The 53957-nt window shown below is 66.9% G+C and carries 58 protein-coding genes and 1 tRNA gene (1 of these 59 running past the window's edge); 25 read left to right on the top strand and 34 right to left on the bottom strand.

All coding sequences use genetic code 11. From position 1 onward, the window contains the following. Window positions 1-67 precede the first annotated feature (67 nt). From A7X12_RS11090 to cpdR, 3 genes are all read right to left on the bottom strand, one after another. The gene (locus A7X12_RS11090; protein WP_064311677.1) at window positions 68-1195 is read right to left on the bottom strand and encodes a glycoside hydrolase family 43 protein; all 1128 of its coding nucleotides are present in this window, start codon (window positions 1193-1195) and stop codon (window positions 68-70) included. 173 nt (window positions 1196-1368) lie between these two features. Beyond that, window positions 1369-1443: transfer RNA gene (locus tag A7X12_RS11085), tRNA-Val, on the bottom strand. A gap of 55 nt (window positions 1444-1498) precedes the next feature. Beyond that, window positions 1499-1873 carry a cell cycle two-component system response regulator CpdR gene (gene cpdR / locus A7X12_RS11080; protein WP_064311731.1) on the bottom strand — a complete coding sequence of 125 codons (375 nt, stop codon included), beginning with the start codon at window positions 1871-1873 and terminating at the stop codon, window positions 1499-1501. Window positions 1874-1987: 114 nt separating this feature from the next. Here cpdR and A7X12_RS11075 point away from each other — a divergent pair, with 114 nt between their 5' ends. Then, window positions 1988-2833, top strand: a complete 846-nt coding sequence (locus A7X12_RS11075; protein WP_064311676.1) for an N-formylglutamate amidohydrolase — start codon at window positions 1988-1990, stop codon at window positions 2831-2833. Window positions 2834-3227: 394 nt separating this feature from the next. Here A7X12_RS11075 and A7X12_RS11070 read toward each other — a convergent pair whose 3' ends face one another. Both A7X12_RS11070 and A7X12_RS11065 read right to left on the bottom strand, forming a co-directional pair. Next, on the bottom strand, window positions 3228-3998 hold the full coding sequence (locus A7X12_RS11070) for a SapC family protein (RefSeq protein WP_064311675.1): 771 nt from the start codon (window positions 3996-3998) through the stop codon (window positions 3228-3230). A gap of 53 nt (window positions 3999-4051) precedes the next feature. Continuing rightward, window positions 4052-5500, bottom strand: coding sequence for an FAD-binding oxidoreductase (locus tag A7X12_RS11065; protein WP_064311674.1), 1449 nt, complete (start codon window positions 5498-5500; stop codon window positions 4052-4054). A gap of 75 nt (window positions 5501-5575) precedes the next feature. Here A7X12_RS11065 and A7X12_RS11060 point away from each other — a divergent pair, with 75 nt between their 5' ends. Beyond that, complete coding sequence (locus A7X12_RS11060) at window positions 5576-6025, top strand: hypothetical protein (protein ID WP_064311673.1); 450 nt, start codon at window positions 5576-5578, stop codon at window positions 6023-6025. Between the two features lie 82 nt (window positions 6026-6107). Then, entirely contained in the window at window positions 6108-7595 is a 1488-nt protein-coding gene (locus A7X12_RS11055; protein WP_064311730.1) for a DEAD/DEAH box helicase, read from the top strand. A gap of 108 nt (window positions 7596-7703) precedes the next feature. Here A7X12_RS11055 and A7X12_RS11050 read toward each other — a convergent pair whose 3' ends face one another. The 7 genes from A7X12_RS11050 to A7X12_RS11020 all read right to left on the bottom strand — a co-directional run bounded on the left by A7X12_RS11050 (window position 7704) and on the right by A7X12_RS11020 (window position 12703). After that, window positions 7704-7910 (bottom strand): hypothetical protein, encoded by a 207-nt coding sequence (locus A7X12_RS11050; RefSeq protein WP_157105572.1) that lies wholly within the window; start codon window positions 7908-7910, stop codon window positions 7704-7706. Continuing rightward, entirely contained in the window at window positions 7910-8218 is a 309-nt protein-coding gene (locus A7X12_RS11045; protein WP_157105571.1) for a hypothetical protein, read from the bottom strand. Before A7X12_RS11045 ends, A7X12_RS11050 begins: the two co-directional genes overlap by 1 nt. Before the next feature lie 72 nt (window positions 8219-8290). Further along, window positions 8291-8926, bottom strand: a complete 636-nt coding sequence (locus A7X12_RS11040; RefSeq protein WP_064311670.1) for a glutathione S-transferase family protein — start codon at window positions 8924-8926, stop codon at window positions 8291-8293. A gap of 78 nt (window positions 8927-9004) precedes the next feature. Then, window positions 9005-9868: a dienelactone hydrolase family protein gene (locus A7X12_RS11035; RefSeq protein ID WP_064311669.1), complete on the bottom strand. Its 864-nt coding sequence runs from the start codon at window positions 9866-9868 to the stop codon at window positions 9005-9007. 140 nt (window positions 9869-10008) lie between these two features. Beyond that, window positions 10009-10659, bottom strand: coding sequence for a DUF1013 domain-containing protein (locus tag A7X12_RS11030; protein WP_064311729.1), 651 nt, complete (start codon window positions 10657-10659; stop codon window positions 10009-10011). A gap of 119 nt (window positions 10660-10778) precedes the next feature. Then, entirely contained in the window at window positions 10779-11801 is a 1023-nt protein-coding gene (locus A7X12_RS11025) for a glycosyltransferase family 4 protein (RefSeq protein ID WP_064311728.1), read from the bottom strand. A gap of 23 nt (window positions 11802-11824) precedes the next feature. Then, entirely contained in the window at window positions 11825-12703 is an 879-nt protein-coding gene (locus tag A7X12_RS11020) for a UDP-2,3-diacylglucosamine diphosphatase (protein WP_064311668.1), read from the bottom strand. Window positions 12704-12893: 190 nt separating this feature from the next. Between A7X12_RS11020 and A7X12_RS25520 the strand changes: the two genes are divergently transcribed. Continuing rightward, window positions 12894-13055: a hypothetical protein gene (locus A7X12_RS25520; protein WP_157105570.1), complete on the top strand. Its 162-nt coding sequence runs from the start codon at window positions 12894-12896 to the stop codon at window positions 13053-13055. Window positions 13056-13088: 33 nt separating this feature from the next. Beyond that, window positions 13089-13511 carry a hypothetical protein gene (locus tag A7X12_RS11015; RefSeq protein WP_064311667.1) on the top strand — a complete coding sequence of 141 codons (423 nt, stop codon included), beginning with the start codon at window positions 13089-13091 and terminating at the stop codon, window positions 13509-13511. A gap of 12 nt (window positions 13512-13523) precedes the next feature. On the opposite strand, the gene A7X12_RS11010 is transcribed toward A7X12_RS11015, so the two are convergent. Further along, the gene (locus tag A7X12_RS11010) at window positions 13524-14534 is read right to left on the bottom strand and encodes an NAD(P)H-quinone oxidoreductase (protein ID WP_198161995.1); all 1011 of its coding nucleotides are present in this window, start codon (window positions 14532-14534) and stop codon (window positions 13524-13526) included. A gap of 79 nt (window positions 14535-14613) precedes the next feature. On the opposite strand from A7X12_RS11010, the gene A7X12_RS25095 reads away from it, so the two are divergent. From A7X12_RS25095 to A7X12_RS11000, 3 genes are all read left to right on the top strand, one after another. Next, entirely contained in the window at window positions 14614-14811 is a 198-nt protein-coding gene (locus A7X12_RS25095) for a DUF1192 domain-containing protein (RefSeq protein ID WP_084445346.1), read from the top strand. 138 nt (window positions 14812-14949) lie between these two features. Then, on the top strand, window positions 14950-17271 hold the full coding sequence (gene clpA, locus A7X12_RS11005) for an ATP-dependent Clp protease ATP-binding subunit ClpA (RefSeq protein ID WP_064311666.1): 2322 nt from the start codon (window positions 14950-14952) through the stop codon (window positions 17269-17271). Between the two features lie 406 nt (window positions 17272-17677). Further along, window positions 17678-18310 carry a GAF domain-containing protein gene (locus tag A7X12_RS11000; RefSeq protein WP_198161994.1) on the top strand — a complete coding sequence of 211 codons (633 nt, stop codon included), beginning with the start codon at window positions 17678-17680 and terminating at the stop codon, window positions 18308-18310. Window positions 18311-18358: 48 nt separating this feature from the next. Here A7X12_RS11000 and A7X12_RS10995 read toward each other — a convergent pair whose 3' ends face one another. Together A7X12_RS10995 and galE are read right to left on the bottom strand one after the other, a co-directional pair. Continuing rightward, a complete protein-coding gene (locus A7X12_RS10995; RefSeq protein WP_064311664.1) occupies window positions 18359-18607 on the bottom strand; it encodes a hypothetical protein in 249 nt (82 codons plus the stop codon). A gap of 70 nt (window positions 18608-18677) precedes the next feature. Further along, a complete protein-coding gene (gene galE / locus A7X12_RS10990; RefSeq protein WP_064311663.1) occupies window positions 18678-19676 on the bottom strand; it encodes a UDP-glucose 4-epimerase GalE in 999 nt (332 codons plus the stop codon). Between the two features lie 68 nt (window positions 19677-19744). Here galE and msrA point away from each other — a divergent pair, with 68 nt between their 5' ends. Further along, a complete protein-coding gene (gene msrA, locus A7X12_RS10985; RefSeq protein WP_064311662.1) occupies window positions 19745-20290 on the top strand; it encodes a peptide-methionine (S)-S-oxide reductase MsrA in 546 nt (181 codons plus the stop codon). A gap of 498 nt (window positions 20291-20788) precedes the next feature. Here msrA and A7X12_RS10980 read toward each other — a convergent pair whose 3' ends face one another. Next, window positions 20789-21724: an L-threonylcarbamoyladenylate synthase gene (locus A7X12_RS10980; RefSeq protein WP_157105569.1), complete on the bottom strand. Its 936-nt coding sequence runs from the start codon at window positions 21722-21724 to the stop codon at window positions 20789-20791. 42 nt (window positions 21725-21766) lie between these two features. Here A7X12_RS10980 and A7X12_RS10975 point away from each other — a divergent pair, with 42 nt between their 5' ends. From A7X12_RS10975 to A7X12_RS26775, 3 genes are all read left to right on the top strand, one after another. Then, window positions 21767-23461 carry an acyl-CoA dehydrogenase gene (locus A7X12_RS10975; RefSeq protein ID WP_064311661.1) on the top strand — a complete coding sequence of 565 codons (1695 nt, stop codon included), beginning with the start codon at window positions 21767-21769 and terminating at the stop codon, window positions 23459-23461. Next, window positions 23361-23960 carry an endonuclease domain-containing protein gene (locus A7X12_RS26710; protein WP_332308537.1) on the top strand — a complete coding sequence of 200 codons (600 nt, stop codon included), beginning with the start codon at window positions 23361-23363 and terminating at the stop codon, window positions 23958-23960. The genes A7X12_RS10975 and A7X12_RS26710 overlap by 101 nt, the downstream gene beginning before the upstream one ends. Before the next feature lie 71 nt (window positions 23961-24031). Next, window positions 24032-24265, top strand: coding sequence for a DUF559 domain-containing protein (locus A7X12_RS26775; RefSeq protein ID WP_084445342.1), 234 nt, complete (start codon window positions 24032-24034; stop codon window positions 24263-24265). 80 nt (window positions 24266-24345) lie between these two features. Here the strand turns inward: A7X12_RS26775 and A7X12_RS10970 are convergent, their stop codons facing one another. From A7X12_RS10970 to A7X12_RS10940, 7 genes are all read right to left on the bottom strand, one after another. Then, complete coding sequence (locus tag A7X12_RS10970) at window positions 24346-25569, bottom strand: threonine synthase (RefSeq protein ID WP_064311660.1); 1224 nt, start codon at window positions 25567-25569, stop codon at window positions 24346-24348. A gap of 173 nt (window positions 25570-25742) precedes the next feature. Beyond that, window positions 25743-26768 (bottom strand): alcohol dehydrogenase AdhP, encoded by a 1026-nt coding sequence (adhP, locus tag A7X12_RS10965; protein ID WP_064311659.1) that lies wholly within the window; start codon window positions 26766-26768, stop codon window positions 25743-25745. 74 nt (window positions 26769-26842) lie between these two features. Then, entirely contained in the window at window positions 26843-27064 is a 222-nt protein-coding gene (locus tag A7X12_RS10960) for a hypothetical protein (protein ID WP_064311658.1), read from the bottom strand. A 4-nt stretch (window positions 27065-27068) separates the two neighbouring features. After that, entirely contained in the window at window positions 27069-27716 is a 648-nt protein-coding gene (locus A7X12_RS10955) for a hypothetical protein (protein WP_064311657.1), read from the bottom strand. Further along, entirely contained in the window at window positions 27716-28435 is a 720-nt protein-coding gene (lepB, locus tag A7X12_RS10950; protein ID WP_232318461.1) for a signal peptidase I, read from the bottom strand. Before lepB ends, A7X12_RS10955 begins: the two co-directional genes overlap by 1 nt. A 126-nt stretch (window positions 28436-28561) precedes the next feature. Further along, the gene (locus A7X12_RS10945) at window positions 28562-28924 is read right to left on the bottom strand and encodes a GntR family transcriptional regulator (RefSeq protein ID WP_064311725.1); all 363 of its coding nucleotides are present in this window, start codon (window positions 28922-28924) and stop codon (window positions 28562-28564) included. Window positions 28925-28961: 37 nt separating this feature from the next. Then, window positions 28962-29543: a nitroreductase family protein gene (locus tag A7X12_RS10940; RefSeq protein ID WP_064311724.1), complete on the bottom strand. Its 582-nt coding sequence runs from the start codon at window positions 29541-29543 to the stop codon at window positions 28962-28964. A 130-nt stretch (window positions 29544-29673) separates the two neighbouring features. Between A7X12_RS10940 and A7X12_RS10935 the strand changes: the two genes are divergently transcribed. Beyond that, window positions 29674-31467 carry a peptide MFS transporter gene (locus A7X12_RS10935; RefSeq protein ID WP_064311656.1) on the top strand — a complete coding sequence of 598 codons (1794 nt, stop codon included), beginning with the start codon at window positions 29674-29676 and terminating at the stop codon, window positions 31465-31467. Window positions 31468-31565: 98 nt separating this feature from the next. On the opposite strand, the gene A7X12_RS26225 is transcribed toward A7X12_RS10935, so the two are convergent. From A7X12_RS26225 to acs, 3 genes are all read right to left on the bottom strand, one after another. Next, window positions 31566-31703 (bottom strand): hypothetical protein, encoded by a 138-nt coding sequence (locus tag A7X12_RS26225; RefSeq protein ID WP_232318460.1) that lies wholly within the window; start codon window positions 31701-31703, stop codon window positions 31566-31568. A 187-nt stretch (window positions 31704-31890) separates the two neighbouring features. Then, the gene (locus tag A7X12_RS10930; protein WP_157105567.1) at window positions 31891-33921 is read right to left on the bottom strand and encodes a M13 family metallopeptidase; all 2031 of its coding nucleotides are present in this window, start codon (window positions 33919-33921) and stop codon (window positions 31891-31893) included. Between the two features lie 139 nt (window positions 33922-34060). After that, a complete protein-coding gene (gene acs / locus A7X12_RS10925) occupies window positions 34061-35998 on the bottom strand; it encodes an acetate--CoA ligase (protein WP_064311655.1) in 1938 nt (645 codons plus the stop codon). A 135-nt stretch (window positions 35999-36133) separates the two neighbouring features. On the opposite strand from acs, the gene A7X12_RS10920 reads away from it, so the two are divergent. The 4 genes from A7X12_RS10920 to A7X12_RS10905 are packed head-to-tail and all read left to right on the top strand — an operon-like array spanning window position 36134 to window position 40838. Next, window positions 36134-37615, top strand: coding sequence for an efflux transporter outer membrane subunit (locus A7X12_RS10920; protein WP_064311654.1), 1482 nt, complete (start codon window positions 36134-36136; stop codon window positions 37613-37615). After that, window positions 37605-38930 carry an efflux RND transporter periplasmic adaptor subunit gene (locus A7X12_RS10915; protein ID WP_064311653.1) on the top strand — a complete coding sequence of 442 codons (1326 nt, stop codon included), beginning with the start codon at window positions 37605-37607 and terminating at the stop codon, window positions 38928-38930. The genes A7X12_RS10920 and A7X12_RS10915 overlap by 11 nt, the downstream gene beginning before the upstream one ends. Next, on the top strand, window positions 38930-39634 hold the full coding sequence (locus tag A7X12_RS10910) for an ABC transporter ATP-binding protein (protein WP_064311652.1): 705 nt from the start codon (window positions 38930-38932) through the stop codon (window positions 39632-39634). Before A7X12_RS10915 ends, A7X12_RS10910 begins: the two co-directional genes overlap by 1 nt. Window positions 39635-39638: 4 nt before the next feature. After that, window positions 39639-40838, top strand: coding sequence for an ABC transporter permease (locus A7X12_RS10905; protein ID WP_064311651.1), 1200 nt, complete (start codon window positions 39639-39641; stop codon window positions 40836-40838). Here A7X12_RS10905 and A7X12_RS10900 read toward each other — a convergent pair. Both A7X12_RS10900 and A7X12_RS10895 read right to left on the bottom strand, forming a co-directional pair. Next, the gene (locus tag A7X12_RS10900; protein ID WP_064311650.1) at window positions 40807-41421 is read right to left on the bottom strand and encodes a nucleotidyltransferase family protein; all 615 of its coding nucleotides are present in this window, start codon (window positions 41419-41421) and stop codon (window positions 40807-40809) included. The two genes, A7X12_RS10905 and A7X12_RS10900, sit on opposite strands and share 32 nt — an antisense overlap. Beyond that, window positions 41408-42319, bottom strand: a complete 912-nt coding sequence (locus A7X12_RS10895) for an XdhC family protein (RefSeq protein WP_064311649.1) — start codon at window positions 42317-42319, stop codon at window positions 41408-41410. The genes A7X12_RS10900 and A7X12_RS10895 overlap by 14 nt, the downstream gene beginning before the upstream one ends. 78 nt (window positions 42320-42397) lie before the next feature. On the opposite strand from A7X12_RS10895, the gene A7X12_RS10890 reads away from it, so the two are divergent. Then, window positions 42398-43444, top strand: coding sequence for a glycerophosphodiester phosphodiesterase (locus A7X12_RS10890; protein ID WP_443029303.1), 1047 nt, complete (start codon window positions 42398-42400; stop codon window positions 43442-43444). A 10-nt stretch (window positions 43445-43454) separates the two neighbouring features. Further along, window positions 43455-43679 (top strand): hypothetical protein, encoded by a 225-nt coding sequence (locus A7X12_RS10885; protein ID WP_064311648.1) that lies wholly within the window; start codon window positions 43455-43457, stop codon window positions 43677-43679. 27 nt (window positions 43680-43706) lie between these two features. On the opposite strand, the gene A7X12_RS10880 is transcribed toward A7X12_RS10885, so the two are convergent. From A7X12_RS10880 to A7X12_RS10865, 4 genes are all read right to left on the bottom strand, one after another. Further along, window positions 43707-44654 carry an alpha/beta fold hydrolase gene (locus A7X12_RS10880; protein ID WP_232318459.1) on the bottom strand — a complete coding sequence of 316 codons (948 nt, stop codon included), beginning with the start codon at window positions 44652-44654 and terminating at the stop codon, window positions 43707-43709. Continuing rightward, window positions 44651-44860, bottom strand: a complete 210-nt coding sequence (locus A7X12_RS10875; protein WP_064311647.1) for a helix-turn-helix transcriptional regulator — start codon at window positions 44858-44860, stop codon at window positions 44651-44653. The genes A7X12_RS10880 and A7X12_RS10875 overlap by 4 nt, the downstream gene beginning before the upstream one ends. Continuing rightward, window positions 44857-45279 carry a hypothetical protein gene (locus A7X12_RS10870; protein ID WP_064311646.1) on the bottom strand — a complete coding sequence of 141 codons (423 nt, stop codon included), beginning with the start codon at window positions 45277-45279 and terminating at the stop codon, window positions 44857-44859. Before A7X12_RS10870 ends, A7X12_RS10875 begins: the two co-directional genes overlap by 4 nt. A 245-nt stretch (window positions 45280-45524) precedes the next feature. Further along, the gene (locus A7X12_RS10865) at window positions 45525-46919 is read right to left on the bottom strand and encodes a UDP-N-acetylmuramate--L-alanine ligase (protein WP_064311645.1); all 1395 of its coding nucleotides are present in this window, start codon (window positions 46917-46919) and stop codon (window positions 45525-45527) included. Window positions 46920-46958: 39 nt separating this feature from the next. On the opposite strand from A7X12_RS10865, the gene A7X12_RS10860 reads away from it, so the two are divergent. The 3 genes from A7X12_RS10860 to A7X12_RS25510 are packed head-to-tail and all read left to right on the top strand — an operon-like array spanning window position 46959 to window position 49489. Beyond that, complete coding sequence (locus A7X12_RS10860) at window positions 46959-47777, top strand: LD-carboxypeptidase (protein ID WP_064311644.1); 819 nt, start codon at window positions 46959-46961, stop codon at window positions 47775-47777. Beyond that, entirely contained in the window at window positions 47774-48844 is a 1071-nt protein-coding gene (locus tag A7X12_RS10855; protein ID WP_064311643.1) for a D-cysteine desulfhydrase family protein, read from the top strand. Before A7X12_RS10860 ends, A7X12_RS10855 begins: the two co-directional genes overlap by 4 nt. Before the next feature lie 60 nt (window positions 48845-48904). Beyond that, complete coding sequence (locus tag A7X12_RS25510) at window positions 48905-49489, top strand: hypothetical protein (protein WP_157105566.1); 585 nt, start codon at window positions 48905-48907, stop codon at window positions 49487-49489. A gap of 108 nt (window positions 49490-49597) precedes the next feature. On the opposite strand, the gene A7X12_RS10850 is transcribed toward A7X12_RS25510, so the two are convergent. Next, the gene (locus tag A7X12_RS10850; RefSeq protein ID WP_064311642.1) at window positions 49598-49954 is read right to left on the bottom strand and encodes a VOC family protein; all 357 of its coding nucleotides are present in this window, start codon (window positions 49952-49954) and stop codon (window positions 49598-49600) included. 149 nt (window positions 49955-50103) lie between these two features. On the opposite strand from A7X12_RS10850, the gene thrS reads away from it, so the two are divergent. After that, entirely contained in the window at window positions 50104-52104 is a 2001-nt protein-coding gene (gene thrS / locus A7X12_RS10845) for a threonine--tRNA ligase (protein WP_198162003.1), read from the top strand. Between the two features lie 41 nt (window positions 52105-52145). On the opposite strand, the gene A7X12_RS10840 is transcribed toward thrS, so the two are convergent. Then, on the bottom strand, window positions 52146-52841 hold the full coding sequence (locus tag A7X12_RS10840; protein WP_064311640.1) for a hypothetical protein: 696 nt from the start codon (window positions 52839-52841) through the stop codon (window positions 52146-52148). 225 nt (window positions 52842-53066) lie between these two features. Here A7X12_RS10840 and infC point away from each other — a divergent pair, with 225 nt between their 5' ends. Next, the gene (gene infC / locus A7X12_RS10835; RefSeq protein WP_029623153.1) at window positions 53067-53603 is read left to right on the top strand and encodes a translation initiation factor IF-3; all 537 of its coding nucleotides are present in this window, start codon (window positions 53067-53069) and stop codon (window positions 53601-53603) included. Continuing rightward, window positions 53603-53957, top strand: the 5' end (the start) of a protein-coding gene (locus tag A7X12_RS10830; protein WP_064311639.1) for a glycoside hydrolase family 16 protein. Its footprint extends 536 nt past the window's final position; the window shows 355 of its 891 coding nt (coding positions 1-355); it begins with the start codon at window positions 53603-53605; its stop codon lies off the right edge, out of view. The genes infC and A7X12_RS10830 overlap by 1 nt, the downstream gene beginning before the upstream one ends.

Raw genomic sequence — 53957 nt, 5'->3', positions numbered from 1 at the left:
GTTGCGCCGCCGCTGGAGCGACCGGCGCGGGCCGACCAGCGACGCCCCCTGGGGGCGCCGCGCCGGCTCAGTCCTTGAACGGCTTGAGCGTCTCGATCGTGCCGTCGGGGCGGAAGGTCAGTTCGGTGATCTTGGCCGAGCGGAGATGGTTCTTATTCGTGAGCTGCGTGTCATGGTACGCCAGATACCATTTGCCCTGGAATTCGAAGACCGAACCATGGCTCGTCCAGCCCTGGACCGGCTCCAGGACGCGGCCGGTATATTTGAACGGGCCGTAGGGGCTGCTGCCAATGGCGTAGTTGAGGAAGTGCGTGTCGCCCGTCGAGTACATGTAATAGTATTTACCACCGCGCTTGAACGTCCACGCGGCCTCGAAGAAGCGGCGATCATGGTCGCCCCCGAGGACCTGCTTGCCCTTCTCGTCCAAGATGACCGCGTCGCGGAGCGGTTCGGCCAGATGCTTCATGTCGGGCGTGAGGCGCGCCACCTTGCCGGACAGGGCGGGCTGATCGTCCTTCTTCAAATCGGTATCGCCGGCATTGGGATCGTATTTGCCGGTGGCCCAGCGCTGCAGCTGCCCGCCCCAGATACCGCCGACATACAGATAGCTCTGGCCGTCGTCGTCAGTGAACACGGCAGGGTCGATCGAATAGGCCCCTGCGATGGGTTCGGGTTCCGCCTTGAAGGGGCCGACCGGCGAAGCCGAGGTGGCGACGCCGATCCGGAACACGCCCTGCTTATCCTTGGCCGGGAAATACAGGTAATAGGTGCCGTTCTTGAACGCCGCGTCCGGCGCCCAGGCCTTTTCCTTGGCCCAGGGAATCTGCTTCAGGTCGAGCGCGACGGGGTTTACCGTCACCGGCCCGCCCGGCCGGTCCATGCTCAGCACCTGATAGTCGTGCATCGCATATTGGCTGCCGAGATCGTCGTCGGGGATACCCGCGTCGACATCATGGCTGGGATAGACGTAGATCTTGCCGTTGAAGACGTGCGCGGAGGGATCGGCGAAGTACAGGTCCTTCACCAGCGGCTGGGCCAGATACTGCTTGCCGTCCGGGCTGCGTGCTTCGGCAGACGCATTTGCCGGGGCCGCGGCATTCGCGGCGGCATCATTCTGCGCGGAATTGCCAGACGAACAGCCGGCAAGCAGCGCGATAGCAGCCGCAGCCGTCGGAAGTTTCAGCGAAAGACGCAACAGCCTATCCTCTCGTCATTTTGCGGAGCGGCTATTGCCGCTTCCCGATAGCGCTACCATCGACCCGACGCTCCCGGCAAGAGGCTGCGATTCCAACCGCGACCGCGCCTCCGGGCGATCGCTTAAGAACAACAAAAAACCCCGCCAAGCCATGGGCTTAGCGGGGTCTTTGATGGTGGGCGCGGCAAGGATTGAACTTGCGACCCCTGCGATGTCAACACAGTGCTCTACCACTGAGCTACGCGCCCGAAACTCGGGAAGCGCGCCTTTAGCGGGGGTCCGCCCCCCGTGCAAGCGCGAATTTCAATTTTGTCCCACATTCTCCGATTCGAACATCCGATCGACCTCGAGCACCAGATCACGCAGGTGGAACGGCTTGGAGAGAACGCGGGCCTGCGGCACCTGCTTGCCGGCGCGCAACGTCACCGCCGCGAACCCGGTGATGAACATCACCCGCATCTCGGGCGCAATCTCCGCGGCGCGCTGCGCAAGCTCGATCCCATCCATCTCCGGCATCACGATGTCGGTGAGCAGCAGGTCGAATCGCTCGGACTCGAGCAGGGGCACCGCCGCCGTGCCGCGATCGACCGCGCTGACCGCATAGCCCGAGCGTTCGAGCGCGCGGGTGAGATATTCGCGCATCACGCGATCGTCTTCGGCCAGCAGAATCCGGATCATCTTCACCCCATCGGTACCAACCGCCCGCCCTTTATGGGCCAACCCCTTAAGATTTTCCAGCCAGGGCAGTTCCCATCCGTTGCCCGCCCGATCCTGCGGGCCTAGTCTCTCCGGGTGACTAGCGCCGCCAGCTTCGATCGCTACGGGCCGGTACCCCCGGAAAGCCCCGTGGTGCTCTCCGTGCCCCATGGCGGGCGCGACTATCCGGAGTCGCTGCTCGCCGCGCTGCGGGTGCCGCCTGCCGCGCTGCGCGCCCTTGAGGATCGCCATATCGACCTTCTGGCGATCGACGCGCGTCGGGAAGAGACGCTGTTCGTCGCCACGCGCGCCCGTGCCTGGATTGATCTCAACCGCGCCGAGCATGATCGCGATCCCCAGATCGACGAGGGCGCGCATCTTCTCGGCCGCCCATTGTCCACCAAGGTACGCAGCGGGCTGGGGCTGGTGCCGCGCCGGGTCGGCACGCTGGGCCAGCTCTGGCAGGGCCGCTTCGCCGCAGAGGACATCGCCGCGCGAATCCAGGCGGATCACCGCCCCTACCACCTGGCGCTTGGCGAGGCGCTGGCTGCGGCACGGGCACGATTCGGCATCGCGCTGCTGGTCGACATCCATTCGATGCCGCCCCTGGGCTCGCCGGAAACCACGCCGCGGCTGGTGATCGGCGATCGCTTCGGCCGCGCCGCCGCCGGCCGGTTCGGCACGCGCGCGGCGGCCGTGGCGCGGCAGCACGGTATCGCGACCGCTGCGAACACGCCCTATGCCGGCGGCCATATCCTGGAGCGTCACGGCGATCCGCGTCGCGGCATTCACGCACTGCAGCTGGAATTCGATCGGTCGCTCTATCTGGACGCCGCATTCGACGGCCTCGCGCCGGCAGCACCGGCCGTCACGGCGCTGCTGCGCGCCATCGTCGATGCACTGGCCGAGGAAGCGCTGCCCGGCGCCTTGGCCGCCGAGTGAACCGCACATAAAAAACCACCTCGCGGTTACCCACGAGGTGGCCAAGGTTCAGGGAGGAGACACGCCCGAAGGCGCGTCGCACGGCATCGCGAAAGGGGGGACACGAGCCGTACCTTAGAGATATAGAGACGGGGCAACCGAGTTCAAGGCAACTCGTCGCAGAAGTTTTTCGGTTGAACGGCGGTGCGGTTTTTTGGGAGCCGGCGGGCGCGATCGGGATGCGCCAGATCCTTACCGTCCATCAAGCCCCGCCCCCATCGGGGACGGGGTTGGGGCGGGACGGCGCATCATCGAAACCATGCTTCTGGCTCGGAATCCCGCCATCCCCAAGCCCCTCCCAGGAGGAGGGGCGCAAGGCAGTATGGGGCAAGGGCGAGCCTTGCCCCGGCGAGGATCAGCCGACCAGCTGCACCTCGGGCTGCCAACCCGCGCGCATCTGGCGGGCGAACAGCTCGCGCATCTGCGCCAGCGAGAACAGGTGGGCGTAGATCAGCGGCAGCATGCCGTTCTGCACGATCTTGCGGAGCTGGTCGCCGCGCATCTCGTTCAGCTTGTTCTCGTCGACCATCATGAAGCCGCGATAGATGAACGGCTGCTCGGCGCCGTCCGGCTGGATCGAGACTTCGCCGTCGATCAGCAGGTTCAAGTCCTTGAGCTCGCGCATGAACTGGCTGGTGCGGGCACCGGCCGTCTCGAACTGCTCGTTGAACTGCAGGATATTCTTGGTGATCTCGCTCGGCTCGGTGCCGTTGAACAGCGGCTCGCCTTCGTCGAACTTGCCGACCACGTCCGAAGTCGGATCGAAGCAAAGCGACAGCTCGTCGGTGTCCGGGCGCAGGCGCGCCAGCAGGAACGGATAGCGACGGATATAGGCGGGCACGTAGAAATTCTGGTCGACCAGCTTGCCTTCGGTGTCGAAGAAGGTGTTCACGCCTTCGTTCAGGCCCATCAGCGCCAGCGGCACGGGGTCCTCGCCCACCGAGAAGACGATCGGCATGAAGCGCTGCACCAGCGGAAATTCCTCGACGGTGACGGGCACCGCGTGCTGGCCGGCAAGAAACGGCGCGCGGTCGGTCGAACGCGTGCGGAAATCGGCATGGACCTGGCTCGAAAGCGGCTCGAGCTGATTGTAGAACAAGGGAAGCGACTGCGGCGCGCTGGCCATGAGGATCTCCTGAGAACTTTTTTCGTCGAAAGGCGTTTCAACCGGCCCGCGGTCTATTTGCTGACGATGGTCGGCGCAAGCGCGACCAGCTTTCCCGGATTGAGAATCAGCTTGGGATCGAGCGCGGTCTTGATCGCGCGCAGGGCAGCCATTCGCGCCGGCGGCGACAGACGCGCGAGCTCGTCGCGCTTCATCTGACCGATACCGTGTTCGGCCGAGATCGATCCGCCCGCGGCCACCACCATGTCGTGCACCAGCCGCGTGATCCGCGGCGCCTCCTCGGCATACCAGCGGTCGCGATCAACGCCCCTGGGTGCGCGCACATGGAAATGGACATTGCCGTCGCCGAGATGGCCATAGGCGATCGTGTGCGTGCCGGGGAAGCGCGCCTCGGCCTCCGCCCCGCCTTCCACCATGAAGCGTGGCATATCCTCCACCGGCACGGAGATGTCGTGCTGCACGGCGGGGCCGCTCGCGCGCTCCGCCTCGGAAATGGAATGCCGGATCCGCCAGAACTGTTCCGCCTGCGCCTCACTGGCGGCGATGACGGCATCCTGCGCCAGGCCGCTCTCAAAGGCTTCCGCCAGCATGCGTTCGAGCACCACTGCCGGTGCCTCGGCGGCCGGATCGCCGGTTACGGCCTCGATCAGCACGTGCCAGCGATGCGCACCGGCAAGCGGCAGGCGTGTGCCCGGCACATGCTCCAGCACCAGCGCGACGGTATCGTCGGGCATGATCTCGAAACTCTCGATCATGTCGGTCGCGGCCTGCAACCGTCGCAGCAACGCGAGCGCCTGCGCCGGACTCTCCACCCCCACCCACGCCACCGCCCGCGCGGCCGCCGCCGGCACCAGCCGCAGCGTGGCGGCCGTGACGATGCCGAGAGTCCCCTCGGCGCCGATCAGCAGCTGGTTGAGATCGTAGCCGCGATTGTCCTTTTTCAGCGCCGACAGCCCGTCATGCACCGATCCATCGGGCAACACCGCCTCGACGCCCGCCACCAGCGCGCGCATCGTTCCGAACCGCAGCACCTGCACGCCGCCGGCATTGGTGGAAACCAGCCCGCCGATCGTGGCGCTGCCCCGCGCGCCCAGATCGAGCGGAAAGCGCCGCCCCGCAGCCTCGGCCGCGTCACGGAACGTCCCGAGAATCACGCCCGCCTCGGCAACGGCCAGATTCGCCTCCGGGTCCATGCGGCGGATACGGTGCAGGCGACGGGTGGAGAAAAGCAGCGCCGATCCGTCCGCCGGCGGAATCGCGCCCCCCACCATGCCGGTATTGCCGCCCTGCGGGACGAGCGCCACGCCAAGGTCGTTGGCCAGCGCCACCAGCGCGCTGACCTCTTCGGTGGACCCGGGCGACAGGATCGCAGGCGCCGCGCCGTGATAGCGGCGGCGCCAGTCCGTGAGCCAGGGCTCGATGTCCTGCGGATCGGTCGTGACCGCCTTGGGGCCGAAGCGTTCGGCGGCGAAGGCAGTGATGCGTTGCTGCGCGGGTGTCATGATGGTTGCGCACTAGCATGGCGTGCGGCAGTTCATCCAGCGTTCAAGCCGATGCACCTATTGTCCGATCCCACCATGTTGAAACTGCCGATCGCCGCTGCCGGCCTTGCGCTGTTGCTCGCCGCTCCCGCGGCGCGCCCGGCCATGGCCGTCGACGCTGCCATCGCGCCGTCTTTCCAGCAGCATGTTTCGATTCACGTGCCGCGCATGACGGTGACGACCACGACGATCGTCGTCCGCGAATCCCCCTCCGTCGTCGAACGTCGCGCCAAAAGCTGCGTGGACGTGGGCCGGATCCAGGGCTTCACCGTCAACGCGGCCGACAGCGTGGACCTGATCCTCGAGGACGGATCGCTGCTCCGCGCCAAGCTGGGCGCCGAATGCCCGGCGCTGGGTTTCTATTCGGGTGCCTATCTGAAGCCGACAAAGGACAGCAAGTTCTGCGCGGGTCGCGATGCCTTGCGCTCCCGATCGGGCAGAACATGCCCTATTCAGGCCTTCAAGAACCTCGTTCGCGCACGCTGAGCTTGACTTTTGCGGTTGAATCCGCAAGCGCGATGCCTTCTGCTGAGGCGCAGTGAACGCGCCCTATTTTCCGGACAATTGCATGAGCTTTGCCGATCTCGGCCTTTCTGACGAACTTCTCCGCGCGGTGACCGACGCCGGCTATACCGAGCCGACTCCAATCCAGCGCCAGGCGATCCCGTCGGTGCTGATGGGCAAGGACCTCATCGGTATCGCCCAGACGGGCACCGGCAAGACCGCGGCCTTTGTGCTGCCGATGATCGACGTGCTCGGCGAAGGGCGCACCCGCGCGCTGATGCCGCGTTCGCTGATCCTCGAGCCGACGCGCGAGCTTGCGGCGCAGGTCGCGGAGAATTTCGAGAAATACGGCCTCAACCACAAGCTCTCCATGGCCCTGCTCATCGGCGGCGTGCAGATGGGCGATCAGGTCAAGGCGCTGGAAAAGGGCGTCGACGTCCTTATCGCCACGCCGGGCCGGCTGATGGACCTGTATGGCCGCGGCAAGATCCTGCTCACCGGCTGCAGCCTGTTGGTGATCGACGAGGCGGACCGGATGCTCGACATGGGGTTCATCCCCGATATCGAGGAAATCTGCACCAAGCTACCCAAGGTGCGCCAGACATTGCTGTTCTCGGCGACGATGCCGCCCCCCATCAAGAAGCTGGCGGACCGCTTTCTCACCGACCCCAAGACGATCGAAGTGGCGCGCCCCGCCACCGCCAACGTCAACATCGCCCAGCGAATCGTTCAGGTGCCGAACACCGCGCACGTGAAGCGCCAGGTGCTGCGCGACCTGCTGCGTCAGGACGAGGTCGCCACCGCGATCATCTTCTGCAACCGCAAGACGACCGTCCGCGATCTGAACAAGAGCCTGAAGAAGCACGGCTTCCGCTCGGCGGAGATTCACGGCGACATGGACCAGTCGGCCCGCATCGCCGAGCTGGACCGGTTCAAGAACGGCGACGTCAACATCCTCGTCGCATCGGACGTCGCGGCGCGCGGCATCGACGTGAAGGGCATCAGCCACGTCTTCAACTTCGACGCCCCCTGGCATCCGGACGATTATGTCCACCGTATCGGCCGCACCGGCCGCGGCGGCGCCACCGGCATCGCCTACACGCTGGTGACGCCCGAGGATGCCGAGAACATCACCGAGATCGAGAAGCTGACCGGCCACAAGATCGAACGCGTGCCGAGCCCGGTGGCATCGGACGATGCGCAGACCGCCGCCCCGACGCGGGAGCGCGGCAGGAAGCGTGATGCCAAGAAGGCGGAGCCGCGCCGCGACGAGGTCGCTGCGGATGCACCGGCCAAGCCGAAGTCGCGCCGCGCCGCGCCGGCCCGCGAGGAACAGGCCGCCGCCCCTGCGCCGCGCGAGGAGAGCCACGCACGTCCCGCACGCGCGGAGCGCCCGGCGCGCGAGGAGCGCCCGATCCGCGACGAACGGCCCGCCCGCGACGAACGGCCCGCCCGCGACGATCGCCGCCGCCGCCGCGACCAGGATGACGGCCCGGACGAGGGTTGGAACGGCCCGATCCCGGACTTCCTCAACTATACGATCGACGCCTGATCGCGCGGCGCGGAAACGCGCCGCAACTTGTTCTATCCATACGGTACCGCGCGGCCGGCCGTTCGTTCGGCTGGCCACCGGTTGATCGCGCGCCGAGCCCATGCCCTGTCAGCGCCTGCGCGGCGCACCCAGTTCGATCCGCCACCAGTCCGGCGGCGCCCCGAGGCGGGGCGGCATGGTGCCCGATCCCACTCCGGCCGTCACCACGATCCGGCATCCGCCATCGGCGATCCCGCCACAGCGGAGGCGCAGGTCGTACAGCCGCCGCCACTGCTCGTGCGGCAAGCGGCGGAACATTGGGCCCCAACCCGGCACTACGACCTGACCGCGATGCGGTTCGCCCGCGAGCAGCAGCGGTAGTTCGCCGGGCCACTCCGGACCAGATCCGGCGCGTGCGTCAGGACGACGGGAATGCCGCCCAGATGTCGCCACCAAGCCACCGTTTGCGCCGCATCGTCATGGCCGGAATAGGCATCATCGACGCCAGGCAAGGCGATCGCCCCCCGACGAAGCGCGGCGTGGGAGCGCACGACGATACCGGCGCGGCGTAGCGCTGTCCGGATCGCGTCGGGCGCCGTCCCGTGATCGTGATTCCCCGGCACCGCGACGCCCCCCAGCGGCACGCGCACTCCTGCCAGCGGCGAGGATCCGCCAACGACGAGTCCGTGCGCGCACGGCACCGTCGCGACGGGCCATCAAGCCGGCTCGGCCGCCTTTTGCTGCGCAGCGACCAGCGCGTCGTCCATGGCCCAAGCGCGCTGATATGCCTCGCGGCCCTGCACGCGTTCGATATAGGCCAGGAAGGAATCGCGCTTCGGCAGCATGCCGAACATCATCGTCCAGCCGATCTGCGAGCCCAGATACACGTCTGCGGCAGTGAAGCGCTCGCCGGTGGCATAGGCGCGAGACGAGAGCAGCTGGTCGAGCACCTCGACGACGAGGTCGTAATTGCCATAGCCGAACATGCGCGACTGCTCGCCCGAGTCGAACTTGGCGTAATTGTTGGTCGCCGCCTGTTCCACCGGCCCGGCCGCATAGAACAGCCAGCGATAATAATCCGCCCGCTCCGCCGGCAGCGGCGCAAGGCCCGCATTCGGGAAGGCTTCCGCCAGATAGGCGCAGATCGCCGCGCATTCGGTAACGACCTTGCCGTCATGGACGATCGCCGGCACCTTCCCCATGGGATTGATCGCGCGATACGCCTCGCCCTTCATCGTCGAGGCATAGTCCATCACCTCGACGCTGTAGGTGGCACCCACTTCCTCAAGCATCCAGCGTGCGATCCGCCCGCGCGATTGCGGATTGGTGTAGAGAATCAGCTGGTCCGTCATGGCCCCGTACCCCTGTTGCTCCCGACTCGGATGGCCGGGAACAAGAGGGGAACACGAAACCGCGGGCCGGTCAATCGGTCAGAGGCTGGCGAAGGTCTTGAGCAATCGATCCCATGCGCGATCCGCTTGGACGGCGTTGTAGACGCGGCTGTCGGGCGGGCACCAGCCATGCATGGTGCCGGCATAGACCTCGATCTCGGCGGGCAGCGCCGCAGCCGTGAAGGCGGTGCGCAATGCCTCCTTGTCGCCGGGCGCACGCGCGTCGTCATTTTCGGCGATGGCGAGCAGATAGCGCCCCTGCATCTCCGGCACGAGCTTGTGCGGACTGTCCGGTGCCTCGCTCACCAGCGGCGCGCCGTGGAAGCTGCCCCCGGCCTTTACCCGGCCGGGCAGCGCGGCGGCGGTACGGAACACGAAGGGCCCGCCCATGCAATAGCCGGTGCTGCCCAGGCCGCGCTTGGTATCCACCTCCGGCTGGGCATCCAGAAACGCGGCGAAGCTCCTGGCGTCGGCGGTGATCGCGGCGGGCGTGAGCGGATCGCGCCACGGCATGATCATCGCGCGTACCTCGGGCTGGTCGAACGACTGGCCGGCTTTCAGGAACGGCGCCTTGGTCGAGCGGTAGAACTGGTTGACCGTCAGCACCGCATAGCCCGATTGCGCCAGCCGATCGGCCATCTGCCGAAAGGCGGGGCGCAGGCCCATGATGTCCGGCCACACCAGCACGGCCGGGTGCCGGCCGCTCGCGGGTGCGACGAAATAGGCATCGGCGGTGCCGTCGGCCGTCTTGATCGTGACGTCCCGGCCCTTCACCGCCGCGGCATTGGCCGGGCTCGGCAGGATCGCCATCACGCCGGTCGCAGCGGCGGCGGCGGTGAAGCCGCGGCGGGTCATTCCGCCCAGCACACGCGCATTGTCGGCTGCGGTCTGTTCGTCACACATGGCGATCCTCCTCCTTGGGGTCCCCGCCCCGCACGAAGCCTATCGCACCGGATCACGCGAGCAAAGCTGTCCCAACAAGCAGAACGGGCTCCGGCGCAGGGTGCGCCGGAGCCCGTTCGTCTACGCCCGGGAAGGCGATCTCAATGCTTGAACAGGCTCTCCGCCGTATGCTCGATCGGCGCATCCTGCGCTTCGGGCACATGGCTGGCGGCATAGCGCTCGGCGCGCAGCTGCTCGATCAGTGCCTCGCGGTCGCCTTCCAGGCGCGTGTCGGTCGGCGCTTCGATACCGGCCGCCTTGGCGGCCTTGGCGACCAGCGCATCCAGTTCGCGCTGCGAGCACAGGCCCAGCGTCACCGGGTCCTTCGGCACGATGTTGCCGATGTTCCAGTGGGTGCGGTCGCGGATCGCGGCGATGGTGGTGCGGGTGGTGCCGATCAGCTTGCCGATCGCGCCGTCCGAAACCTCGGGGTGGTGGCGCAGGATCCAGGCGATGCCGTCCGGCTTGTCCTGGCGCTTGGAGACCGGCGTGTAGCGAGGCCCCTTGGTGCGGCGGACCTGCTCCGGACCCTTCTGCATCTTGAGGACGTAATTGGGGTTCGCCTGCCCCTTCTCGATCTCGTCCATCGTCAGTTCGTGCGCGCGCACCGGGTCGCGGCCGGTGAGCTTGGTCGCGGCGGTATCGTCAGCGATCGCCTGCACTTCGAGGATGTGGAGACCGCAGAACTCGGCGATCTGCTCGAACGACAGCGACGTGTTGTCGACCAGCCAGGAAGCGGTCGCGTGCGGCATCAGCGGCTGGGCCACGGTGGATCTCCGGAACTTGAAACAATAAGGGCCGCCCATCACGGGCGGCCACACATGGTCTTGATGTAGGGTAGCTTGCCCGCTGGGGCAAGCGTTTCCGCGTTTCAGGCGGCGACCTTCTCGCAGCCGATCGGCACCAGCGCGCTAAGAAACTGTCGGGCGCTCGCTTCCCAGGTGAAGCTGCGGCCATAGGTGGCGCAGGCGCCGCGGTCCAGGGTGAGCGCCTTGTCGATGGCGACGCCCAGATCCTCGTCCATCACGCCGGTTTCCGGCGTCAGCACATCTACCGGCCCGGTTACCGGATAGGCCGCGACCGGCGTGCCGCAGGCCAGTGCCTCGATCATCACCAGGCCGAACGTGTCCGTCCTGCTGGGGAAAACGAACACGTCCGCCCCGGCATAGGCGGCGGCAAGATCGGTCCCGAACTGCGCGCCGAGGAACACGGCATCGGGATATTTCGCCTCCAGCATCGCCCGCGCCGGCCCGTCGCCCACGACGACCTTGGTGCCGGGCCGGTCGACGCTGAGAAACGCCTCGAGATTCTTCTCGACCGCCACCCTGCCGACATACAGCATCACCGGGCCGGGCAAGTCCGCCACGCCCGGATGCGGCGCGATGCCGGGATGGAAATTGGCGAGGTCGACACCCCGCCCCCAGTGGCGCACCTGGGGCAGGCCGTGATCGACCAGCGACTGGCGGATCGATGCCGTCGAAGCGAGGATCGTCGCGCTGGGCGTGTGGAACCAGCGGATATAGCGCCAGATCCATTCGGCCGGCACGCCCGACCGCGCCGAGACATAATCGGGGAACTGGGTGTGGTAGGCGGTGGTGAACGGACGCTTTTGCCGCAAGCACCAGCGCCGCGCGGCAACGCATAGCGGCCCTTCGGTCGCCAAGTGGATCGCGTTGGGGGCGAACGCCTCCAGCATCGCACCCACGGCGGCGACGCTGGTGATCGCCAGCCGGATCTCCGGATAGGTCGGGCACGGCAGCGAATAGAATTTGTCCGGCGAGACCACCAGTACCTGATGGCCCTGGCTCTCCAACACCCGCCGCACCGATTGGAGCGTGCGGACGACGCCGTTGACCTGGGGCTCCCAGGCATCGGTCACGATTGCGATACGCACGGCCTGGTCCCCCGCCGCTGCCGTCACGCCGCCGCCAGTCTGACCTCGGACTCCGGCAGCGACTCGCGCGCTGCCATCTCGTCGGCCCAGTGGAGAATTTCCATGGATCCGTCGTAATGCTCCACCAGCGCCGTGCAACCCTCTACCCAATCACCGTCGTTATAATAATCGATGCCGTCGATCGGGCGGATCTCCGCTTTGTGGATGTGCCCGGCGATTACGCCGTCCACGCCGCGGGCACCTGCTTCCCGCGCAACGATTTCCTCGAACTTGGAGATGAAGGACACGGCGTTCTTCACCTTCTGCTTGGCGTATTTGCTCAGCGACCAATAAGGCAGGCCCATCCAGCGCCGCACCGCGTTCAGCCAGCGATTGAGCGTCATCATCATCTCGTAGGCGGCATCCCCCAGATGGGCGAGCCAGCGGTGGGACATGGTGATCGCGTCGAACTCGTCGCCGTGCAGCACGAGCAGGCGGCGTCCGTCGGCGGTGGTGTGGATCGCCTGGCGCTTGATCTTCACGCCGCCGAAATCGAGCCCGGTGAACTGGCGGAACATCTCGTCATGGTTGCCCGGGATATAGACGATCTCGGTGCCGCGCTTCGCCCGCTTCAGCACCCGCCACACGATGTCGTTGTGCGTGGCCGGCCAGTAAAAGCGCTTCTTCATCGCCCAGCCGTCGATGATATCGCCCACCAGATACATGGTATCGCTGTCGACATGGTCGAGAAAGTCGATCAGCATCTCGGCATTGCAGCCGCGGGTGCCGAGATGGACATCCGAGATCCAGATCGCGCGATATTTACGACGTTCGCCGATCGGACGTTCCGGAATCGTGGGGGTGATCGCGTGAAAGTCCGCGAGACCCGCGACATCAAACGAAAGCCTGGTGATCGTAGCCATGCCCAAGTTCCCGTGCAGCTAGCGCAGTGTAGAGAATCGCCTATGGCGCGGCATTGTTACAAATCGAATCGTTGGGATTTCACGCGACTGTCATAGTCCAGGATCGAGCAGCACCGACTGGCACCATCGGGCTGCGAAACCAGGCCCGCCTGCATCGTGCCTCTACAACAAGCGGGGGAGGATAGACGGCGTGTCGTTGCAGCAACTTCGGGCGATCGTCCGCGACATTCTGGCGATGTCCGATCAGATCCGGCGCGCCGCCGCGCCGCCGATCGACCAGCCGCACCTGGCCGATCTTCGCAAGAACCTCGCGCGACTCATTTCATTGCGGCAACGAACCCCACGCGCATGAAAAAGCGCTAGAATGCAATCAGGAAGGACCCTGATGCCATTCACTTCGCTTTTCGCCACCACCCAAGACCTCACCGACGCCGCCAAGGCCCTGCTGCTGCTCAATAGCCGACCCACTTCCGCCGCGCTGGACGCGGCGCGTACCCGGATCCTGGACGCCATGCGCGTCCATGCCCTGACGAAGGACCGCCTGCTGCTTTCCGTGCTGCGCGAAAGCGACGACTGCGCCCACCAGGCGATGGCGCGCCGCACGACCGAGCAGGACCTCGAATGGCGAGAGCGCACCCAGGATCACTTCACCGCCTGGCCGCTGCGCAACGTCCTCGCGGACCCGCAGGGCCACCGCGCCGCCGCCCAGCGTCTGCTGCGCCTGTGCGAACGCCGCGCCGCGCATCAGGAGCAGTTGCTGCTGCCGATGGCGCAGGAGGCCCTGCGCCAGCACCGCATCGCCGCCTGAGCAGGCGACCGATCAGTCCAGATTGTCGCCGATCGTCAGCACGATCTTGCCGACATGCTCGCCCCCTTCCATCCGCCGGTGCGCCGCGGGCGCCTCGGCGAAGGGATAGGTGCGGTCGATGATCGGCTTCAGCTTGCCCTCGGCGACCAGCGGCCAGACATGGCGGCGCAGCTCGTCGGCGAGCAGCGACTTGAATTCCACCGAGCGCGGCCGCAGCGTCGAGCCGGTCAGCGTCAGCCGGCGGCGCATCACGTCCCAAACCGGGATCGTCGCGGTCGCCCCGCCCTGCACCGCGATCGAGACATGGCGGCCGTCCTCGGCGAGGCACTGCAGGTTGCGCGCGACATAGTCGCCGCCGACCATGTCGATGACGATCTGCACGCCCTCGCCGCCGGTAAAGGCCTTCACTTCCGCGACGAAATCCTGCGTCTTGTAGTTGATCGCGAGATCGGCGCCGAGCGCGCGCGCCGCCGCGCATTTTTCATCCGAACCCGCCGTAACCAGGATGGTCAGCCCGAACAGCTTGGCAAGCGCGATCGCCATCGTGCCGATGCCGCTGGTGCCGCCATGGACCAGCACGGTTTCGCCCGGCTGTGCCCAGCCGCGATCGAACAGGTTCGACCACACCGTGAACAGCGTTTCCGGGAAGGCCGCCGCCTCGACCATGGTCAGCCCCTCGGGCACGTCCAGGCATTGCCCGGCCGGTGCCACCGCGAACTCGGCATAGGCGCCGCCCGCGATCAGCGCGCAGACCTTCCTGCCGAGCAGCGAGTCGTCCATTCCGTCCCCCAGCGCTACCACCGTGCCGGCAATTTCCATGCCCAGAATGGAAGGGGCGCCCGGCGGCGGCGGGTATTTGCCCTGCCGCTGCAACACTTCCGGGCGGTTCACGCCCGCCGCCGCGACTCGCACCAGCACCTCGCCCATCCCGGGCTTCGGGACAGGTCGCGCCACAGGGACAAGGACTTCAGGGCCGCCCGGCGCATCGGGGTCGATGGCCAGCATCATTTCGGCTGCGATCATTCGGTTCGTCGCTTTTTGGCCTAAGGGGAACTTCGGGGCCTTATTGACATCGACCTCCCCAGGGTCAACGTTTCCTCGCATGGACGCCGACGAAAATCTTCCGCGTCGATCCGACGATCTCGCGGTGCAGCTGGCAAAGCAGGACCTCGACCCCTTTTCGGTGGCCGAACTAGAAGCCCGAATTGCGCTGCTCGAAACCGAGATCGCCCGATGTCGAGAAAAGATTCAACGCGCCGTTCACCATCGTGCAAGCGCTGACGCTCTATTTAAGAGATGAGCGTCAAGGCACCGGAACTCGGGCGATACGCCACGATCCTCCGGTGCGGGGCCGCAGCGCTTGATGCGGGGCCTGCCACTCCCGACATAGGGGAAGACGGGCTCAGCACCCTTTCGGCCCGACTGGAGTTGTATCCGAATGCCTAGTTTCGCCTCCGCTCTCGAAGCCACCCTCCACAAGGCGCTCGAGGCTGCGTCCTCGCGCCGGCACGAATATGCGACGCTCGAGCATCTCCTGCTCGCGCTGATCGACGATGAACATGCGTCGAAGGTGATGGGCGCGTGCGGGGTGGACCTGGGCGAACTGAAAACCACCGTGGCGCACTATCTCGATACCGAGCTGGAAGCGCTGAAGGTGGACAACGCCACCGATCCCTCCCCCACCAGCGGGTTCCAGCGCGTCGTGCAGCGCGCGATCCTGCACGTCCAGTCCTCGGGCCGCGACGAAGTGACCGGCGCCAATGTGCTGGTCGCGCTGTTCAGCGAGCGCGAGAGCTATGCGGTCTATTTCCTGCAGCAGCAGGACATGAGCCGGCTCGATGCCGTCAGCTTCATCAGCCACGGCGTCGGCAAGGGCGGCACCACGCCCACCGAGGCGAGCACCCCCAAGGGCGCTGCCGAGGAAGACAAGTCGAACAAGCAGGAGGCGAAGACGGGCAAGGGTGAGAGCGCGCTCAAGCAATTCACCGTCGACCTCAACGAGAAGGCGAAGATCGGCAAGGTCGATCCGCTGATCGGCCGCGCGGCGGAAGTCGACCGCACCGTGCAGATCCTGTGCCGGCGCAGCAAGAACAACCCGCTTTATGTGGGCGATCCGGGCGTCGGCAAGACCGCCATCGCCGAGGGTCTCGCCCGCAAGATCGTCGAGGGCGAAGTGCCCGACGTGCTCAAGGAAGCGGTGATCTACTCGCTCGACATGGGCGCGCTGCTCGCCGGCACCCGCTATCGCGGCGACTTCGAGGAGCGCCTCAAGCAGGTCGTCTCGGAGCTCGAAAAGCTGCCGCACGCGGTGCTGTTCATCGACGAGATCCACACCGTGATCGGCGCGGGTGCCACCAGCGGCGGCGCGATGGATGCATCGAACCTGCTCAAGCCGGCGCTGTCGGGCGGCTCGATCCGTTGCATCGGCTCGACCACCTACAAGGAATTCCGCAACCACTTCGAGAAGGACCGCGCGCTGCTCCGCCGCTTCCAGAAGATCGACGTCAACGAGCCGTCGGTCGAGGATACGGTGAAGATCCTGGCTGGCCTGCGCTCGGCGTTCGAGCAGCATCATTCGGTGAAGTACACGCCCGACGCGATCAAGTCGGCGGTCGAGCTGTCGGCGCGCTATATCAACGACCGCAAGCTGCCGGACAAGGCGATCGACGTGATCGACGAAGTCGGCGCGATGCAGATGCTGGTGGCGCCGTCCAAGCGCAAGAAGGTCATCACGCCCAAGGAAATCGAGCAGGTCATCGCGACCATGGCGCGGATCCCGGCCAAGACCGTCTCGTCGGACGACACCCGCGTGCTCGCCAATATCGAGCAGGATCTGAAGCGCGTCGTGTTCGGCCAGGACAAGGCGATCGAAGTCCTGTCCTCGGCGATCAAGCTCAGCCGTGCGGGCCTGCGCGATCCGGACAAGCCGATCGGCAACTATCTGTTCTCGGGCCCCACGGGCGTCGGCAAGACCGAGGTGGCGAAGCAGCTGGCGACGCTGCTCGGCATCCCGCTCCAGCGCTTCGACATGTCCGAGTACATGGAACGCCACTCGGTCAGCCGGCTGATCGGCGCCCCTCCGGGCTATGTCGGCTATGACCAGGGCGGCCTGCTGACCGATGCGGTCGACCAGAACCCGCATTCGGTGCTGCTGCTCGACGAGATCGAGAAGGCGCATCCGGACCTGTTCAACATCCTCTTGCAGGTGATGGACAACGGCAAGCTGACCGACCACCACGGCAAGACCGTCGACTTCCGCAACACCATCCTCATCCTGACCACCAATGCCGGTGCGTCGGACATGGCGAAGGAAAGCGTGGGCTTCGGCGAGCTGAGCCGCGAGGACGTGCAGGAAGAGGCGGTGAAGAATCTCTTCACCCCCGAATTCCGCAACCGCCTCGATGCGATCGTGCCGTTCGGCTATCTGCCGCCGGAAGTCGTCGCCCGCGTGGTCGACAAGTTCGTGCTCCAGCTCGAACTGCAGCTCACCGATCGCGGCGTCCACATCCATCTGGACGACGAAGCCAAGGCATGGCTCACCAAGCGCGGTTATGACAAGCTGTACGGCGCCCGCCCGATGGGCCGCCTGATGCAGGAAAAGATCAAGCAGCCGCTCGCGGAGGAGCTGCTGTTCGGCAAGCTCGTCCATGGCGGCGAAGTGAGCGTGAAGCTGAAGGACAATGCGCTGGCATTCGAGATCGTGCCGGCCGCGCCGAAGAAGCCGAAAAAGGGCAAGAAGGAAGCGCCCGCGGACGTCTGAGCCGTACGCGAAACAACGTCACAAGAGGGGACCGGAGGAGCAATCTTCCGGTCCTTTTTTGTCCCGCAGGCCGTTTCTTGGTTTAATGCACCGATAATCCAGACATTTACCAATCCCACGGCGCGGCCGTGCCACTGCCTTATGTCGGCCCCATCGTAAGTACGGCGCAGAACGGATCCAGGATACGACCATTGCGGCGCATATCTTGGCCAGTAACCGCCCGTATCATATTTTCCGCGAGAGCATATTCGCACGATTACTATGTTGCAGCCGTTTTTCTCGCGGCTACTCTGCCGTCATCGACGATGGGACACCCGGCATGAACCAGGAAGTCTGTGCGTGCAGCACCCAAAGCCCGAATGAGATACGGCGCCAGACGAGAGTATTGACGTCCGGCGTGCTCGGCATGCGCGGGGACAGTGAGCTTTCCCACATCGCAACCCGGGCGGCCAGGTCGACCGGCTTCCCCTACAGCGCCGTTTCCATCGTCGATCGATCGCAGCTCTGGCTCGCCGTCGCCTATGGCTTCGACCCGCGGGAGTTCGACCGGCCCGAGAGCTTTTGCGACGCTGCCATCCAGATGCCCAGCTTCGCGCCCTTGTGCGTCGCCGATGCCTGGTGCGAGCCACGCTTCAAATTTGCCCCCGCCGTCATCGAGATGAACATCCGGGCCTATTATGCCGCCCCGCTGGTGACCAGCGACGGCTTCGCGCTGGGTACGCTATGCCTGATGGACCAGAAGCCGCGGACCATCGACGCGGAGTCCCTGGCGCTGCTGACAACGTTGGCGAACGAAGCGATCGCAGTGATCGAGCGCGAACCGAACGCCGTCGCCTATGCCCAGTTTGCCGTTGCGGAGCTTTGCGCGCGCATACGATTCGCCATCGGCGAGCAGGATGATGCCACCGTCGCCTTGCTCGATCAGGAATTGCGGCGCCTGGAGAAGAAGCTGCGTCCCGAATGGCAATTGACCACGCCGCTCGCGCTGTCGCTTGGCAACGATGTCTTCGCCTATCCGGGCACGGGGATCAGCTACTAGTCGCCGGAGCGTCGGCGCCGGGCGGGCGCCGCCCGGACACCCGCGCCGTCAGCGCTGCTTGGCGCCGACGCGCTCGGCAACCCGTTCCGGGCGATCGCACCGCACATCGCGAACGATCGCGCGCGACAAGTCGGCGAGCGGCTCCTCCGCCAGCGGCTGGGCCGACGAGGCTACCGCGCGCTTCTCTGCGACCGATCGCACCTGCGCGTTCTGGCAGCGCGCTTCAGGTGCCGGCGCCGGCAGCGACGCGGCGGGCGTGACGTCTTCGGCAAGCGCGAACAGCAGCAGAAACAACATGGCGGCCTCCCAGCTACGCCGCCATCGGAGGCGACGTTGCCGCAAGGCTACCAGATCGGGGAAGCGTTGCCTATCGACCGCGCTCGGCCAGCTTGCGCTCCCAGGCAAGCGCGTCCTGCACGATACCGTTCAGGTCGGCATGTTTCGGCCGCCAGGGCAGCGCCGCAAGGATGGCGCTGTTGTCCGCCACCAGCGCATCGGGATCCCCGGCCCGGCGCCCCTCGAGCTTGCGCTCGATCGTCATGTTGGTCACGCGGTCGACGGCGTCGAGCACCTCCAGCACGGAGAAACCGCGGCCATAGCCGCAGTTCATCGTGTGGCTTTCCTCCGGCCGCGCGATCAGCAGGTCGAGCGCGTCGACATGCGCGGCGGCAAGGTCGCTGACATGGATATAGTCGCGCACCCCGGTGCCGTCGGGGGTCGCGAAGTCGGTGCCGAACACCGAGACATGGGACCGCTTGCCGGTGGCGGCTTCCACGGCGACCTTGATGAGGTGCGTGGCGCCCGCCGTCGACTGGCCGCTGCGGCCCTGCGGATCGGCACCGGCGACGTTGAAATAACGCAGCGCGCAATAGTTGAGCGGATGCGCGGCCGCGACGTCCTTCAGCATGATCTCGGTCATCAGCTTGGACATGCCGTAGGGATTGATCGGCGACTTCGGCGAATCCTCCCGGATCGGCACCTGTTCGGGGATGCCGTAGGTCGCGGCGGTGGAGGAGAAGATGAAGTGGCGCACGCCCTCCGCCACCACGGCCTCGATCAACGCGCGGCTGGCCGCGGTGTTGTTGCGATAATATTTGAGCGGATCGGTCACCGATTCCGGTACCACCACCGATCCGGCAAAGTGCATCACCGCGGTGACGCCATGCTCGCGGATCGCGGCGCGTACTGCCGGTATGTCGTCAATGCTGGCGACGACCAGCTTGGCCCGCGAATCCACTGCCCAATCGAAGCCGGTGACCAGATTGTCGATCACCACCACGCGCCACCCGGCGTCGAGCAGCGCCAGCACCGCATGGCTGCCGATATAGCCCGCACCGCCCGTCACCAGCACCGTACCATCGCGCATCGCCAGATCCCCTTTGTTACGCCGTACCTCCACCCTATCTTGGAGCGACAAGCAAGGAGTTCCTCGACATGACGATCGAAACGGCGACACTCGCCGGCGGTTGCTTCTGGTGCACGGAAGCGGTTTTCAACGACGTGATCGGCGTCCAGGGCGTCGAAAGCGGCTATATCGGCGGCACCAAGGAAAACCCGACCTACAAGGAAGTGTGCAGCGGCGACACCGGCCATGCCGAGGCGATCCGCGTCAGCTTCGACAGCGACGTGGTAAGCTATGGCGAGATCCTCGACATCTTCCTCGCGACGCATGACCCGACCCAGCTGAACCGCCAGGGCAACGACATCGGCACCCAGTACCGCTCCGCCATCTTCCCCCATTCGGCCGAGCAGGAGCGCGAGGCGCTGGACGCCATCGAGCGCGCCCGCCCGGACTGGCCGCAACCGATCGTCACCGCGATCGAGCCGCTCGGCCAGTGGTGGCCGGCCGAGGAATATCACCAGGAATATTGGCAGGGCGACGGCCAGCGGAACCCCTATTGCCTCGCGGTGATCCCGCCCAAGCTGCGAAAGCTGCGCAAGAGCTTCGCCAACAAGACCAAAGAGGGCGCGACCGCTTAAGGCCGCGCCCTCCCACGGGGGTGTTCGAGACCGCGGCCGGGTTGCGAAGCCGGCCGCGGATACGAAGGCGCCAGGTGTGCGGGGGCAGCACCGGCACCATTCGGGTTCCGCACTCGTCTGATGGCTCAATCGATTGGTACAGTGCCCGCAAGTCGGGCATTTGCCTCCGCCACGATCCTCCAACAGTCGCCGCACCGCTCGTCTTTATTCCGCAAGCTTTACGGCCAAGCGGAACCTAGGACCTGTGGCTTGGCTGTAAAGGCATGATCGTATACAGCATACCCAAATTGAGATAGGATAGACGTTTCATTCATTTCCACGCCATAGTTCAAGAATACAATCGTTCCCTTGATTATCCTGGCTGGTCAGGTCAGTTGTACCGAAAACGCAAAAATGCCGAGCCACAGCAGATCTGCGCGCAGATATCAGATCGTATAAGTATCCGAACGTTCGGGACCGAAGCACCGCAGTAATCGCCGGTTCCTCGATGCCGGAACTTCAGCGCGGATACGCGGCGCGCGCCAGTCGATCGCGGATCGCCAGACCCAGACCCTGCCCAGGTACCGGCGCAATCGCGATCCGTGCCCGGTCCGAGGCATCGGCGCGGTGCAACGCATCGAACAGGCGCGCGGCCGCCTCACGCAGATCCCCCGATGCCGACAGCGTATCGTCGCCCGCAATCCCGCCGAACCCGATCAGCCATTCCCCCGCCGCCGCCTTCTCCGCGTCCAGCCGCAGCGGCTTGGACGGCGCATAATGGCTGGCCAGCTGCCCCGGCGCGGTGATCGCGCCCGGCGTCGCGCCGCTGCCATAGCCCGGCAATTGCTCGGCCGTGACCGGGCCGGGCCGCAGGATGCGGCGCGTGGCCGGCTCGACGATGGTGGATTCGATCCCCGCGCTGGTCGCGCCGTCGTCGATCACGAGGGGGATGCGCCCCGCGAGGCTCACCGCGACGTGCCCCGCCCGCGTCGGGCTGATGCCGCCGCTGGCATTGGCCGAAGGCGCGGCGAGCGGGCGCCCGCTCGCCCGGATCAGCCCCTGCATCGCACGGTGATCGGGCATCCGCAGCGCGACGGTCGGCAGCCCGGCGGTGACCAGGCTGGCGACCGGCGAGCCCTCCGCCAGCGGCAGCACCATGGTCAGCGGCCCCGGCCAGAAGCGCGCCGCCAGCGCCCGCGCCTCCCCATCGAACCGCGCGATCGTCTCGGCCATCGCCATGTCCGCGACATGCACGATCAGCGGGTTGAACGAAGGCCGCCCCTTGGCCGCGTAAATCCCCGCCACCGCGTCCGAATCGGTGGCGTCGGCGGCGAGCCCGTAGACGGTTTCGGTGGGCACCGCGACGCAGGCGCCGCCGCGAATCAGTGCCGCCGCTTCGCCGAGCGCGGCCTCGCCGTAGGGTAAGATGCGCGGATTTGCTGGGGTCACGCGCAAGGCGCTATAGTGCCGGCAACAAGATCACAAGAGAGAGGCCTGATGTTCACCCCCGCCACCGCCGAGCAGCGTTTCGTGCTCGACCATATCGTCCGTCTGTCCGAGATCAGCGCGGAAGCCACGCCCGACCTGCTCGATGCCGTGCTCGACGGTGCCGGCCAGTTCGCCGCGGGCGAATGGGCGCCGCTCGAACGGCTGGGCGATACCGAAGGCGCGCGCTGGACCGAGCAGGGGGTGACGATGCCCGAAGGCTTCGCCGCCGCCTATCGCGCCTATGTGGAAGGCGGCTGGGGCACGATCGGCTCGCCCGCCGAGCATGGCGGCCAGGGCCTGCCGGTGAGCCTGTCGATCGCCGTGCTGGAGACGCTGGGCACCGCGAACATGGGCTTCTGCCTTTGCCCGGTGCTCACCGTCGGCGCGGTCGAGGCGCTGCACCACCACGGCTCGCCCGAGCAGCAGGCAACCTATCTGCCGAAGCTCGCGACCGGCGAATGGACCGGCACGATGAACCTGACCGAGCCGCAGGCCGGCTCGGATGTCGGCGCGGTGAAGACCAAGGCCGAGCCGGCGGGCGACGGCAAATGGAAGATCAAGGGCACCAAGATCTACATCTCGTTCGGCGACCACGACATGGCGGACAATATCGTCCATCTGGTGCTGGCCCGCACCCCCGGCGCGCCGGCGGGCACCAAGGGCCTGTCGCTGTTCCTGGTGCCGAAGTTCCGGCTCAGGGACGACGGCACGCCGGGCGATTTCAACGATATCAAGGTCGTCTCGATCGAGCACAAGATGGGCCTGCATGCCTCGCCCACCTGCGTGCTGAGCTTCGGCGACAACGACGATTGCATCGGCGAGTTGATCGGCCCCGAGCTGGGTGGCATCCGCGCGATGTTCACGATGATGAACAATGCCCGCCTCAACGTCGGCCTGCAGGGCGTGCAGGTCGCCGAGCGCGCCACCCAGCGCGCGGTCGCCTATGCCCGCGAGCGGGTGCAGGGCACTCGCGGCGGCGCCCCGACCGCGATCATCGAGCATCCCGACGTGCGCCGCATGCTGCTGCGGATGAAGGCGCAGACCCAGGCGGCGCGTGCGCTGGTCTATTACGCCTTCGGCCAGCTCGATCGCGGCCGGGCGAGCGATGCGGAGGCGGACAAGCGCGTCGAGCTGCTGACCCCGCTCGCCAAGGCGCATGCGACCGATCTCGGCAACGAAGTGGCGAGCCTCGGCGTGCAGGTCCATGGCGGCATGGGCTATATCGAGGAGACCGGCGCCGCCCAGCATTTCCGCGACGCCCGCATCACCCCGATCTACGAAGGCACCAACGGCATCCAGGCCGCCGACCTGGTCGGCCGCAAGCTGAGCATGGACAATGGCGCGACGCTGCTCGGCCTGCTGGCGGACATGCGCGCCGACGCCGAGGATGCGGGCCTGCGCGCGCTGATCGACGCCTGCGAGGAGGTCGGCCGCAGCCTGCTGGGCAGCGACGCCGACGACCGGCTGGCGGCGAGCTATCCGTTCCTGACGATGCTGTCGGTCGCCGTGTGCGGCTGGCTGATGGAGAAGAGCGGCCGGCTGGCGGCGCAGGGCGACGGCGAGCCGGGCTTCCTCACGATGAAGCAGGCGGCGGCGCGCTTCTATGTCGAGCAGGTCGTGCCCGAAGCGCTCGGCCTGCGCGCGGCGGCGATGGCGAAGGCGGCGGTGCTGTACGCGGTGGAGGCGGAGGCTTTCGCGGCGTGAGGGTGGTGTAAAATCCTCCCCCGCCAGGGGGAGGTGCCGCCGCAGGCGGCGGAGGGGGAGGCAGACGATGCGCCTGGAAGGTTCCAACCAAAGCCGCCGCAACGCGAAGCACCTCCGCGAAGAAATGACGTCGCCGGAAATCGCCCTCTGGCTCGCGCTACGCCGCAATGAAGCCGGCCTGCGCTTCCGCAAGCAGCACCCAGCCGGCCCCTACGTCCTCGACTTTTACTGCGCCCCAGCCGCGCTCGCGATCGAAGTCGACGGCGAAGCGCATGCCCGTGGCGACCGACCGGAGCGAGACGCCACCCGCGATGCGTGGCTGAAAGCTCAAGGCGTCCGCGTTCTCCGCTACACGGCGATGGACGTACGGAACCACACCGAAGGCGTCGTCCGCCAGATTCTCGCGGTCGCGATCGACCGAAGGGCCAAACGACAGGCCGCTCGCCGACCTCCCCCTCCGTCGCCTCCGGCGCCACCTCCCCTTGGCGGGGGAGGATAGAGGGGGCTGAAACCATCCTCCCCCGCCAGGGGGAGGTAGCCCGCGCAGCGGGTCGGAGGGGGAGGTAGGCGATGCGCCTGGAAGGTTCCAACCAGAGCCACCGAAACGCCACCCGCGATGCGTGGTTGAAAGCCCAAGGCGTCCGCGTTCTCCGCTACACGGCGATGGACGTATCGAACCACACCGAAGGCGTCGTCCGCCAGATTCTCGCGGTCGCGATCGACCGAAGGGCCATACTACAGGCCGCTCGCCGACCTCCCCCTCCGTCGCCTCCGGCGCCACCTCCCCTTGGCGGGGGAGGATAGAGGGGGCTGAAACCATCCTCCCCCGCCAGGGGGAGGTGGCCCGCGCAGCGGGTCGGAGGGGGAGGTACGCGACTCGCTCTTTACAACACCCCCAGATCCCCCACCGCATCCTTGTCGAGCCATGTCCCTGCCTCGGGCATCGGATACTTCAACCCCGTGGCGCAGTTGAACAGCACCGTGCGCTCCTCGGGATCGACCAGCCCGTCCCGCATCGCCTGCCGATAGGCCGCCAGCGTCGCGCCGCCCTCGGGGCAGAGCAGCAGCCCGTCCTTGCGCGCGCAGTCGTCCACCGCCTGGAGGATCGCGGGATCGCCCACCGCCAGCGCCCGCCCGCCGGACTCGCGCACCGCGCGCAGGATCAGGAAGTCGCCCACCGCGCGCGGCACGCGGATGCCCGCCGCCACCGTCGCCGCATTCTCCCAGCGCTCGGCATGCTCCTCGCCCGCCTCGAAGGCGCGGACGATCGGCGCGCAGCCCGATGCCTGCACCGCATACATCCGCGGCCGCTTCGATCCGATCCAGCCGAGCCGCTCCAGCTCGTCAAACGCCTTCCACATGCCGATCAGCCCGGTACCGCCGCCGGTGGGGTAGAAGATCGCATCGGGCAGTTCCCAGCCGCACTGGGCGGCGAGTTCCAGCCCCATCGTCTTCTTGCCTTCGATCCGGTAGGGCTCCTTGAGCGTCGAGAAATCGAACCAGCGCCCCTCGGCGGCGCCACGCCCGACGATCGCGCCGCACTCGTCGATCTGGCCGTTGACCCGGTAGACCCGCGCGCCCTGCGCGGCGATCTCGCGGACGTTCACTTCCGGGGTCTCTTCCGGGCAGAGGATCACCGTCTCGATGCCGCAGCGCGCGGCATAGGCGGCGAGCGCCGCGCCGGCATTGCCGTTGGTCGGCATGGCGATACGGGTGACGCCCAGTTCGCGCGCCATGCTCACCGCCATCACCAGCCCGCGCGCCTTGAACGAGCCCGTCGGCAGCCGGCCTTCGTCCTTGACGATCGCCCCCGGCCCCCCGGACTTGGGAATGTCGATCAGCGGCGTTTCGATCTCACCGAGGGAAACGATGTTCGCCGCCCGCCGCACCGGGAGCAGCTCGCGCCACCGCCAAAGGTCGGTCGGTCGTGCTTCCAGCGCCTCTCTGGTGAGCGCCGCACCCACCCCGGCCAGATCATAGCGCACCAGCAGCGGTCGACCGACGCGCGAGAGCCCGTGCAGCTGGTCCGCCGCATAGGTCTCGCCCGTCATCGAGCATTCGAGATGGGTGACGAAGCTCGGCCGCTCGGCCCGGATATTGTCCTGCATGGGCGGCAGCTTAACGCAAGGCGCGGCCAGCGGAAGCCACCCCGCCTCACCAAATCGTCATTCCGGCGAAAGCCGGAATCCATTCGCCACGCCGCCGGGGGAAAGAACCGGACTGCACAGGCCAATGGATCCCGGCTTCCGCCGGGATGACGGCGGGTCGGAGGTGGCGTTCGTCAGGCCATGTCGAGCACGATTCGGCCTTCGATCTCGCCCTTGCGCATCCGATCGAACACGCTGTTGACGTTCTCCAGTTTCTCGGTCGCCACCGTCGCGCGGACCTTGCCCTGTCCGGCAAAGTCGAGCGCTTCCTGCAGGTCCAGCCGCGTGCCCACGATCGAGCCGCGCACGGTGATGCCATTGAGCACCGTGTCGAAGATCGACAGCGGAAAGTCGCCCGGCGGCAGGCCGTTGAGCGACACGGTGCCGCCGCGCCCGACCATGCCCAGCGCCTGCTGGAACGCCTTGGTCGACACCGCGGTCACCAGCACGCCCCGCGCGCCGCCCACCGCCTTCTTCACGAATGCCGCCGGATCCTCGTGCCGCGCGTTGACCGTCAGCTCGGCGCCCAGTTTCCGCGCCAGCGCCAGCTTCTCGTCATCGATGTCGACCGCGATGACGTTGAGGCCCATCGCCTTGGCATATTGCACCGCCATGTGCCCCAGCCCGCCGATACCGGAGATCGCCACCCAGTCGCCCGGCTTGGTGTCGGTGACCTTGAGGCCCTTGTAGACCGTCACGCCCGCGCACAGCACCGGCGCGATTTCCACGAAGCCGAGATTGTCGGGCAGGATGCCGACATAGTTCGGGTCGGCCAGCACATAATCGGCAAAGCCGCCGTTGACCGAATAGCCGGTGTTCTGCTGGCTCTCGCACAGCGTCTCCCAGCCGCCCAGGCAGTGCATGCAGTGGCCACAGGCGGTGTAGAGCCAGGGCACGCCCACCCGGTCGCCCTCCTTCACATGGGTGACGCCCGCCCCCACCGCCGCGACATGGCCGACGCCTTCATGGCCGGGGATGAAGGGCGGCTTGGGCTTGACCGGCCAGTCGCCCTCGGCGGCGTGGAGATCGGTGTGGCACACGCCGCTCGCCGCGATCCTGACGAGGATCTGGCCTGGGCCCACCTGCGGCACCGGCACTTCCTCGATCACCAGCGGCTTGCCGAATTCGCGGACGACGGCGGCTTTCATGGTCTTCTGCATCAGAAGCTACTCCCCAGCATGTGCCGCCATGCTCGGCGCGCGGTCGCCGCCGCGCCATTGGGAGTTCTACGGTGTCAGGCGCCGTCCTGCCCGGCCTCGTCGCGCTGCTCGCGCTGTCTGTCGATCGTCTCCATTGCCTCGGCCTTGGCGGGATCGAACAGATGGCTGAAGGCCAGCCCCAGCATCAGCGCCGCCCCGCCGAGGCGACCCCGCGCCTGCCGCCGGCCCATCCGCACCAGCAACGGAATCGTCGCGATCACCACGAGCAGGACACCAAGGGTGACGAGCGGGTGCATCCCCTCAGCCGAACCGGAAATTGACGGGCCGCGCTGTCTCGGCGCGCGCATCGAAAGCCTGCGCCGCGTGCGGACCGTCGCGGCGGACCCAGTGGCAGAAGAGGTGCGCCGACCAGCCATTCGGATTGGCAGTGATACGGCCATGTCGCCGCTCCACGCCTTGGTAGAGCACGGCGTCGCCCGGTTGCATCTCCACGGCGCCATAGGGCAGCGCGCCGAAATCATCCTCCACCAGCGCGCTGGGCGGCACCGCGACCTTGGCCATTTCGAGCGGCCAGGGCACTCCGTCGCTATAGTCGAGCGTAAGGGAAAGACTCACCTCACAGGCATAGCGATCGCAGTGCACACGGCACACATCGCCTTCGCGGTAGATCCGGAAATAGCTGTAGCTCGGCAACAGGTCGAGCCCCAGCAGCGTCGAGATCGAAGGCGTCAGCCCCCAGAGAAATCCGAGCAGCGGGGGATAATGGAAGCCATATAATTCCACCGCCTCCCGCTTGAGGAGGTTCGGCTGACGCATCAGTCGTTCGGCTGGTCCCTGGGAGACGACGTCCCCGTCGATCTGCCGCAAGAGCGCGTTGCACACCGCCGGCGGCACCAGACCGCGCACGAGCGCATAGCCATCCTGCACATAGTCGCCTTCGACTTGCATCAGTCGTGCTTCGGCCGCAGGCTGGTGAAGCTGCGGTCCCAGCGGATCGCCGTCACATAGGCGAGCGGGTTGAACCACGAACCCTCGCCGTCGAAGCTGTGCGTGACGAATTCGGCGCGACCCGCCAGCGTCTCGATCGGCACCGGGCCGCCCAGCCCCAGTTCGTCGAGCCCGAAACGGCTGTCCGCCGACTGGTCGCGATTGTCGCCCATCAGGAACACATGGCCGGCGGGCACGGTCACCGGCCCATATTTGTCACCCGGGCTGAGAAAGCCGTTCGGCAGCACCGTGTCGCCCAGGTCGATCACGTCGTAGCTGGCGCCGTTCGGCAGCGTCTCACGATAGAGCGGCGGCTCGCAATAGAGCTTGCCGTCCGCCTCCTGCTTGCGGAATGCGGCCAGCGGCCCCTCGTCGCACGGCACCGCCGCGTCGACCGGGATCCTGGCATGCCCTTCCGCCACGCGCGGCACCGGCTTGCCGTTCAGGATCACCTGACCGTGGCGGACCTCCAGCGTATCGCCCGGCAGGCCGATCACCCGCTTGATCAGGTCCTCGCCATCCCCGCGGCGCACGACGATGACGATGTCGCCGCGCTCGGGCGTGCGGCCGAACAGCCGCGTCGACGCGATGTCCTTGCCGTGGAACATCAGCGAGGCCTGCGAGAGCCCATAAGGGAATTTGCTCGCCACCAGCCGGTCGCCGGTGCGCAGCGTCGGCATCATCGAGCCGGAGGGAATATAGTAGGGCCGCGCGCGACGGCGCTCTGGAACAGGAACAAGATGCCCAGCGTCGCGGCCCAGCCGGCCAGCGTGCGCACCCAGCCCGGCTTCGGCTCGGCCATGGGATCAGGCGATCTCGTGGCTGCCATCGAGTAGCGCGCGCACGTCAAGACCGAGCAGCGCGATATGGTCCCGCACGCGCGGCCAATAGCCGGTCAGGAACCGCTCGCGCTCCGCCTGCCGCAGCCGCTCGACCGCGCCGGGGACCACGAACATGCCCACGCCGCGGCGCACCTCGACATAGCCGTCGTCCTGGAAACTCTGATACGCCTTGGCGACCGTCAGCGGGTTCGCGCCATGCTCCGCGGCGAGCGCGCGGACCGAGGGAAGCTGGTCCCCGGCGCGGTACTGGCCGCGCAGGATCGCCGCGGCGATAATCGCGCGCAGCTTGAGGTAGACCGGGCTGTCTTCGTGCTCCAGGGCTGTCATGCTGCCATAATACAGCACATGGCTTGCGAGTCCATACTCAGGGATTCCACCGATGCACGATCTGGGACAATTCGCCGCGCGGGCGCTCCTCCAGCGGGCGCCCCGGCGTGCCCAGAAAGACGAAGCCCGCGATGCGCTGCCCCTCGGTGCCGAACAAATCGCGCACCGCGTCCGAATAGGCCGGCCATCCGGTCAGCCAGCCGCCGGCAAAGCCCATCGCATGCGCGGCATGGAGCAGGTTCATGCACGCGGCGCCTGCCGACAGCTCCTGCTCCCACAGCGGCACCTTGTGCGGCTGGACAGGGGCGGAAAGCACCACCACCAGCGACGGGGCCTGGGTGGCGAACTGCGCCGCAGCCTCTTCGTCGCGCGCCGTGGCATCGGGCTTTTCGGCCCGCAGGATCTCGACCAGCTTCAACGCCAGCGCCGGGCGCGCCGCGTCGGGCACGATCACGAACCGCCAGGGGGCAAGCTTGCCATGATCGGGGGTGCGTGCGGCGATCGTCACCATCTGGTCGAGCTGCTCGGGGCTCGGCCCGGGCGCGCCCAGATCGCGCGGCTTGCCGGAGCGGCGGGTCTGGAGGAGCGTCAGCGGGGTGGTGCGATCGTTGAAGGTCATCCGCGCCATCTAGGGCGCCGCCGCGCGCGCGCCAAGCCGTGCGACTTTACAGCGGCGACGCAGGCTCTAGTCTGCGCCCCCATGCACCGGGCCCATGCGCCCGGCTCCCAACTTTAGGACGACAATCTGCATGGTCGACACACCCACTGCCGATTCCCCGGCAGAACCGGATATCACCCACGTAAATCCAGCCGACGAAAAAACCTGGTTCGGTCATCCCCGCCAGCTGGCGCGCCTCTTCTCCACCGAGATGTGGGAACGCTTCGGCTTCTACGGCATGCGGGCGTTGCTGACGCTCTACCTGACCCAGCATTTCCTGTTCGGCGATCGTGAAGCGACCGGTCTGTACGGCGGCTACACCGCGCTGGTCTATCTCACCCCGCTGGTCGGCGGCTATCTGGCCGACCAGTTCCTCGGCTCGAAACGGGCGGTGAAGTTCGGCGCGATCCTGATGTCGATCGGCTATTTCGTGCTCTGCTTCGGCGGTCAGACCGCCACGCCCTACGCCAAGATCGACGGCCAGCGCTACGAAGTCGCGGTCGAGAAAAGCGCGGCCGGCGAGCAGCGCTTCGTCCTGGATCAGGGCCACAGGCAGCTGATCAAGGGCAATGACGACGGCTCGATCACGCTCAGCGAGAACGGCCAGACGGTCCGCACGATCGCCAAGGGCGGATTCCAGTCCGAAGCCGATCGCAGCCCCTTCTACGTGATGGTCATGCTCATCGCGCTCTCCATGGTTTCGGTGGGCAACGGCTTCTTCAAGCCGAACATCTCCACCATGGTGGGCGAACTCTACCCCAATGGCGACAGCCGGCGCGATGCCGGCTTCACCATCTTCTACATGGGCATCAACCTGGGCTCGATGCTGTCGCAGGCGCTGTGCCCGTTTCTGGCGGTCGCGGTCGGCTGGTGGGCGGGCTTCGGCCTGGCGGCGATCGGCATGCTCTGCTCCTGGGCGCTGATCCAGCTCGACGGCGGCAAGCTGAACGGCATCGGCGAGCCGCCGGCCAAGGCAGCGACCCGCCGTCAGCAGATCCTGATCTATATCGGCGCGCTCTGCGTCGTGCCGCTCTTCTATCTGTTGTATATCAACCTGATGGCGGCGGAGCCCGCGCCGGCCGGTTCGGGCCTGCTCGGCTATGTCGCCTCGCTGTCGCTGATGGGCAAGCTGCTGTTCGGCACCTTCCTGATCGGCGTGCCCGCGATCCTCGTCTGGTCTTTCATCGCCGGCGACCGCCGCGAATTCCAGATGATGATGGCGGCAATGGTGCTGATCGTCTTCAACGTCGTCTTCTGGACGCTGTTCGAACAGGCGGGCTCGTCGCTCACCCTGTTCGCCGATCGCAATACCGATCTCTCCGTCTTCGGCTGGTTCAGCATGTCGGCGGGGCAGACGCAGAGCTTCAACGCGCTGTTCATCGTGCTGCTGGCGCCGTTCATGTCGATGATGTGGAGCGGGCTTGCCAAGCGCGGGCTGGAGCCGAGCATCCCGGTCAAGTTCGGGATCGCGCTGGTCGCGGTCGGCTGCGGCTTCCTGTTTCTGGTGTGGGGCTCCAACTGGGCGGACTCGAGCTTCAAGCTGTCCGTCTGGTGGCTGGCCGGGCTCTACTTCATCCACAGCTTCGCCGAGCTGTGCATCTCGCCGGTGGGCCTCAGCATGATCACCAAGCTGTCGATCGCGCGGATCGTCGGCATGATGATGGGCGTGTGGTTCCTGTCGATCTCGGTGGCACAATATGTGGCCGGGGTGATCGCGCAGTTCGCCAGCGTCGAGACGGTGGGCGGCCAGGTGACCAACCTGAAGGTCAGCCTGGAGACCTATCTCAGCGTGTTCACGCTGATCTCGGAATGGGCGATCGGGCTCGGGCTGCTGTTGCTGCTGCTCAGCTGGCCGCTCAAGCGCTGGATGCACGGCGTCAAGTAAACGCCGGGAAGAAAGAGGGACGGGGCGCCGCGGAAATTGGGGGGACTGCGGCGCCCCTGTCGTTCGCCCGAGGGGGGAGTGGGCGAACGAGTCTCGGTTCAGGCCGCGAGCGGCAGGATTGCCAGCGCGTCCTGCTCATTGGCCGCGGCGAGCGCGCGGGCGTCCGCCGCCATCGGCTGGCCGGCTTCGGCAGCCAGGCGGCGATGGGCGAAATAAAGCGCGATCAGCGAAAACATGACAACCTCGAAACAGCTTTGCTGCAATGCAGCGCGGGCGCCGCATCTGGTTGTGCGGCGCTGAGTCTGCAACTGCAAAGCCCCTCCCCCGCACTTGCAGTTGCTGCAACTGCGAACGTTTTCCCTCCCAGAATGCAAAAGGCCCGGCGTTTCCGCCGGGCCTTTTCCGTAGAAATACGAATGGCGCTTACCAGATGTGCACGCGCTGATCGGGCGCCAGGTACAGCTTGTCGCCCGGCTTGACGTCGAACGCCTTGTACCAGGCATCGACATTGCGGACGATACCGTTGACGCGCGCGGTCGCCGGCGAATGCGGATCGGTGAGCAGCGCCTGGCGCTGCGCATCCTCGCGCACCTTCACCCGCCACGCCTGGGCATAGGCGAGGAAGAAGCGCTGATCGCCGGTCAGCCCGTCCACCGTCTTCGCCTTGCCGTGCTTGGCCTGGTACTTCTGGTACGCGCCATAGGCCGCCTCGACGCCGCCCAGGTCGCCGATATTCTCGCCCAGCGTCAGCTTGCCGTTGATCTTGGTGCCCGGCACCGGTTCATAGCTGTCATACTGGCCGGCCAGTGCCGCGGTGCGCGCGGCGAAATCGGCCTTCACCTTGGGCGTCCACCAATTCTCGAACTTGCCGGTCGGGCCGAACATGCTGCCCTGATCGTCGAAGCCATGGCCCATCTCGTGGCCGATCACCGCGCCGATCGCGCCGTAGTTCACCGCCGGATCGGCATTGGGGTCGAAGAAGGGCGGTTGCAGGATCGCCGCCGGGAAGGTGATCTGGTTGGACAGCGGGTTGTAATAGGCATTCACCGTCTGCGGGGTCATTGCCCACAGGCTGCGATCGACCGGCTTGGGGAAGCGCGCCAGCTCCAGCTGGTGCTGGAATTCGCCCGAGCGCATGATGTTGCCGAGCAAGTCGCCCCGCTCCACCGTCAGCGCCGAATAGTCGATATATTTTTCCGGATGACCGATACGCGGCTCGAACGCGGCGAGCTTCGCCAGCGCGCCCTTGCGGGTCGCGTCGTCCATCCAGGTCGAGGCCTCGATCCGCTCGCGATACGAGTCGCGCAGATTCTCGATCAGCTCGGCCATCTGCTTTTCGGCTTCGGGCGGGTAGTATTTGGCGACATAGGCCTTGCCCACCGCTTCGCCGAGCGCGCCGTTGACCAGCTGCACGCCGCGCTTCCAGCGCTCGCGCTGGACCTGCACGCCGGCGAGGGTCTTCGAATAGAAATCGAACCGCGCCTGGTCGAACGCCTTGGGCAGATAGGTCGCGTGGTCGCTGACGAAGCGATAGGCGAGATACTCCTTCCAGCTCTGCAGCGACGTGGCGGCGAAGATCTTGCCCAGCGCTGTCAGCGCCGTGTTCTGCGTCATCAGGATCTGCGGCGAGCTTTCCAGCCCGGCGGTCTTCAGCAGCACCGCCCAGTCGAAGTCGGGCGCCTTGGCGCTCAGGCCGGCGATCGACTGGGGATCGTTGAGCTTGGCGATGTCGCGGCTCTGCTCGGGGGACCACTGGACCTTGGCCATCGATGTTTCGAGCGCGACGATCGCATCGGCCTTGGCGGCGGCATCGGGAATGCCGGCCAGTTCCTGGATCTGCTGCACATAGGCGCGATAGGCCTTGCGCACGGCGTCGAACTTGGGGCCTTGGTTCAGGAAATAATCCCGCGGCATGCCCAGCCCGCCCTGGCCGACGGCGGCGGTGTACTTGGTCGGGTCGACGAGGCTCGGCGTCATGCCGACTTCGACGGGCGAGGCGTAGCCGACGCTGGCGAACAGCACCTGCAGCGCGGTCTTGTCCTGCACGCCGCCGATGCGGGCGAGATAGGGCTTCAGCGGCGCGGTGCCGCGCGCCTCGATGCCGGCCTCGTCCATCCAGCTCGCGTAGAAATCGCCGATCTGCTTGCCGCTCGCGCCATAGGCGGCGGGGTTCTTGGCCATATCGTCGAGCAGCGCGCGGACATTGGTCTCGGCCGCCACCACCAGGTCGACCGAAACGCCGGCCGAACCACGGTCCGCCGGGATCTGGGTGCGCGTGTCCCAGCCGCCGTTCGCGAACGCCCAGAAATCGTCACCGGGCTTCACGCCGGTCTTTTGCGCGGTCAGGTCCACGCCGAAGCTGCCATATTTCGGCTTGCCCGTCTGGGCGAGGGCCGGCGCGGAAACAAGCGCCGCAGCAACGCCGGCCAGCAGGAAAGAGTGACGCAGCTTCATGATGTTAGATTCCCCCCACATCGATGTGTGTTAGGGGAGTGTATCGGGCAGTTTTCCGCTCGGCAATGGGTTTCGTTACAAGTGAAACCGGGCCGCGCATCCCCTGCCCGGGGGCAGCGGCGCGGGGCCCGGTGCGGGTTCAGGCGACGCGGTTCGCCACTAGGTCGTCGACCACGGCAGGATCCGCCAGCGTCGAGGTATCGCCCAGGCTGCCCACCTCGCCCTCGGCGATCTTGCGCAGGATGCGGCGCATGATCTTGCCCGACCGCGTCTTGGGCAGGCCCGGTGCGAACTGGAGCGCATCCGGGGTCGCGATCGGCCCGATCTCGCTGCGGACCCAGTCGCGCAGTTCCTTGCGCAGCGCCTCGCTCGCCTCCACCCCGGCGTTGAGGGTCACATAGGCATAGATACCCTGCCCCTTAATGTCATGCGGCATGCCGACCACGGCGGCCTCGGCCACCTTGTCATGCAGCACCAGCGCGCTCTCCACCTCTGCCGTGCCCATGCGGTGGCCCGAGACGTTGATCACGTCGTCCACCCGGCCGGTGATCCAGTAATAGCCGTCACCGTCGCGGCGGCAGCCGTCGCCGGTGAAGTATTTCCCGCGATAGGTGGTGAAATAGGTCTGGAAGAAGCGCTCGTGATCGCCCCAGACGGTGCGCATCTGCCCCGGCCAGCTCCGCGCGATGACGAGATTGCCCTCGGTCGCGCCTTCCAGCAGCTTGCCGTCGCCGTCGACGATCTGCGGCTCGATCCCGAAGAAGGGCATCGAGGCGGAGCCAGGCTTGAGCGCGGTGGCGCCGGGCAGCGGCGTGATCATGTGACCGCCGGTCTCGGTCTGCCACCAGGTGTCGACGATCGGGCAGCGCCCCTCGCCCACCACGTCATGATACCAGCGCCACGCCTCCGGATTGATCGGCTCGCCCACCGAGCCGAGCAGCCTAAGCGACTTCCGGCTGGTCGCGGTAACATAGCTATCGCCCTCCTTCATCAGCGCACGAAGTGCCGTCGGCGCGGTGTAGAGGATCTCAACCTGATGGCGATCCACGATCTGCCACATGCGGCCGGCGTCGGGCCAGGTCGGCACGCCCTCGAACATCAGCGTCGTGCCGCCATTCGCCAGCGGGCCATAGACGATGTAGCTGTGCCCGGTGACCCAACCGATATCCGCCGCGCACCAATAGACCTGCCCCGGCCGGTAGTCGAACACCACTTCGTGGCTATAGGCCGCCCAGAGCAGATAGCCGCCGCTGGAATGGAGCACGCCCTTGGGCTTGCCGGTCGAACCCGAGGTGTAGAGGATGAACAGAGGATCCTCCGCATCCATCGGCTCGGCCGGGCAGTCGGCGGAAACCTTCGCCGCCGCTTCGTGATACCAGAGGTCGCGGCCGGGCTGCATCGGCACGTCGCCGCCCGTCGCCTGCACGACGATGACCTTCTCGAGCAAGGGGGCATGCTTCTGCGCGGCGTCGACATTGGCCTTGAGCGGCACCCGCTTGCCGCCGCGCCGACCCTCGTCCGCAGTGATGACGATGCGGCTATCGCAATCGACGATACGACCGGCCAGGGCTTCCGGAGAAAAGCCGCCGAACACCACCGAATGGATCGCGCCGATCCGCGCGCAGGCGAGCAGCGCCACCGCCGCCTCGGGGATCATCGGCATGTAGACGGTAACGCGGTCACCCTTCTTCACGCCTTCCGCCTTCAGCACATTGGCGAAGCGGCAGACCTCTTCGTACAGCTCCAGATAGGTGATCCGGCGCGTTGCCTCCTTGGGATCGTCCGGCTCCCACAGGATCGCGGTGTCGCCGCCGCGGCTCGCCAGATGGCGATCCAGGCAGTTGGCGGCGACGTTGAGCTTGCCGTCGGCGAACCAGCGGATGCGGAAATCGGCCTCGTCGAACGACCAGTCGCCGGCCGTCTGCGGCGGCACGATCCAGTCGAGCCGCTTGGCCTGCTCGAGCCAGAACCCGTCCGGATCGGACAGGGACTGGGCGTGGAGACGTTCATACGCTGCGGCATCGACGCGGGCGGTGTTCGCCCAGCTTTCCGGCACCGGATACAGATTCTCGCTCATCAAGACCCCTCCTGGTCGGCGGGCATCTAGGAGCGCAAGGGGTAGCTAGGCAAGGCACCCCTGGGCGCAAGATCGTTTCGGAGGCACATGTTTTTTTGGTGGATCCCCGCAAGCGTATCAGTCATATAAAACGCTATGGCACGACCTGCGCTTGCTCTGTTGCTCTGTGCGGCACTGCCGCTCGCAGCCTGCTCCACCGGTTCCGTCCGCCCGCAACAAGCCGAAGCGCCGATCGATTTGCCCGATCAATTCTCGGTGGATCCGCAGGTACAGGCGCGCGAGGATCTGTCTCGCTGGTGGGACAGGTTCAACGATCCGATGCTCGGCCAGCTGATCGGCCAGGCGCAAACGGCCAATCTCGACATCGCCCAGGCGGTGATCCGGCTGCGTCAGGCACGCGAATCGCTGCTCCAGTCGCGCGCCGCATTGCTGCCGACGATCAGCGGTTCGGCCGGCTATTCGCGCAACGAGCCCCTGCGCGGCGGCACCACCACGACGCAGCTGCCCGACGGGACCATCGCCTCCTTCTCGCAGGGCGGCAGCAGCAACTTCTCGCTGGGGCTGGACGCCAGCTACCAGGTCGATCTGTTCGGCGGGGTGCGCAGCAGCGTGCGCGGCGCCCGCGCAAGCTACGAGGCCGCCGGATTCAACCGCGCCGCAGTGCTGCTCACGGTCGAGTCCGAAACCGCGCGCAACTATGTGCTGGCACGGCTCGCCCAGGCGCAGCTCGCCAATGCGCGCGAGAGCCTTGCCATCCAGGAAGAAAATCTCAGCATCGCCCAGTGGCGCGTGCAGGCGGGCCTCGTCTCCTCGCTCGACGCCGAACAGGCCCGCGCGCAGCGCGCCCAGACCGCCGCCACCATCCCACAGCTGGAAAGCAGCTATGCCGCCAATGTCGCGCGGCTTGGCGTGTTGACCGGTCAGGCCCCGGGAGCGTTGCGCGGCACGCTGGAGGCCCCCAAGCCGATCCCCCGCGGCCCCGCGAGCGTTGCCGCCGGTATCCCCGCCGACGCGCTGCGACAGCGGCCCGACGTCCGCGCCGCCGAGCGCAACCTTGCCGTCGCCACCGCGCAGATCGGCGTGTCACGCGCCCAGCTCTATCCCAGCCTCAATCTCGGCGGCAGCATCAGTTCGGGCAGCGGTTCGGTCCGTTCGCTGCTCGACATCATCACCGGCCGTGCTTTCGCCAATGTCGCGCAGACGATCTTCGATTCCGGCCGGTTGCGCAGCCAGCTCCGCTCGGCGCGGATCGGGGCGGACGGCGCCTTCTACAGCTACAAGGCAAGCGTGCTGCAGGCGATGGAGGAGATCGAGAATGCGATCGTCGCGCTGCAGGCCGCCCGCACCCGCGAGACCGAGTTCCGCACCGCGCTGGAAGCCGCCAACAACCAGGCGCTGCTCGCCCGCTTCCGCTACCGCTCGGGCCTCACAGATTTCACCACGCTCAACCAGTCCGAAAGCGCGCTGCTTTCGGCCAAGAACGGCCTGTCCCAGGCCGAATCCGAACAGGCGACCGCGCTGATCCAGCTCTATGTCGCCCTCGGCGGCGGCTGGGACGAAGCCGCGCCGATCCCGCCCCTCCCTCCAAGAACAGGCAGCGCCACCGATGGCCAGTGAACCGCAGGACCTCAACGCCTTTCTGGGCACCAAGCGGCGCCCCTGGTGGCGGCGCAACCTGCGCTGGATCGGCGTGGCGCTGGTCGTGGTAGTGCTAGGGCTGCTCGTCTCGCGTTGCTTCGCACCCAAGCCGCCGCCCAATTACATCACGGTGGGTGCCGAAAAGGGTGCACTGGCGGTCACCGTCTCCGCCACCGGCCGGCTCGCGCCGATCCGGCAGGTGACGGTGGGCTCGGAAATCTCGGGCCTCGTCCTCAAGGTGTTGGTGGACGTCAACGATCGGGTCACCGAGGGCCAGCCGATCGCGATCATCGATCCCTCGCGGCTCGACGATACGATCACCCAGAGCCGCGCAACGCTTTCGGCCAACCAGGCGGCCGTGGCGCAGGCGAAGGCCACGGTGGACGAATCAACCGCGCAGCTGCGCCGCATGGAAGAAGTGAGCCGGCTGTCGGGCGGCAAGGTGCCCGCCAAGACCGAGCTGGATACTGCCCGCGCGGCGGTGGCCCGCGCCGTCGCCAATCTCCGCTCCGCAGAAGCCAATGTCGTCTCCGCACAGGCGTCGCTCTCGTCGAACCAGACGCAACGCTTCAAGTCGATCATCCGCTCGCCAGTGAACGGCGTGGTGCTCGCCCGCCAGGTCGATGCCGGCCAGACCGTCGCCGCGCAGTTCAGCACGCCGAACATGTTCGTGATCGCCCAGGACCTCACCCATATGAAGCTGGAGGTCGCGATCGACGAAGCCGATGTCGGCTCGGTCAAGGTCGGGCTGCCAGCCAGCTTCACCGTCGACGCCTTCCCCGGCCGCACATTCCCGGCGCAGATCACCCGCGTCGACCTCGGCTCCAACCTCACCGCCTCCACCGCGACGACGAGCGCCACGAGCAGCACCACCACGGCCAACCAGGTCGTCTCCTATGCGGCGGTGCTGTCGGTCGCCAATCCCGACCTGACGCTGCGTCCGGGCATGACCGCGACCGCGACGATCGGCGTCGAGAAGCTCGACAACGCACTGCTGATACCCAATGGCGCGCTGCGCTTCACGCCACAGGATGCCGGCGCCAAGAGCGGCGGCGGCGGGATCCAGTTCGGCCCCCGCCGCGAGGAACAGCAAAAGGCGATCGGGCGCGGCAGCAAACAGGCGGTCTATGTCGTTGGCAAGGACGGCAAGCCGCAGAAGGTGGAGGTCGTCACCGGCCCCAGCGACGGCAGCCGCACGGCGGTGACCAGCGCACAGCTAAAACCGGGCATGAAGGTGATCGTCGGCGTCCAGGCCAACGGCCCGGCCAAGCCCGCCAAGGACGATCAGGACTGATGACCGAGCCGCTGATCCAGCTCCAGGGCATCACCAAGACGTTCGGCGAGGGGCCGACCGCGTTCCAGGCGCTGAAGGGCGTCGATCTGACGATCGAGCCCGGCGCGTTCCTGGCGGTGATGGGAGCCTCGGGCTCGGGCAAGTCGACGACGATGAACATCCTCGGCTGCCTCGATGTGCCCACCGGCGGTAGCTATCGGTTCCGCGGCGTGCATGTCGAGCAGCTGGACCGCGACCAGCGCGCCTATTTGCGCCGCCGCTATCTCGGCTTCGTGTTCCAGGGCTTCAACCTGCTCGCGCGCACGACGGCGCTGGAGAATGTCGAACTCCCGCTGCTCTATCGCGGCGAGCATCGCAAGGTGCGGCGCGAAGCGGCGATGGCGGCGCTCGAACAGGTCGGGCTCGATCGCTGGGCCGACCATACGCCGTCGGAACTCTCGGGCGGTCAGCAGCAGCGCGTCGCCATCGCCCGCGCGATCGTGACCCAGCCCGACGTGCTGCTGGCGGACGAACCGACCGGCAATCTCGACAGCGAACGTTCGGTGGAGATCATGAAGCTGCTCCAGCGATTGAACGCCGATCTCGGCATCACCGTGCTGATGGTCACCCACGAGCCGGACATGGCGTCCTTCGCCAAGACGATCGTGCATTTCAAGGACGGGCTGGTCGAACGCACCGAAATCCCCGCGGGCGCGGGGGCCTGAGGCGATGCTGTTCACCACCCTCCTCCTGTCGCTGCGCGAAATCCGCCGGCACCTGCTGCGCTCGTTCCTGACGACGCTCGGCATCATCATCGGCGTCGCGGCGGTGATCACCATGGTGACGCTGGGCAACGGCGTGTCGGCCTCGGTGCAGGCGTCGATCAGCTCGCTCGGCAACAATACGCTCACCGTGTTCCCCAGCGGCGGGCGCCGCGGCGGCGGCAATGCGCCCCCCAGCTTCGAAAATGCCGATGTGCTGGCGATCCGCCAGCAGGTGAGCGGCGTCAGCGCGGTCGCACCTCAAGCCTCGTCCTCTGCGCTGGCGGTGCGCAACGCGCAGAACTGGACCGCGTCGGTCACCGGCACCAGCAACGACTATTTCGACGCCCAGAACCTCGAATTCGCCGGCGGCCGCCGCTTCAGCGATGCCGAGCTGACCGCCGGCAAGTCCGTCTGCGTGATCGGCGACACCATCCGCGCCAATCTGTTTGCCAACGAGGATCCGGTGGGCGAGCGCTTCCGCCTCGGCACGGTCAGCTGCGAAGTGATCGGCGTGCTGAAGAAGCGGGACAATGCCGGGTTCAGCGATCCCAATTCCACCGTGGTGCTACCGCTCAAGACCGTGCAACGCCGCTTCGTCGGCAACCAGAACGTGCTGGCGATCCAGGTCGCGGTGGCGAAAGGCTACGACACCGCCACGGTCAAACAGTCGCTGACCGGCCTCTTGCGCGAACGCCGCCACATCGCCCCCGGCCAGCCCGACAATTTCGACATCTTCGACAGCGCCGAATTCGCCTCGACCATCCAGAACCAGACACAGCAGCTGACGCTGTTCGTCGCCGCCATCGCTGCGGTCAGCCTGCTGGTCGGCGGCATCGGCATCATGAACATCATGTTGGTGTCAGTGACGGAGCGCACGCGCGAGATCGGCATCCGTCTCGCCATCGGCGCATTGGGCAAGGAAGTGCTGCTGCAGTTCCTGGTCGAGGCGGTGGCCCTGTCGTGCCTGGGCGGGATGATCGGGATGGTGCTCGCCTTCTTCGCCTCCTGGGGCCTGGCGACGCTTGCTTCCCTGCCCTTCCAGTTCGACCTGTCGATCAACCTGATCAGTTTCGGCATTTCGGCGCTGATCGGGATCGTGTTCGGCTTCTTCCCCGCCCGGCGCGCCGCGGCGCTCAATCCGATCGACGCCTTGCGGCACGAATAGCGGCGGCCGCCTCGCGCCCGCGGAGTTCCTCGAGATCCTCCCGGGTGTCGATGTCGACCAGTTCCTCGGGCCGGGTGATGACATGGTGGCCGCGCAGGATCAGCGTACGCGCGCCCGCATCGCCCTCCAGGCTGCACAGCTCGGCGAAATGGTCACGCCCGATCAGCGCCGGCGGCATCGGTTGCACGCCGTCGCTCGACGCGACCAACGTCGCGCCATTGTTCGAGGCATCGAACAGCCGGTAGCAATGCGCGACGGTGACGCGCGGCATGTCCGCCAGCGCAATCAGCACCGCCTCCGCACCTGCCTTCTCCGCCGCCTGGACGCCGAAGCGCACCGACCGCGCCTGGCCCTTCGACGGATCGGGATTCTCCACCACCTGGAACCCGCGCGACGCGAAATCGAGCGTGGTGTCCGACACCACCGCGATCCGGGCAAGGAACGGGATCTTCTCCAGCGCCGTCACCACGTGGAAGGCGAGGGGATGGCCGAGATATTCCTCGGTCAGCTTGTCGCCGTCGGCGAACCGCTCGGACTTGCCTGCGGCCAGCAGGACGAGCGCGGTCTTTTCAGGAGTCAGCATGGAAGGTCTTCACCATGGCGGCGGCAATGGACAGGGCGATCTCGGACGGACCGATCGCCCCGATCGAAAGCCCCGCCGGTCCTTCGATCCGCGCGAGATCCTGCGCTGAGACGCCCGCGGCGCCAAGTCGTTCCAGCCGCGCCGCCTGGCTGCGCCGGGAACCCAGTGCCGCGACATAGCCGGTCGAGTGGGCCAGCGCCGCGATCAGCGCGGCATCGTCGATCTTGGGATCGTGGCTCAGCGTGACCACCGCGGTTGCCGGATCGGGCTTGAGCGCGGTAACCGCCTCGTCCGGCCAGCGATCGTCGAGCGTGACGCCCGGGAAGCGCTCCTCGGTGAGGAACCGGCCGCGCGGATCGATCACCGTCGTCGCGATGCCCAGTTCGCGGGCGAGCCCAGCCAGCGCCTGCGCGATCTGCACCGCGCCGACGATCAGGAGCCGTCGCGGCGGATCATAGCGGTTTACGAACCCCGTGCCCCCGACCGCGCTCTGCCCGGTGGCGAGATCGGTGCCGACCTCGATCGGCCGCCCCTCGGCACGGGCCTCGCGGATCGCGTCGAACAGCGCGGGCGGAAAGCCGCTGGCCGCGACCGGCTGCACCAGCACCGCGATCTGCCCGCCACAGGGCAAGCCTACTTCCCACGCCGCCGCATCGGCGACGCCGTACTCCTTCACCACCGCGGGCGCGCCGGCGATCACCTCGGCGGCGGTCTGCAGGATGTCGGTCTCGACGCAACCGCCCGAGACCGAGCCTTCGAAGCGGCCGTCCTCATGGACGAGCAAATGGCTGCCGCGCGGGCGCGGGGCCGATCCCCAAGTGGTCACCACCGTCGCCAGCGCCATCTTCGCGCCCCGCCAGGCCTCGGCCGCTGCCAGAACGCCGTCGTTATCCGCCACTTGTCGCGCTCCCGTCACATCCGCTTTCTACCCGCCTAGCCGAAGGAGACGACCGTGACGAGACTGATGCTGTTGGCGATGGCACTGCTGGTGCCCACCGTCGCTTTCGGACAAGGAAAGCCCATGCAGAAACCCATGCCCCGCATCATCGTGATCGGCCATCGTGGCGCCAGCGGCGAGCGACCCGAACACACGCTGCTTTCCTATCAGCGCGCGATCGACCTCGGCGCCGACTTCATCGAGCCCGATCTCGTTCCCACCAAGGACGGCGAACTGGTCGCCCGGCACGAGAATGCGATCACCGACACGACCGATGTGGCAGCGCATCCCGAATTCGCGGCCCGCAAGACCACCAAGACGATCGACGGCCAGACGATCACCGGTTGGTTCACCGAGGACTTCACCCTCGCCGAGCTCAAGACCCTGCGTGCCAAGGAGCGGCTGCCCAAGCTCCGTCCGGGCAACACCGCCTATGACGGCCAGGCGACGATCCCGACGCTCGACGAGATCATCGCGCTCGCCAAGAAGGAATCGGCACGGCTCCACCGGGTGATCGGCATCTATCCCGAGACCAAGCATCCCAGCTATTTCGCCTCGATCGGCCTGCCGCTCGAAGCGCGGCTGGTCGCCAAGCTCAAGGCCGCCGGTTGGGACCGTGCCGATGCGCCGGTGTTCATCCAGTCGTTCGAGGTGAACAACCTCAAGCAGCTCCACACCATGACCAAGGTGCCGCTGATCCAGCTGATGGCAGGCAGCGAAGGCCCGGCCGATCACGCCTATGCCAGCTACAAGGAGATGGCGACGCCGGAGGGCCTCAAGGCCGTCGCGCAATACGCCGCCGGCATCGGCCCCGAGCTGACCCAGATCATCGCCAAGGACGGTACGCCCTCCACGTTGGTCGCCGATGCCCATGCCGCGGGGCTGAAGCTCCACCCCTGGACCTTCCGCGCCGAGAATTTCTTCCTGATGCCCGCCTATCAGGTCGGCACCGATCCGGCCGCGCATGGCCATCTGGCGGAGGAGATCACCGCCTTCCTCAAGGCCGGGATCGACGGCTTCTTTACCGATTTCCCTTCCATCGGCGTACCGGCTAGGGATAGCTTTCTGAAAACCAGCGGCAAGTAAGGCTATTCCTATGCGCATCCTCCCTGTTCTGCTCGTGCTGCCGCTGCTGGCGGGGGGATGCGTGGTGAAGACCGCCGCCAAGGTCGTAACGCTGCCGGTCCGCGCCGGCGGCCAGGCGGTTGACTGGGCCACCACCAGCCAGGACGAGGCCGATCGCAATCGCGGCCGGAAGATGCGCAAGCACGAAAAGGAATGCCGCAAGCATCCCGAGCGTTGCCAGAACGAGCAGCGTTGAACGCTCCCCCGCCCGCAGGCGGGGGGCTTATCCCGCCAAGAACGTCATCAGCGCTCGCTCGAACACATCCGGCTGGTCGAGCATGATGAAGTGCCCGCTGTCACCAACGCCGCGAATCGTCACGTGCGGCGCCCCGGCATATTGCGCGCGGTAAAGGCCCAGCATCTTCTCCTCGCCGCCGCGCGCCTCGGTCCAGGGCACCAGCACGGTGATCGGCGCGGTGATCTTCGGCAGCTCCGGCCGGAGGTCGGTCAGCATGTCCTCGTAGATTGCCTGTCCGCTTACCCGCATGTCGGCACGGCCAGACCAGCCCGCAACCTTTTCCTGCGAGGCGGGCTTGAGCGCGTTCTGGCGCGCGATCGACTGCGCGAGCAGCGGCGGGAAGGGCTTGCCGTACAGCCCGGCCATCTGCGCGCGCATCATCTCGGCGGGCGCCTTGGCCGCCTCGACGTTCGGCAGCCCGCCCCAGACCACGCCAAGAAAGGGCAGCGCATCGACGATCAGCGTCTTCCGCACATCCTCGGGATGTTCGCGCGCCAGCCGGAGCGTCACCAGCCCGCCCATCGAATGGCCGACCACCGGCACCGCGCCCAGCTTCTTGTCGGCGATCAGCGTGTGGAGGTCGGCCACGATGCCGTCGAGGATGCCGGGCTGAAGGTTGGCGCGCGGATCGTCGCCGCCGAAGCCGTTGACCTGCACCAGATAGACGCGGTGGTTCTTGATCAACTCCGGCACCACGCCGTCCCAGGTAGCGCGCGGGCTGGACAGGCCGGGGATCAGCACCACCGGGCTGCCGCGGCCGAGCACCTGCACCGATATATGTGCCATCTGCACCAGCGTCTCGGCTGCGCCAGCGACAGGCGCCGGCACCCCATGGCTATGCGCCGACACGTTGGAAGCCGCGATCGCAAGGGCGATGGCCAAGAAGCGGCCTGCGGGAACGCGGGATGCGGCAAGGCAAAGGTCATGCATCATTGGTCCTGCTCCTTGGCGGGGTTGAGGAAGATGTCTTCGATGGCGAGGCCGAACAGATCGGCGATCTTGAAGGCGAGCGGCAGCGAGGGATCGTAGCGCCCGGTCTCGATGGCATTGACGCTCTGGCGCGAGACCTCCAGCCGTTCGGCGAGATCCTGCTGGCTCCAGGCGCGCTCGGCGCGGAGCACGCGGAGGCGGTTGTTCATGCGTCGGCGCCCGCGTTCCGGTAGCGGTGCCACAGGACGCCTTGGCTGAGCCCCATGCCGAGCGCCCAGAGCGGGAAGGTCCCCCATAGCGGGAAGCCCGGCACCAGGCCGCCATCGGTTAGGAAACCCCACACCGTGCAGAAGGCGAGCACCACGCCCAGCCCGCCCAAGGCGGCGGTCGCATTGATGTTACGGAGGAACTCGTCTTTTTCCTCCAGGAGATACAGGCCATAAGCGGCGATGGCGGCAAGCAGGGGTAGGGCGGGTGCGAGCGCCAGCAGGAACAGCGATACACCCTCCGGATGCCATGCGCGAGCCGCCAGCTTGCAGGCGATGAGCACCACCGAATAAGCGCCCATCGCGCCTCCGAACCGCCAGCTGTAGCGACGCTGCGCCGGGTTCATCGAGCCGTGCCCCATGTAAAGCTCCCTTGCGAATAAGACAAGCGAGCTTTACGTAAACCACGCTTTACATGTCAAGCATGGTTGACATGTACCATTCCTCCCCGGCACGGGGAGGGGGACCATGTGCCGCAGCACATGGTGGAGGGGGCGCCGCGAACGCGGCGGTATCCGATGCTATCGACAAGTACCGTGCCTGCGGCACGGCCCCTCCACCACGCGGCGGTGCCGCGCGGTCCCCCTCCCCCGTGCCGGGGAGGAATTTACGCGCCGAGCCGCGCCACCATGTCCTCGGCAAGCTGGCTCAGCGTATCGTCGCGCGCGCCCATCACCACGATCCGGTCACCCGGGCGGGCCTGCGCCACGAGATGCGCCGCCGCCGCCTCGCGGCTGGGGATGTGGATCGCCTGCGCGCCGGTCGCCGCGACATCGGTGACGATGTCGGCGCTGGTAACCTCACGCGACACCGTGCCGCCCTGATAGACCGGGTCGGGCAGCACCAGCAGGTCCTCCGCGCCCAGCTTCGTCGCGAACATCGCGACCAGTTCGCGCCGCATCACCTTGAGCGGGCCATAGCCATGCGGCTGGAACAGCAGCAGCAACCGCCCCGGAAAGGCGTGGAGCGTATCGAGCGTCGCGGCGATCTTGTCGGGGTTGTGCCCGAAATCGTCGATCACCGACACGCCGCCCGCCGTGCCGACCAGCTCGAAGCGCCGCCGCAAGCCGGTGAACCCCTCGACCGCCTTGCAGGCCTCCTCCAGCGACACGCCCGCCGCCGTCGCCGCGCCGATCGCCGCCAGCGCATTGGCGACATTGTGCCGCCCCGGCACCTGCAGCCGCACCCGCCGCACCGTCTCACCCATCACCAGGTCGAAGCGACAAGCGAACGCCTCCGGCGCGAGGTTGCGCGCCATCAGGTCCGCCTCGCCCTCCACCGCGAAGGTGAGCGTCCGTCCGCGATCCAGCCCCGCCGCCAGCGCCGCGCTCTCGGCATCGCCGACATTGACCACCGTCGTCGCCGCCTTGCCCGCGAACGCCCCGAACAGCAGCCGCAATTCCTCCAGCGACTTGTGGTCGAGGCTGACATTGTTGAGCACCGCGATGCGCGGCCAGTAATTGGCGATCGAGCCGTCGCTCTCGTCCACCTCGCTGACAAAGGCGTCCCCCGCCCCCACCAGCGCGCTGGCGAACGGCGCGTCCGGCGTGGCGAAATTCTTCATCACCGCGCCGTTCATCACCGTGGGATCGCGCCCGCAGGCGTGGAGGATCCAGCCGATCATCCCCGTCACGGTCGACTTGCCGCTGGTCCCCGCCACGCCGATCGGCAGCGGGGAGGCGTTGAACAGGCTCGCCAGCAGCTCGGCCCGTGACATCCGCGCGCAGCCCAGTTCGGCGGCGCGCACCATGTCCGGCACGGTCGGCTCGATCGCGGCGGAGGCGACCACCACCTGCTCGGCCGACTGTACGCCGCTGCCGTCCTGCGGGAACAGGTCGACGCCGCGGCTGCGCAGCCAGTCGAACTTGGACGCCAGCCGCCCGCCGTCGAGGCTGCGGTCCGAACCCGAGACCCGGGCGCCCCGGCCGGCGAGGATCATCGCCAGCGGCATCATCCCCGATCCGCCGATCCCTACGAAGAAGGTTGCTTTGCCATGCTGCATGGGCACGCTATCGGCAATTCGAGGAGACCATACAAGCATATGCGGATCGGAGTCGTCGCGCCGGCGCGGCCAGTCACCCGGGAATCGTCTGCCCGCATGGCGGCGTTCATGGCGCTCACCTACCCGGAGCACGAGGTGGTGTTCCACCCGCAATGCTATCTCTCGGCGGGCCATTTCGCCGGGTCCGATGCAGAGCGCGCGGCGGCGTTCCTTGAGTTCGCCAACGATCCGGCGATCGACGCGATCTGGTTCGCGCGCGGCGGCTATGGCTCGAACCGCATCCTCGACGCGGTGATGCCGCATCTCGGCGAGGCGGCGCGGCGCAAGACGTACATGGGCTTTTCGGACATGGGCTTCCTGCTCGGCGCGCTCTACGCCCGCGGCATCGGCCATCCGGTCCATGCCTCGATGGCGAGCAGCATCGGCAGGAACGATGCCGGGGTGGATACCGGCTGGGCGCTCGGCTGGCTGATCGACCGCGACCGGCGCGGGCTAGACCCCAGCTTGGCCGACGGTCGCCCCGCCGCCGCCTTCAACCTCGCGATCCTGACGTCGCTGATCGGCAGCAAGTACCTGCCCGACCTCACCGACCATGTGCTGATGATCGAGGAAGTGGACGAGCCGCTCTACCGGATCGACCGGATGCTGTTCAACATGGCCCATGCCGAGCAACTGAAGGGCATCGCCGGCATCCGCCTCGGCGCGGTGACTGCGATCGCGGAGAACGACCCGCCCTTCGGCGAGACGGTGGACGAAATGATCCTGCGCTGGTGCAAGGAGATGGACGTCCCCTATCTCGGCCGCTGCGCGATCGGGCACGTCTCGACCAACCATGTCGTGCCGTTCGGCGTCGCATGAGCCCCGACCCGCAAGCCCTGCGCGCACGCCACGGCGCGGTATCGCTGCTCGCCCACCCCTCGCCGATCGAGCGGCTGACGCGGCTGGAGGCGGCGCTCGGCACCGGCGTGCGGATTTATGGGAAGCGCGACGATGTCGCCGGCATCGGCGGCGGCGGCAACAAGCTGCGCAAGCTCGAATTCCTGCTCGGCGACGCGATCGCACGAGGGTGCGATACCTTCGTCACCACCGGCGGCCTGCAATCCAACCATGCCCGGCTGAGCGCGGCGGCGGCGGCGCGGATGGGCCTCGGCTGCGAGCTGGTGCTGGCCGATGTCGTGCCGCGCCACGACGCCGACTATCGCGGCAACGGCAACCTCCTGCTCGACGCGATCTTCGGCGCGACCGTCCACCACGTGCCCGGCGACACCGACCCGCTGGCCTTCGCCCACATCCGCGCCGAGGCGCTGCGAGCGGAGGGCCGCAAACCCTATGTGGTCGGCGCGGGCGGATCGTCGCCGGTCGGCGCGCTCGGCTATGTCGCCTGCGCCTGGGAGATACTGGACCAGGAGGCGGCGCTGGGCGAGCGCTTCGCCCGCATCGTCGTGCCCAACGGCAGCGCCGGCACCCATGCGGGCCTCGCCGCCGGCATGGCCGCGGCGGGCGCGGACGTGACGCGCGTCCAGTCCTACGCCGTCCTCGCCACCCCCGAGCGCGCCCATGCCGAGACGCTGGCGCTGGCCCAGGCGACGCTCGCCGCCAACGCCCTGCCGGGCAGGGTGTCGGCGTCGGAGGTGGTGATCGACGGCAGCCAGCGTGGGCCCGGCTATGGCATCCCCACGGAGGCGATGCGCGAAGCGGTGGAACTGCTCGCCCGCACCGAGGGCCTGCTGCTCGACCCCGTCTATAGCGGCAAGGCCTTTGCCGGGCTGCTGGCGGCGATCCGGGGCGGCGCGTTCCAGCCGGGCGAGGCGGTGCTGTACGTCATGACCGGCGGCGTGCCGGGGCTGTTCGCGTATCGGGGGGCATTTAACCAAGAGACGAGCGCACGTTCTTTAGATATCGATGGCAAATCGGCCGCAGCATGACCTCAAAATTCGCAGCCGACCCAATCAACCGACACCCTACGCATCAATTCGGGGGAAGCGATGAAGATCAACTGGTTTGAAGGGGGGCGTCGCATTACGCGCCTTGGGCAAATCCTAATCGTGCTATTTGCCTCGGCCATTTTGCTAATCAGTTTACCTCATCCAACGCTGACGCTCGAAACTGCTTCGCCATCCGATTCATGGAAGCTATCTAAGACCGCGTGCAACTACGGCAGCGACGCTACAGCTACGACGTATGGCGTGAACGTTGGCAGCACATCGACCGATATCGAACTCTGCTTTCGTTCTTCAAAAGCGGATGATGGCCGCTCACTCGTAGCATTCGCTGCAGCAGGTAAAGACAACTGGTATGTTGACGAACCTTACAGCAGTGCTGTCAGCACCTATACCGAGAGACGCAAACAGAGCTTCGCCTTTCCGGAGAATCTTAGAAAAGAAGCAAGCTTCGAGGTTAACGCCCAATGGTGGGGCGAATTTTGGCATCAATTTCGAGCATTCGTCCTTTCAGTTTTAATCGGCGTCGGGATTTTACAGGCGTTATCATGGGTCGTCGGATGGATAGTTCGCGGCTTCCTTGGAATACCGACAAAGAAGGACCGAAAAGAAGTTGTAGAATCTGATTAAGGCTCCGCAAGAAAGCAAGCAGAATAATACAACAGAGCTGAAGCTCCGCCTCAAATCTACCGTCATCACGCTGGATCGGCTGAGTTCAAATCAGTCGGTGTGGACAGTTCACCCTTCCAGTACCCGCCCCACCCGCAACAGCGCGCCATCGGGGTCCGACACCGCGAACTCGTACGTCCCCCAGGGCATCGCATGCGGCGTGTCCGGCTGGATGATCGCCTCGCGCACCCGATCCGCCACCGCGTCGACATCCTCGACATAGAGGTAAAGCCCGAAGGGATTGTCCGGCGCCTGGGGCGTGTTGACCTCGTGCCGCAAGTGCAGGTGCCAGCCGCGGCCGTCTTCGAGGATGCGGTAATGGCCGTAGTCGCTGGCCACCTCCAGCCCCAGGCGGCGGTAGAAAGCGGTGCTCGCGTCGAGGTCGCGGCAGGGCAGGATGGCGACGATGTGGTGGCTGGCGTCCATCCCCGCAGGCTATGCCCGCGCCGCCCTCCGTACCACCCCGAAATCCCCGCGCCCCTGCCCTTTCGCCAAAGCCTTGCCTATATCGCACCCGCGCGGGCATAAGCCGCGCTCCATTCACACCCAAGAGAAGGGTTCTTCCCGTGTCCGAGATGTTCCGCATTACGCTGCCCGACGGTTCCGTCCGCGAGGTAGCCCCGGGGACTACCCCGGCGGACATCGCCGCGGCGATCGGCCCCGGCCTCGCCAAGGCGGCGCTCGCCGCGCGCGTCGATGGCGAGCTGCGCGACATCGGGCGTCCGTTCGAGGGCGACGCCCAGCTCGCCCTCGTCACCGCCAAGGACGAGGCCGACGCGCTCGAACTCGCGCGCCACGATTATGCGCATATCCTGGCCGAAGCGGTGCAGCACCTGTTCCCCGGCACGCAGATCACCTTCGGCCCGTCGACCGACGACGGCTTCTACTATGACTTCGCCCCCAAGGACCGCCCCTTCACCGAGGAGGACCTGCCGGCGATCGAGGAGGAGATGCGCCGCATCATCGCGCGCGACGAGCCGCTGATCCGCGAAGTCTGGTCGCGCGCCGACCTGATCGCGCGCTGGACCGCGCAGGGCGAGACCTTCAAGGCCGAATGGGCCAAGGAGCTCCCCGAGGGCGAGGAACTCACGGTGTACCGCGCCGGCAAGGGCGAGGACGCCTGGCTCGACATGTGCCGCGGCCCCCACCTCGCCTCCACCGGCAAGGTCGCGGCGGATGCGTTCAAGCTCACCCGCGTGTCGGGCGCCTATTGGCGCGGCGACCAGAAGAACGCGATGCTCAGCCGCATCTACGGCACCGGCTGGCTGAACAAGAAGCAGCTCCAGGAGCATCTGACGCGCCTGGAGGAAGCCGCCAAGCGCGACCACCGCAAGCTCGGCGCGGAGATGGACCTGTTCCACCTCCAGCAGGAGGCGCATGGCTCGGTGTTCTGGCATCCCAACGGCTACGTCATCTACCGCGTGCTCGAGGATTACATGCGCCGCGCGGTCAACGGCGCGGGCAGCAAGGAAGTGAAGACCCCGCAGGTGATGGACGCGCGCCAGTGGGAGCAGTCCGGCCACTGGGGCAAGTATCGCCAGAACATGTTCGTCATCCCCGACGAGACCCCGAACATCGAGGACGAGGGTCCGATGGTGTCCGAGGACGCGCAGTGGATGGCGCTCAAGCCGATGAACTGCCCCGCGCATATCCTGATCTTCAAGCAGGGCATCAAGTCATATCGCGACCTGCCGATGCGGCTGGTCGAGAATGGCTGCTGCCACCGCAACGAGCCGCACGGCGCGCTGCACGGGCTGATGCGCGTCCGCCAGTTCACGCAGGACGACGGCCATATCTTCTGCCGCGAGGACCAGATCGTCGACGAGGTGAAGGCGTTCTGCGCGCTGGCCGACCGGGTCTACAAGCATTTCGGCTTCACCTATGCGATCAAGCTCGCACTGCGCCCCGAGAAGCGCTTCGGCACCGAGGAGATGTGGGACCAGGCCGAAAACGAGCTGCGCGACGCCGTCGTCGCCGCCGGCCTCGCCACGCCGGAATATGGCTGGGAGGAACTGCCCGGCGAAGGCGCCTTCTACGCGCCCAAGCTGGAATGGCACCTCACCGATGCGATCGGCCGCACCTGGCAGGTCGGCACCATCCAGTCGGACCGGGTGCTGCCCGAGCGGCTCGATGCGTCCTATGTCGGCGAGGATGGCGAGCGCCACCGCCCGGTGATGCTCCACCGCGCGATCTTCGGCTCGTACGAGCGCTTCATCGGCATCCTGATCGAACATTTCGCCGGCAAGCTGCCGACCTGGCTCGCGCCGGTGCAGGCGGTGGTCGCGACGATCGTGTCGGATGCGGACGACTATGCCCGCGAGGTGGTGGCGAAGCTCCAGGCCGCGGGCATCCGCGTCGAGAGCGACCTGCGCAACGAGAAGATCAACTACAAGGTGCGCGAGCACTCGCTGGCCAAGGTGCCCAACCTGCTGGTGGTGGGCAAGCGCGAGGCCGAGGAGCGCACCGTGGCGCTCCGCGTGCTCGGCAGCCAGGGCCAGACCATGCTGACGCTGGACGAGGCGATCGCGCGGCTCAAGGCCGAGGCGCTGGCGCCGGATCTGGCCGCGGCGCAGTAACAGGCGGCGGGCGGCGCCGAAACGCGCCGCCCGCCCCTTGCCTAGAACCGGTACTTCAGCCCGAACTGCAGGATCGGGTACACCTGATAGTCGTTCGCCGAGTCCTGCAGCTTCTGGCGCTGCTTCGCGAGTTCGTTGCGATAGGTGGTCCCAGCCACCGTCGGGTCGGTCGCCAGCGTGCCGTTCGACGTGAAATCGCGAATCCGCACGGCGCCCTGAAACAGCGCACCCGCCTCAACCGTGAACACCAGGCCCTTGCGCAGCTTGCCGCCATAGCCGAGCGTCAGCTGCGGCGCGAACTCGCGAAGGTCGGCTCGGCCGGTGATCGTGCCGATCTGCTGCGGCGTGAACACCAGGCTGCCGATCCTGGTCGGGCCGTTCGGCGTCGCGCGGACATTGCCGTCCGTGCCGTTGTAGCGCGCGCCAGCGGAGATGCGGAAGCCGCCGCCGAACGGATAGAGATCGACGACCGCGCCTACCGAAGAGAGCTTGGCATGGCCGTCATATTCAATGCCGCCCGAGCTGAAGCTGTGGTCCACGCCCAGAAAACCGCCATTGGCACGCACGCCGACATGCTGGTTGAATCGGTAGCCGATTTCCGGCCCCACGCCCAGCGAGCCGGCGGTAACGCCGAGGCTCACCTTGCCCTGCTCGGCCCCGGCATCGGTCTGCGCCAGCGCCTGGCCGGCAAGCGTGATCGCGGCGAAACCCATCGCCGCACGAAACAGTTGCTGCATTACGCTTCCCCCTGTTGCCGGCACGCGGAAAGAGTCCGCCGGCACCCGGGGCATTATAGAGAGATCAGGAGCCGGAGGCGGCCGTCGGGGGAGTTTTCCGCAGGCGCGCGGCACTTGCCGCGCAATATCGCCGCAATATGCCGCCGGGGGGACCTTCTCTCGGCGCGCGTTATTGTCTATATAGGGCGCTGATCAACTACAGGAGCCAGTCTTATACGTTCTCCCATGCCCCGGCGCCCGATGGCGCCCGCGATGCCGCTGAACGGGCCGCGGTTTAACGAATTCATCCAGTCGCCCAAGGTTCGCGTGATCGACCAGGACGGCGAAAACCTTGGCGTGATGTACACGCGCGAGGCGATGGCGCAGGCTGCCGAGGTCGGGCTCGACCTTGTCGAAGTGTCGCCCAACGCCGATCCGCCCGTCGCCAAGTTCCTCGATGTGGGCAAGTTCAAGTACGAGGCGCAGAAGAAGGCGAACCTCGCACGCAAGACCCAGAAGACGCAGGAGATCAAAGAGATCAAGATGCGTCCGAACATCGACGATCACGATTACGACGTGAAGATGCGCAACGTGCTGAAGTTCATCGGCGAAGGCGACAAGGTGAAGATCACCCTGCGCTTCCGCGGTCGTGAGCTTTCGCATGGTCAGCTCGGCATGCAGCTTCTCCAGCGCGTCCAGCAGGATGCGGCGGAAGTGGCAAAGGTGGAGAGCTATCCGCGCATGGAAGGCCGTCAGATGCTGATGGTGCTCTCGCCCAAGTGATGCGCCGGCGGCGGTTCGCGCAGGCGGCCGCCGCCGCAGCCTGGTTCCTGCCGGCAACGGCGGTCGCGCAGACCGCCGCCTTGCCACCCGCGCCTGCTGCCACCAGCGAATCGATCGCCGTGCCCAAGGGCGCGCGACTCGTGTGGGCGGACGCGTTCGACTCGGGGCGGCTGCCCGACGCCAAGCGCTGGGCCTATGATACCGCCCGCAACCGCCAAGGCTGGTACAACCAGGAGCTGCAATATTACGCCGCGAATCGCGCCGAAAATGCGCGGATCGAGAACGGCCGTCTCGTGATCGAGGCGCGCCGAGAGCGGCTCGCGCGCGAACCTGATTATGGCGGCCAGGACTATA

This window comes from Sphingomonas sp. TDK1 (assembly GCF_001650735.1).
In the GTDB taxonomy this organism is placed as follows: domain Bacteria; phylum Pseudomonadota; class Alphaproteobacteria; order Sphingomonadales; family Sphingomonadaceae; genus Sphingomonas.
Note: the sequence above shows the minus strand (reverse complement) of the source record. Positions and strands in the feature narration are given on the sequence as shown.

What these genes read in the sequence shown, in the direction of transcription:
- A7X12_RS11055 (WP_064311730.1), top strand. Translation starts at nt 6,108, where the DNA reads ATGAGCTTTGCCGATCTCGGCCTTTCTGACGAACTTCTCCGCGCGGTG.
- A7X12_RS11015 (WP_064311667.1), top strand. Translation starts at nt 13,089, where the DNA reads ATGCCATTCACTTCGCTTTTCGCCACCACCCAAGACCTCACCGACGCC.
- A7X12_RS11065 (WP_064311674.1), bottom strand. Translation starts at nt 5,500, where the DNA reads ATGACACCCGCGCAGCAACGCATCACTGCCTTCGCCGCCGAACGCTTC.
- A7X12_RS10945 (WP_064311725.1), bottom strand. Translation starts at nt 28,924, where the DNA reads ATGACAGCCCTGGAGCACGAAGACAGCCCGGTCTACCTCAAGCTGCGC.
- A7X12_RS26225 (WP_232318460.1), bottom strand. Translation starts at nt 31,703, where the DNA reads ATGTTTTCGCTGATCGCGCTTTATTTCGCCCATCGCCGCCTGGCTGCC.
- A7X12_RS10875 (WP_064311647.1), bottom strand. Translation starts at nt 44,860, where the DNA reads ATGAACAACCGCCTCCGCGTGCTCCGCGCCGAGCGCGCCTGGAGCCAG.
- A7X12_RS10865 (WP_064311645.1), bottom strand. Translation starts at nt 46,919, where the DNA reads ATGCAGCATGGCAAAGCAACCTTCTTCGTAGGGATCGGCGGATCGGGG.
- A7X12_RS11035 (WP_064311669.1), bottom strand. Translation starts at nt 9,868, where the DNA reads ATGTGTGACGAACAGACCGCAGCCGACAATGCGCGTGTGCTGGGCGGA.
- A7X12_RS10860 (WP_064311644.1), top strand. Translation starts at nt 46,959, where the DNA reads ATGCGGATCGGAGTCGTCGCGCCGGCGCGGCCAGTCACCCGGGAATCG.
- A7X12_RS10955 (WP_064311657.1), bottom strand. Translation starts at nt 27,716, where the DNA reads ATGCAAGTCGAAGGCGACTATGTGCAGGATGGCTATGCGCTCGTGCGC.
- A7X12_RS26710 (WP_332308537.1), top strand. Translation starts at nt 23,361, where the DNA reads ATGTCGAGCAGGTCGTGCCCGAAGCGCTCGGCCTGCGCGCGGCGGCGA.
- A7X12_RS11070 (WP_064311675.1), bottom strand. Translation starts at nt 3,998, where the DNA reads ATGGCCAGCGCGCCGCAGTCGCTTCCCTTGTTCTACAATCAGCTCGAG.
- A7X12_RS10850 (WP_064311642.1), bottom strand. Translation starts at nt 49,954, where the DNA reads ATGGACGCCAGCCACCACATCGTCGCCATCCTGCCCTGCCGCGACCTC.
- A7X12_RS10970 (WP_064311660.1), bottom strand. Translation starts at nt 25,569, where the DNA reads ATGCAGGACAATATCCGGGCCGAGCGGCCGAGCTTCGTCACCCATCTC.
- A7X12_RS11000 (WP_198161994.1), top strand. Translation starts at nt 17,678, where the DNA reads ATGCGCGGGGACAGTGAGCTTTCCCACATCGCAACCCGGGCGGCCAGG.
- A7X12_RS10890 (WP_443029303.1), top strand. Translation starts at nt 42,398, where the DNA reads ATGGCACTGCTGGTGCCCACCGTCGCTTTCGGACAAGGAAAGCCCATG.
- A7X12_RS10940 (WP_064311724.1), bottom strand. Translation starts at nt 29,543, where the DNA reads ATGACCTTCAACGATCGCACCACCCCGCTGACGCTCCTCCAGACCCGC.
- A7X12_RS10880 (WP_232318459.1), bottom strand. Translation starts at nt 44,654, where the DNA reads ATGATGCATGACCTTTGCCTTGCCGCATCCCGCGTTCCCGCAGGCCGC.
- A7X12_RS10930 (WP_157105567.1), bottom strand. Translation starts at nt 33,921, where the DNA reads ATGAAGCTGCGTCACTCTTTCCTGCTGGCCGGCGTTGCTGCGGCGCTT.
- A7X12_RS10855 (WP_064311643.1), top strand. Translation starts at nt 47,774, where the DNA reads ATGAGCCCCGACCCGCAAGCCCTGCGCGCACGCCACGGCGCGGTATCG.
- cpdR (WP_064311731.1), bottom strand. Translation starts at nt 1,873, where the DNA reads ATGATCCGGATTCTGCTGGCCGAAGACGATCGCGTGATGCGCGAATAT.
- A7X12_RS25095 (WP_084445346.1), top strand. Translation starts at nt 14,614, where the DNA reads ATGGACGCCGACGAAAATCTTCCGCGTCGATCCGACGATCTCGCGGTG.
- A7X12_RS10915 (WP_064311653.1), top strand. Translation starts at nt 37,605, where the DNA reads ATGGCCAGTGAACCGCAGGACCTCAACGCCTTTCTGGGCACCAAGCGG.
- acs (WP_064311655.1), bottom strand. Translation starts at nt 35,998, where the DNA reads ATGAGCGAGAATCTGTATCCGGTGCCGGAAAGCTGGGCGAACACCGCC.
- galE (WP_064311663.1), bottom strand. Translation starts at nt 19,676, where the DNA reads ATGCGCGATGGTACGGTGCTGGTGACGGGCGGTGCGGGCTATATCGGC.
- A7X12_RS10920 (WP_064311654.1), top strand. Translation starts at nt 36,134, where the DNA reads ATGGCACGACCTGCGCTTGCTCTGTTGCTCTGTGCGGCACTGCCGCTC.
- A7X12_RS11010 (WP_198161995.1), bottom strand. Translation starts at nt 14,534, where the DNA reads ATGATCGCAGCCGAAATGATGCTGGCCATCGACCCCGATGCGCCGGGC.
- A7X12_RS11020 (WP_064311668.1), bottom strand. Translation starts at nt 12,703, where the DNA reads ATGGCTACGATCACCAGGCTTTCGTTTGATGTCGCGGGTCTCGCGGAC.
- A7X12_RS11030 (WP_064311729.1), bottom strand. Translation starts at nt 10,659, where the DNA reads ATGCCGCACGCGACCGCTTCCTGGCTGGTCGACAACACGTCGCTGTCG.
- infC (WP_029623153.1), top strand. Translation starts at nt 53,067, where the DNA reads ATGCCCCGGCGCCCGATGGCGCCCGCGATGCCGCTGAACGGGCCGCGG.
- A7X12_RS11060 (WP_064311673.1), top strand. Translation starts at nt 5,576, where the DNA reads ATGTTGAAACTGCCGATCGCCGCTGCCGGCCTTGCGCTGTTGCTCGCC.
- A7X12_RS10910 (WP_064311652.1), top strand. Translation starts at nt 38,930, where the DNA reads ATGACCGAGCCGCTGATCCAGCTCCAGGGCATCACCAAGACGTTCGGC.
- A7X12_RS10905 (WP_064311651.1), top strand. Translation starts at nt 39,639, where the DNA reads ATGCTGTTCACCACCCTCCTCCTGTCGCTGCGCGAAATCCGCCGGCAC.
- lepB (WP_232318461.1), bottom strand. Translation starts at nt 28,435, where the DNA reads ATGCCGACGCTGCGCACCGGCGACCGGCTGGTGGCGAGCAAATTCCCT.
- A7X12_RS10995 (WP_064311664.1), bottom strand. Translation starts at nt 18,607, where the DNA reads ATGTTGTTTCTGCTGCTGTTCGCGCTTGCCGAAGACGTCACGCCCGCC.
- A7X12_RS10975 (WP_064311661.1), top strand. Translation starts at nt 21,767, where the DNA reads ATGTTCACCCCCGCCACCGCCGAGCAGCGTTTCGTGCTCGACCATATC.
- A7X12_RS10840 (WP_064311640.1), bottom strand. Translation starts at nt 52,841, where the DNA reads ATGCAGCAACTGTTTCGTGCGGCGATGGGTTTCGCCGCGATCACGCTT.
- A7X12_RS10900 (WP_064311650.1), bottom strand. Translation starts at nt 41,421, where the DNA reads ATGCTGACTCCTGAAAAGACCGCGCTCGTCCTGCTGGCCGCAGGCAAG.
- A7X12_RS10935 (WP_064311656.1), top strand. Translation starts at nt 29,674, where the DNA reads ATGGTCGACACACCCACTGCCGATTCCCCGGCAGAACCGGATATCACC.
- A7X12_RS26775 (WP_084445342.1), top strand. Translation starts at nt 24,032, where the DNA reads ATGCGCCTGGAAGGTTCCAACCAGAGCCACCGAAACGCCACCCGCGAT.
- A7X12_RS11040 (WP_064311670.1), bottom strand. Translation starts at nt 8,926, where the DNA reads ATGACGGACCAGCTGATTCTCTACACCAATCCGCAATCGCGCGGGCGG.
- A7X12_RS10885 (WP_064311648.1), top strand. Translation starts at nt 43,455, where the DNA reads ATGCGCATCCTCCCTGTTCTGCTCGTGCTGCCGCTGCTGGCGGGGGGA.
- thrS (WP_198162003.1), top strand. Translation starts at nt 50,104, where the DNA reads ATGTTCCGCATTACGCTGCCCGACGGTTCCGTCCGCGAGGTAGCCCCG.
- A7X12_RS10870 (WP_064311646.1), bottom strand. Translation starts at nt 45,279, where the DNA reads ATGGGGCACGGCTCGATGAACCCGGCGCAGCGTCGCTACAGCTGGCGG.
- A7X12_RS25510 (WP_157105566.1), top strand. Translation starts at nt 48,905, where the DNA reads ATGAAGATCAACTGGTTTGAAGGGGGGCGTCGCATTACGCGCCTTGGG.
- clpA (WP_064311666.1), top strand. Translation starts at nt 14,950, where the DNA reads ATGCCTAGTTTCGCCTCCGCTCTCGAAGCCACCCTCCACAAGGCGCTC.
- A7X12_RS10960 (WP_064311658.1), bottom strand. Translation starts at nt 27,064, where the DNA reads ATGCACCCGCTCGTCACCCTTGGTGTCCTGCTCGTGGTGATCGCGACG.
- msrA (WP_064311662.1), top strand. Translation starts at nt 19,745, where the DNA reads ATGACGATCGAAACGGCGACACTCGCCGGCGGTTGCTTCTGGTGCACG.
- adhP (WP_064311659.1), bottom strand. Translation starts at nt 26,768, where the DNA reads ATGCAGAAGACCATGAAAGCCGCCGTCGTCCGCGAATTCGGCAAGCCG.